At 45.1% G+C, this 57,671-nt stretch carries 54 protein-coding genes, 1 tRNA gene, 2 pseudogenes and 1 CRISPR repeat array (2 of these 58 cut by a window edge); of the genes and pseudogenes, 40 read left to right on the top strand and 17 right to left on the bottom strand.

Features of this window, described 5'->3' with window-relative positions; all coding sequences use genetic code 11:
• The 3 genes from FS818_RS24090 to FS818_RS24080 form a co-directional block, all read left to right on the top strand.
• Window positions 1-172, top strand: the 3' portion of a protein-coding gene (locus tag FS818_RS24090) for a glycosyltransferase (RefSeq protein WP_145335424.1). It extends 545 nt beyond the left edge of the window; the window shows 172 of its 717 coding nt (coding positions 546-717); its start codon lies off the left edge, out of view; the stop codon is at window positions 170-172.
• A 277-nt stretch (window positions 173-449) separates the two neighbouring features.
• Window positions 450-1,166, top strand: a complete 717-nt coding sequence (locus FS818_RS24085; protein WP_145335422.1) for a glycosyltransferase — start codon at window positions 450-452, stop codon at window positions 1,164-1,166.
• A 248-nt stretch (window positions 1,167-1,414) separates the two neighbouring features.
• Window positions 1,415-1,969, top strand: coding sequence for a GNAT family N-acetyltransferase (locus tag FS818_RS24080; RefSeq protein ID WP_145335420.1), 555 nt, complete (start codon window positions 1,415-1,417; stop codon window positions 1,967-1,969).
• Window positions 1,970-2,083: 114 nt separating this feature from the next.
• Here the strand turns inward: FS818_RS24080 and FS818_RS28970 are convergent, their stop codons facing one another.
• Together FS818_RS28970 and FS818_RS24075 are read right to left on the bottom strand one after the other, a co-directional pair.
• The gene (locus FS818_RS28970) at window positions 2,084-2,254 is read right to left on the bottom strand and encodes a hypothetical protein (protein WP_186331872.1); all 171 of its coding nucleotides are present in this window, start codon (window positions 2,252-2,254) and stop codon (window positions 2,084-2,086) included.
• Window positions 2,251-3,489: a glycosyltransferase family 4 protein gene (locus FS818_RS24075; RefSeq protein WP_145335418.1), complete on the bottom strand. Its 1,239-nt coding sequence runs from the start codon at window positions 3,487-3,489 to the stop codon at window positions 2,251-2,253. The genes FS818_RS28970 and FS818_RS24075 overlap by 4 nt, the downstream gene beginning before the upstream one ends.
• A gap of 120 nt (window positions 3,490-3,609) precedes the next feature.
• Here FS818_RS24075 and FS818_RS24070 point away from each other — a divergent pair, with 120 nt between their 5' ends.
• Both FS818_RS24070 and FS818_RS24065 read left to right on the top strand, forming a co-directional pair.
• Window positions 3,610-4,041 (top strand): hypothetical protein, encoded by a 432-nt coding sequence (locus FS818_RS24070; protein ID WP_186375582.1) that lies wholly within the window; start codon window positions 3,610-3,612, stop codon window positions 4,039-4,041.
• Between the two features lie 239 nt (window positions 4,042-4,280).
• Entirely contained in the window at window positions 4,281-5,771 is a 1,491-nt protein-coding gene (locus FS818_RS24065; protein ID WP_145335414.1) for a DHA2 family efflux MFS transporter permease subunit, read from the top strand.
• A 277-nt stretch (window positions 5,772-6,048) separates the two neighbouring features.
• Here the strand turns inward: FS818_RS24065 and FS818_RS24060 are convergent, their stop codons facing one another.
• Window positions 6,049-7,122 (bottom strand): glycosyltransferase family 4 protein, encoded by a 1,074-nt coding sequence (locus FS818_RS24060; RefSeq protein ID WP_186331871.1) that lies wholly within the window; start codon window positions 7,120-7,122, stop codon window positions 6,049-6,051.
• A 229-nt stretch (window positions 7,123-7,351) separates the two neighbouring features.
• On the opposite strand from FS818_RS24060, the gene FS818_RS24055 reads away from it, so the two are divergent.
• From FS818_RS24055 to FS818_RS24035, 5 genes are all read left to right on the top strand, one after another.
• Window positions 7,352-8,524: an ABC transporter ATP-binding protein gene (locus FS818_RS24055; RefSeq protein WP_145335410.1), complete on the top strand. Its 1,173-nt coding sequence runs from the start codon at window positions 7,352-7,354 to the stop codon at window positions 8,522-8,524.
• Window positions 8,521-9,237 carry an ABC transporter permease subunit gene (locus tag FS818_RS24050; RefSeq protein WP_145335408.1) on the top strand — a complete coding sequence of 239 codons (717 nt, stop codon included), beginning with the start codon at window positions 8,521-8,523 and terminating at the stop codon, window positions 9,235-9,237. The genes FS818_RS24055 and FS818_RS24050 overlap by 4 nt, the downstream gene beginning before the upstream one ends.
• Before the next feature lie 4 nt (window positions 9,238-9,241).
• Complete coding sequence (locus FS818_RS24045) at window positions 9,242-10,636, top strand: GldG family protein (RefSeq protein WP_145335406.1); 1,395 nt, start codon at window positions 9,242-9,244, stop codon at window positions 10,634-10,636.
• Window positions 10,633-11,673 (top strand): DUF4340 domain-containing protein, encoded by a 1,041-nt coding sequence (locus FS818_RS24040; RefSeq protein WP_186375581.1) that lies wholly within the window; start codon window positions 10,633-10,635, stop codon window positions 11,671-11,673. The genes FS818_RS24045 and FS818_RS24040 overlap by 4 nt, the downstream gene beginning before the upstream one ends.
• A gap of 209 nt (window positions 11,674-11,882) precedes the next feature.
• A complete protein-coding gene (locus FS818_RS24035; protein ID WP_145335402.1) occupies window positions 11,883-12,899 on the top strand; it encodes a YhcN/YlaJ family sporulation lipoprotein in 1,017 nt (338 codons plus the stop codon).
• A gap of 107 nt (window positions 12,900-13,006) precedes the next feature.
• Here FS818_RS24035 and FS818_RS29535 read toward each other — a convergent pair whose 3' ends face one another.
• A complete protein-coding gene (locus FS818_RS29535) occupies window positions 13,007-13,846 on the bottom strand; it encodes a methyl-accepting chemotaxis protein (RefSeq protein ID WP_145335400.1) in 840 nt (279 codons plus the stop codon).
• 330 nt (window positions 13,847-14,176) lie between these two features.
• Between FS818_RS29535 and FS818_RS24025 the strand changes: the two genes are divergently transcribed.
• From FS818_RS24025 to FS818_RS24015, 3 genes and pseudogenes are all read left to right on the top strand, one after another.
• Entirely contained in the window at window positions 14,177-14,404 is a 228-nt protein-coding gene (locus FS818_RS24025; RefSeq protein WP_090919235.1) for a helix-turn-helix domain-containing protein, read from the top strand.
• Between the two features lie 379 nt (window positions 14,405-14,783).
• Window positions 14,784-17,297, top strand: coding sequence for an AAA family ATPase (locus FS818_RS24020; RefSeq protein WP_186375580.1), 2,514 nt, complete (start codon window positions 14,784-14,786; stop codon window positions 17,295-17,297).
• 3 nt (window positions 17,298-17,300) lie between these two features.
• Window positions 17,301-17,405, top strand: a pseudogene (locus FS818_RS24015) (LuxR C-terminal-related transcriptional regulator); the annotation flags it as partial.
• 102 nt (window positions 17,406-17,507) lie between these two features.
• On the opposite strand, the gene FS818_RS24010 reads toward FS818_RS24015, so the two are convergent.
• Genes FS818_RS24010 through FS818_RS24000 form a run of 3 tightly spaced genes read right to left on the bottom strand, consistent with a single transcriptional unit; the run spans window position 17,508 to window position 18,613 of the window.
• Complete coding sequence (locus FS818_RS24010; RefSeq protein ID WP_145335396.1) at window positions 17,508-17,897, bottom strand: retropepsin-like aspartic protease; 390 nt, start codon at window positions 17,895-17,897, stop codon at window positions 17,508-17,510.
• Window positions 17,894-18,196 carry a hypothetical protein gene (locus tag FS818_RS24005; protein WP_260989956.1) on the bottom strand — a complete coding sequence of 101 codons (303 nt, stop codon included), beginning with the start codon at window positions 18,194-18,196 and terminating at the stop codon, window positions 17,894-17,896. Before FS818_RS24005 ends, FS818_RS24010 begins: the two co-directional genes overlap by 4 nt.
• A gap of 57 nt (window positions 18,197-18,253) precedes the next feature.
• On the bottom strand, window positions 18,254-18,613 hold the full coding sequence (locus FS818_RS24000; protein ID WP_145335394.1) for a hypothetical protein: 360 nt from the start codon (window positions 18,611-18,613) through the stop codon (window positions 18,254-18,256).
• Between the two features lie 286 nt (window positions 18,614-18,899).
• On the opposite strand from FS818_RS24000, the gene FS818_RS23995 reads away from it, so the two are divergent.
• From FS818_RS23995 to FS818_RS23980, 4 genes are all read left to right on the top strand, one after another.
• Window positions 18,900-19,763 (top strand): MurR/RpiR family transcriptional regulator, encoded by an 864-nt coding sequence (locus FS818_RS23995; RefSeq protein WP_145335393.1) that lies wholly within the window; start codon window positions 18,900-18,902, stop codon window positions 19,761-19,763.
• A 3-nt stretch (window positions 19,764-19,766) separates the two neighbouring features.
• Complete coding sequence (gene nagB / locus FS818_RS23990; protein WP_145335390.1) at window positions 19,767-20,495, top strand: glucosamine-6-phosphate deaminase; 729 nt, start codon at window positions 19,767-19,769, stop codon at window positions 20,493-20,495.
• Complete coding sequence (nagA, locus tag FS818_RS23985) at window positions 20,492-21,706, top strand: N-acetylglucosamine-6-phosphate deacetylase (RefSeq protein WP_145335388.1); 1,215 nt, start codon at window positions 20,492-20,494, stop codon at window positions 21,704-21,706. The genes nagB and nagA overlap by 4 nt, the downstream gene beginning before the upstream one ends.
• 77 nt (window positions 21,707-21,783) lie before the next feature.
• Window positions 21,784-22,155 carry a hypothetical protein gene (locus tag FS818_RS23980; protein ID WP_145335386.1) on the top strand — a complete coding sequence of 124 codons (372 nt, stop codon included), beginning with the start codon at window positions 21,784-21,786 and terminating at the stop codon, window positions 22,153-22,155.
• 763 nt (window positions 22,156-22,918) lie between these two features.
• Here the strand turns inward: FS818_RS23980 and FS818_RS23975 are convergent.
• From FS818_RS23975 to FS818_RS23960, 4 genes and pseudogenes are all read right to left on the bottom strand, one after another.
• Window positions 22,919-24,499 carry an oleate hydratase gene (locus FS818_RS23975; protein ID WP_145335384.1) on the bottom strand — a complete coding sequence of 527 codons (1,581 nt, stop codon included), beginning with the start codon at window positions 24,497-24,499 and terminating at the stop codon, window positions 22,919-22,921.
• Between the two features lie 215 nt (window positions 24,500-24,714).
• The gene (locus FS818_RS29600) at window positions 24,715-24,909 is read right to left on the bottom strand and encodes an IS3 family transposase (RefSeq protein ID WP_145335568.1); all 195 of its coding nucleotides are present in this window, start codon (window positions 24,907-24,909) and stop codon (window positions 24,715-24,717) included.
• A gap of 12 nt (window positions 24,910-24,921) precedes the next feature.
• Window positions 24,922-25,410 (bottom strand): annotated as a pseudogene (locus tag FS818_RS23965) (IS3 family transposase); the annotation flags it as partial.
• A 179-nt stretch (window positions 25,411-25,589) separates the two neighbouring features.
• Window positions 25,590-25,907: a transposase gene (locus FS818_RS23960; protein WP_145335380.1), complete on the bottom strand. Its 318-nt coding sequence runs from the start codon at window positions 25,905-25,907 to the stop codon at window positions 25,590-25,592.
• A gap of 194 nt (window positions 25,908-26,101) precedes the next feature.
• Here FS818_RS23960 and FS818_RS23955 point away from each other — a divergent pair, with 194 nt between their 5' ends.
• Both FS818_RS23955 and FS818_RS23950 read left to right on the top strand, forming a co-directional pair.
• Window positions 26,102-26,548, top strand: coding sequence for a hypothetical protein (locus FS818_RS23955; protein WP_145335378.1), 447 nt, complete (start codon window positions 26,102-26,104; stop codon window positions 26,546-26,548).
• A gap of 17 nt (window positions 26,549-26,565) precedes the next feature.
• Window positions 26,566-27,096, top strand: coding sequence for a hypothetical protein (locus FS818_RS23950; RefSeq protein ID WP_145335376.1), 531 nt, complete (start codon window positions 26,566-26,568; stop codon window positions 27,094-27,096).
• A gap of 459 nt (window positions 27,097-27,555) precedes the next feature.
• Here FS818_RS23950 and FS818_RS23945 read toward each other — a convergent pair whose 3' ends face one another.
• Window positions 27,556-28,167 (bottom strand): TetR-like C-terminal domain-containing protein, encoded by a 612-nt coding sequence (locus tag FS818_RS23945; protein WP_145335374.1) that lies wholly within the window; start codon window positions 28,165-28,167, stop codon window positions 27,556-27,558.
• Between the two features lie 556 nt (window positions 28,168-28,723).
• The gene (locus tag FS818_RS23940; RefSeq protein ID WP_145335372.1) at window positions 28,724-30,079 is read right to left on the bottom strand and encodes a dipeptidase; all 1,356 of its coding nucleotides are present in this window, start codon (window positions 30,077-30,079) and stop codon (window positions 28,724-28,726) included.
• Window positions 30,080-30,491: 412 nt separating this feature from the next.
• Window positions 30,492-30,923: direct repeats of the CRISPR family, unit length 32 nt; unit sequence GTCGCACTCTACACGAGTGCGTGGATTGAAAT.
• Between the two features lie 339 nt (window positions 30,924-31,262).
• Between FS818_RS23940 and FS818_RS23935 the strand changes: the two genes are divergently transcribed.
• Together FS818_RS23935 and FS818_RS23930 are read left to right on the top strand one after the other, a co-directional pair.
• Window positions 31,263-32,888 (top strand): WG repeat-containing protein, encoded by a 1,626-nt coding sequence (locus tag FS818_RS23935; RefSeq protein ID WP_186375578.1) that lies wholly within the window; start codon window positions 31,263-31,265, stop codon window positions 32,886-32,888.
• Between the two features lie 470 nt (window positions 32,889-33,358).
• Window positions 33,359-34,987 carry a hypothetical protein gene (locus FS818_RS23930; RefSeq protein ID WP_145335368.1) on the top strand — a complete coding sequence of 543 codons (1,629 nt, stop codon included), beginning with the start codon at window positions 33,359-33,361 and terminating at the stop codon, window positions 34,985-34,987.
• Between the two features lie 214 nt (window positions 34,988-35,201).
• Here the strand turns inward: FS818_RS23930 and FS818_RS23925 are convergent, their stop codons facing one another.
• A complete protein-coding gene (locus FS818_RS23925) occupies window positions 35,202-36,077 on the bottom strand; it encodes a DUF72 domain-containing protein (protein WP_145335366.1) in 876 nt (291 codons plus the stop codon).
• 250 nt (window positions 36,078-36,327) lie between these two features.
• On the opposite strand from FS818_RS23925, the gene FS818_RS23920 reads away from it, so the two are divergent.
• The 5 genes from FS818_RS23920 to FS818_RS23900 all read left to right on the top strand — a co-directional run bounded on the left by FS818_RS23920 (window position 36,328) and on the right by FS818_RS23900 (window position 40,373).
• Window positions 36,328-37,071 (top strand): class I SAM-dependent methyltransferase, encoded by a 744-nt coding sequence (locus tag FS818_RS23920; RefSeq protein ID WP_145335364.1) that lies wholly within the window; start codon window positions 36,328-36,330, stop codon window positions 37,069-37,071.
• A 19-nt stretch (window positions 37,072-37,090) separates the two neighbouring features.
• Entirely contained in the window at window positions 37,091-38,089 is a 999-nt protein-coding gene (locus FS818_RS23915) for an MBL fold metallo-hydrolase (protein WP_145335362.1), read from the top strand.
• 217 nt (window positions 38,090-38,306) lie between these two features.
• Complete coding sequence (locus tag FS818_RS23910; protein ID WP_145335360.1) at window positions 38,307-38,639, top strand: hypothetical protein; 333 nt, start codon at window positions 38,307-38,309, stop codon at window positions 38,637-38,639.
• Window positions 38,636-39,682, top strand: a complete 1,047-nt coding sequence (locus FS818_RS23905) for an FAD:protein FMN transferase (protein ID WP_145335358.1) — start codon at window positions 38,636-38,638, stop codon at window positions 39,680-39,682. The genes FS818_RS23910 and FS818_RS23905 overlap by 4 nt, the downstream gene beginning before the upstream one ends.
• A gap of 37 nt (window positions 39,683-39,719) precedes the next feature.
• Window positions 39,720-40,373: a ferric reductase-like transmembrane domain-containing protein gene (locus FS818_RS23900; RefSeq protein WP_145335356.1), complete on the top strand. Its 654-nt coding sequence runs from the start codon at window positions 39,720-39,722 to the stop codon at window positions 40,371-40,373.
• A gap of 96 nt (window positions 40,374-40,469) precedes the next feature.
• On the opposite strand, the gene FS818_RS23895 is transcribed toward FS818_RS23900, so the two are convergent.
• On the bottom strand, window positions 40,470-41,036 hold the full coding sequence (locus tag FS818_RS23895; RefSeq protein WP_123064590.1) for a phosphatidylglycerophosphatase A family protein: 567 nt from the start codon (window positions 41,034-41,036) through the stop codon (window positions 40,470-40,472).
• 433 nt (window positions 41,037-41,469) lie between these two features.
• Here FS818_RS23895 and FS818_RS23890 point away from each other — a divergent pair, with 433 nt between their 5' ends.
• The 9 genes from FS818_RS23890 (at window position 41,470) to FS818_RS23850 (ending at window position 51,541) form a co-directional block, all read left to right on the top strand.
• On the top strand, window positions 41,470-42,525 hold the full coding sequence (locus tag FS818_RS23890; RefSeq protein WP_145335353.1) for a GerMN domain-containing protein: 1,056 nt from the start codon (window positions 41,470-41,472) through the stop codon (window positions 42,523-42,525).
• Window positions 42,526-42,643: 118 nt separating this feature from the next.
• On the top strand, window positions 42,644-43,399 hold the full coding sequence (gene rph, locus FS818_RS23885; protein WP_090919178.1) for a ribonuclease PH: 756 nt from the start codon (window positions 42,644-42,646) through the stop codon (window positions 43,397-43,399).
• Window position 43,400: 1 nt separating this feature from the next.
• The gene (locus FS818_RS23880) at window positions 43,401-44,024 is read left to right on the top strand and encodes an XTP/dITP diphosphatase (RefSeq protein WP_145335351.1); all 624 of its coding nucleotides are present in this window, start codon (window positions 43,401-43,403) and stop codon (window positions 44,022-44,024) included.
• 315 nt (window positions 44,025-44,339) lie between these two features.
• A complete protein-coding gene (locus FS818_RS23875; protein ID WP_145335349.1) occupies window positions 44,340-45,182 on the top strand; it encodes an STM4015 family protein in 843 nt (280 codons plus the stop codon).
• On the top strand, window positions 45,183-46,469 hold the full coding sequence (locus tag FS818_RS23870) for an STM4014 family protein (protein WP_145335347.1): 1,287 nt from the start codon (window positions 45,183-45,185) through the stop codon (window positions 46,467-46,469).
• Entirely contained in the window at window positions 46,462-47,247 is a 786-nt protein-coding gene (locus FS818_RS23865) for an STM4013/SEN3800 family hydrolase (RefSeq protein WP_145335346.1), read from the top strand. Before FS818_RS23870 ends, FS818_RS23865 begins: the two co-directional genes overlap by 8 nt.
• Before the next feature lie 12 nt (window positions 47,248-47,259).
• Window positions 47,260-48,645, top strand: coding sequence for an STM4012 family radical SAM protein (locus FS818_RS23860; RefSeq protein ID WP_145335344.1), 1,386 nt, complete (start codon window positions 47,260-47,262; stop codon window positions 48,643-48,645).
• Window positions 48,642-49,505 carry an STM4011 family radical SAM protein gene (locus FS818_RS23855; protein ID WP_145335342.1) on the top strand — a complete coding sequence of 288 codons (864 nt, stop codon included), beginning with the start codon at window positions 48,642-48,644 and terminating at the stop codon, window positions 49,503-49,505. The genes FS818_RS23860 and FS818_RS23855 overlap by 4 nt, the downstream gene beginning before the upstream one ends.
• 338 nt (window positions 49,506-49,843) lie before the next feature.
• Window positions 49,844-51,541 carry a methyl-accepting chemotaxis protein gene (locus tag FS818_RS23850; protein WP_145335339.1) on the top strand — a complete coding sequence of 566 codons (1,698 nt, stop codon included), beginning with the start codon at window positions 49,844-49,846 and terminating at the stop codon, window positions 51,539-51,541.
• Between the two features lie 89 nt (window positions 51,542-51,630).
• Here the strand turns inward: FS818_RS23850 and asnB are convergent, their stop codons facing one another.
• Window positions 51,631-53,475 carry an asparagine synthase (glutamine-hydrolyzing) gene (gene asnB / locus FS818_RS23845; RefSeq protein WP_145335566.1) on the bottom strand — a complete coding sequence of 615 codons (1,845 nt, stop codon included), beginning with the start codon at window positions 53,473-53,475 and terminating at the stop codon, window positions 51,631-51,633.
• A gap of 191 nt (window positions 53,476-53,666) precedes the next feature.
• On the opposite strand from asnB, the gene FS818_RS23840 reads away from it, so the two are divergent.
• Window positions 53,667-53,966 carry a hypothetical protein gene (locus tag FS818_RS23840; RefSeq protein WP_145335337.1) on the top strand — a complete coding sequence of 100 codons (300 nt, stop codon included), beginning with the start codon at window positions 53,667-53,669 and terminating at the stop codon, window positions 53,964-53,966.
• A gap of 75 nt (window positions 53,967-54,041) precedes the next feature.
• Entirely contained in the window at window positions 54,042-54,398 is a 357-nt protein-coding gene (locus FS818_RS23835; protein WP_090919153.1) for a hypothetical protein, read from the top strand.
• Between the two features lie 161 nt (window positions 54,399-54,559).
• Here the strand turns inward: FS818_RS23835 and FS818_RS23830 are convergent, their stop codons facing one another.
• A complete protein-coding gene (locus FS818_RS23830; RefSeq protein ID WP_145335335.1) occupies window positions 54,560-54,853 on the bottom strand; it encodes a magnetosome magnetite crystal formation protein family in 294 nt (97 codons plus the stop codon).
• Between the two features lie 286 nt (window positions 54,854-55,139).
• Between FS818_RS23830 and FS818_RS23825 the strand changes: the two genes are divergently transcribed.
• The 3 genes from FS818_RS23825 to FS818_RS23815 all read left to right on the top strand — a co-directional run.
• Window positions 55,140-55,213, top strand: a tRNA-Arg gene (locus FS818_RS23825).
• 755 nt (window positions 55,214-55,968) lie between these two features.
• The gene (locus FS818_RS23820; RefSeq protein ID WP_145335564.1) at window positions 55,969-56,742 is read left to right on the top strand and encodes a class I SAM-dependent methyltransferase; all 774 of its coding nucleotides are present in this window, start codon (window positions 55,969-55,971) and stop codon (window positions 56,740-56,742) included.
• 399 nt (window positions 56,743-57,141) lie between these two features.
• Window positions 57,142-57,671: the start of a S8 family serine peptidase gene (locus FS818_RS23815; RefSeq protein WP_145335333.1), read on the top strand. It continues 3,421 nt past the right edge of the window; the window shows 530 of its 3,951 coding nt (coding positions 1-530); it begins with the start codon at window positions 57,142-57,144; the stop codon falls past the right edge of the window.

Here is a 57,671-nt window from a genome sequence, read left to right as displayed (position 1 = left end):
GCTGCTTAACGGTCATCGCTTCCCTTACCTGAACGAGCCTTTAACGGCGTATCGCTGGCATGGGGGGATGGGGTCGGTGCGTCATGCGGACGTGATCGGCAGAGAAGCGTCCATGGTCTGGTCGAGGTATCGCGAACCGTTGTTGCAGCGTATTGCTGCGCTTGGCGGGTAGCGATGGAGGCCGTTATGAAGCCGCGTTGCGTGCTGATTAACGGCTTCTTTGGCGCAGCCTTTTGTGAGAGAGAGAAAGGTTAGGGAACGGGACGTACGCATAATCATGAACTCTATGGTGCATGAGGATGCCGGGGGCTGTGATGGTTCTGCAATACGTTGCAAAATGTACATTCACCCTGCTCTGAATGCCCGATACTGCTGGTTGAAACCTTCATATACTGGAGGAGACGCAAGAGTTTGCTTTGCACAGATTTGAGAAGGAAGGGGATGCCCGGATGGAGCCAAAGGTATCGATCGTGATTCCTTTTTATAATTGTCCATATATCGAGCAGGCCGTTCATAGCGCCCTTCATCAGACGTATCCGCATATTGAAGTGATCGTGGTGGATGATGGATCGACCCAACATGTAGAGCGGCTACAGCCCTTTATGGATGAGATTCATTACATTCGTAAAGAGAATGGCGGCACAGCGACCGCGCTCAACGAAGGCATCAAACATGCGACAGGGGACTATTTTGTCTGGCTCAGCTCGGATGATGTGATGCTGCTGAACCGGGTGGAAAAACAGTTAAAATTCATGCTCGATGTCAAGGCTTCGTTCTGTCACGGGGCGTATCATTACATCAATGAACATGGCGAATGGCTGGATACGGTGCAGCCCGAGGTGGGAAGCCGTCTGGAAATGCTGCAGGTATTGATGGAAGGATGCCCGATTAATGGCTGTACCGTAATGGTGGAAATGGAGGCGTTTGAGCGCTTTGGGGTGTTCGACACGGATTTTCGGTATACGCATGATTATGAGATGTGGCTGAGGCTGTTCCCACTGTATGAGCTGTTTTATTTCAATGAACCGCTGATGTGTTACCGGCTGCACGAGTCAATGGGCACGAAACGTCATTTCAAGGAACTGGTTGCGGAGATGGAACGTGTTCAGGAGAAGCACCGTCCGACCCTGCTTAACTTGCTACACGTTGGCGGGTACTGGAAATGATGGATGGTTGCGGTTGCAGGTCTATCTAGTAGAGTAATATGCATCATTAGGATGAGTAGCTGAAATAGGGAACATGGGGAGCGAACACTTGAGTAGCAATGGTTAGGATGCTAAAGGGTGCACGCTCTTCTTCTTTTTTTATTTCCTGTATAATGAAAGATAACTTGTACATAGAAGGGACTGAATGATGCGCAGATATCAATATCGGATAACCAGACTATTAACTAATGATAATGGAGGTTAACGTATTGATTACCGAATTACACACGACAAGACTACATTTACGTCAAATGAAAGCATCCGACTCTACTGATCTGTTTCAGGTATGGTCCGATCCAGCGGTCGCCAGATTTATGAATATTTCCCCGTTCTCGGATGAAAAACAAGCGCTAGACATGATTCAATTGCTTGCTAATCTTGCTGAGGAAAAACAGGCCATCCGATTCTCGATTATTGAAAAGGAGTCAGGCAGAATTATGGGCTCCTGCGGTTATAACTACCTTGATGATGAACAAGCGCGAGCCGAGATCGGGTACGATCTGGCCAAAATCTACTGGGGGAGAGGATATGCAACCGAAGCTGTTTCTGCTCTATTAACTCACGGCTTCTCTTCTTTGAAACTCAATCGGATTGAGGCAAAAGTTGATCCCCGTAACGTGAACTCTATCAAACTGCTGGAGAAACTAGAATTCACACGGGAAGGAACCCTGAGATCTTACGAGAGAGCAGGAAGTGTAGCAGAGCCAGGTTCGAGGGAAACGTTTAATGATCTGTATATGTATTCAAAGCTCGCCTCGGATTAGAGGGAGTTAAGTATGTAATTGGATATGAAAAAGAAGCTGCAGATTTAGATCTGTGGCTTCTTTTAGTAAATGCTTGCAAATTAGCCTTGAAGAGGATGCTCAGAGAGTAATTTTTTAGTCCTTTTCATTCAAAATAACCATGGATACCGGATCGGGAAACACATATCCTTTCGGAAGCTTTTCCATCAGGGTGTTCATGGTCTCGTAGTCCACCTCAATGTGGGGCGTGGAGACGGGGACGGAAAACCAGCGATTATACAGATCGCTTGGAACAAGCAGGGTCATGTCGAAAGTCCTCCTCTATAGATGGCTTCTTGATACACTTGGAGCGTACGCAGTCCCATTTCTTCCAGAGAACGATGTTGTTCAGCCCAGGATTTGGCGGCGGCTCCTACCTTTCTGCGGGTTATATCATCTTCAAGCAGTGCGTGCAGCAACTCGCTGAGTGAATCGGCATCCTGCGTGGGAACGACCCACCCGGTGTGCCCCATTTCGACCATTTCGGGCATGCCTGCTGTACCACTGACGATAACAGGGACACCTGCAAGCTGCGCTTCGGTAACGGAAAAGGGCTGTGTATCCTGAAGGCTGGGTTGTACATAGATATCGGCATGTTTGAGGAAAGAAGGGATATTGTCCAGCTTGCCCCAGAATACGATATCAGCCGCAATGCCAGCCGCGGAAGCCTGGCCACGCAACTCTTCCAGCAGATTTCCTTCTCCGGCAATCCAACATATCCAATCCGAACGTCTTTTCTTTAGGGTAGCAAGAGCTTTGATTAGTACATGTACGCCTTTGATATATTCCAGTCTTCCGGTAAAAGCAATAACCTTTTTGCCCGCAGGTGCACGATGGGGGAACCTGGCAGTCGCGGCTTTGCGATAAGCCTTCAGATCAACAGCATACGGAATCTGTCTGAATTTGGACTCCGGCACGCCGAGTTCAGTCACCGTACTTTTGATCCAATGGCTCGATACGAGAATCAGCTCACACAGTGCCGCGCTTCGTTCCTCCAGAGAGAGGAAATAACGTCCGCGTTTAGATTGCAGATAGGAAGATAATGTAAGATGCGGGTTGGAGTTTTGCTCATCATAAAAAGCTTCGCGGGCAAGAGCTCCATGGTAACTTGTAACGAGAGGTATGTTCCGTTTCATAATCCGTTTGATGGCTACCGCTGCAACAGGGTCTTGTGCATGAATCACGTCATAATGCTCCACGCCAAGATAGGAAGCAGCCATCTCAAAAGCATATCTGTTCAATTCGTAATAGGCCAGCAGTGAGTCAGCTGTGAATTGTGGCAGGTCCGTTGGGTTAAGCTTGGCTTGCAGCATGGGCCATACCAGGTCTTTCGAGAATGAACGATTGAGATTACGGACATATACTTCATTTCTGGCGCTGTTTGTGCCCATGATGTCCACTTCAACACCGAGGGCGGCGAGACGATCGGCGAGTTGTTTAATATATGTCCAGATGCCTCCCAAATGTGTTAGTTCCCAATACGTAACGAGCAGAACTCTCATAACGACCTCCTTGTCGCGGCCTGCACAGGCCGAACTTCTATCCTGTTATTCTATGAAATAAGCGGGAGTTCAGGTCGGGCATCCGTTGCAATCCTTAAAATTAGGTGACTGTACATGCCAATGGACGAGAAGAAACATATTCTGTCTACAGGGAGAATTGCGACGATTCAGGCTCCGCAGGAGGGATACAAAATGGCCGTATATATTGTCCAGATGCATGAGAATGTGCTTCAGACGTTTATTCCTGTGAAATACATGGATGTGGAAGTTGCTTATGTTGGAGATGGGGAAGGAACAGATGTATACGTTGGAGTAGGCGGAATTTACGGAGAAATGTACCGGAACTTATTTCATGTAAACCCGGGCTCCGGGGCGGTAGCCAATAGTTATGTCATTCGTAATCTGAATGTGTCCGGCGAAATCTGTGAGTTGAAAATCATAAGTAATAGCTCTGTACCCAACCATCTGTTGATTCGAATCTATTGTCGCAACGGGGACGGACAGCTCATCGGCGTATTGTCGGAACATCAAATGATCAAACTTGCGGATTAATGTGTACACAACGATAAGGAGCAGGCAAGGGGCCTGGTCCTTTTTTTGTCGATTTTTTTATATATTGGTGCCTTGAAAAATAGCTTGACAGCAAAGGTATTTTCATTACAATTAAACCAGTATAAAACGAAAGTTTAAAACAATGATTTAAAACGATGGTTTGAACAATCGTCATTATAGGCAGTCCGCAGGCCGGGTCATCCTGATGCCATTGCGACGCCGGAAAAGAGAGTGAGTGCGTGAAACAACAAACATCAGTACCACAGGCGACAGAAGCATTTTCAATCAAAACGATTATCCTGCCGCTTCTATCGATTATCGTCGGCATGATTATGGTCATTCTGGATAGCACGGTTGTTAACGTAGCTATTCCAAACCTGGTACAGTACTTCGAGACAGACCTGAAGACCATTCAATGGACGGTTACAGGGTATACGCTGGCTTTGTCCGCTGTGATTCCACTAGCAGGATGGCTGACCGACCGTTTCGGGGCCAAAAGAGTATTTTTATTCACTATTGCCATGTTTACGCTTGGCTCTGTATTGTGTTCGATTGCTCAATCACCAGAGCAGTTGATTTTATTCCGTGTCATTCAAGGACTTGGCGGAGGGATGGTTGCTCCAATCGGGATGGCTATGGTGTTTCGTCTGGCTCCGCCGGAACGCAGAGGGTCCATTATGGGTATGCTCGGTATTCCGATGCTGCTTGCACCTGCGCTCGGTCCGGTATTGTCCGGCTGGTTTATTGAATCGGTCAGCTGGCACTGGATTTTCCTGATTAATCTGCCAATTGGTATTGCGGCTTTCCTTCTGTGTGTTCGATTCTTGCCGGATACCGACCGTGGCCGCACACCTGCTCTGGATCTGCTGGGTATGATTCTTGCACCAATTGCTTTCTCCATGCTGGCCTACGGTGTAAGTGAAGGCGGCACGAGCTGGACGTCCGCGACCACACTTACGGGCGTTATTGTCGGCGGAGTAGCGCTGATCCTGTTTATTATCGTAGAGCTTCGTCAAAAGAATCCGTTGCTTGAGCTTCGGGTGTTTGCCTCTTCCGATTTCTCCAGAGGTATTGTCCTTGCTTGGGTAGCCCAAGTAGCTTTGTTCGGCTCCATGATTCTGATCCCGCTCTATTTGCAACAGATCAAAGGATACACCGCATTGGAGACAGGACTAATCCTGCTGCCTCAAGCGCTGGCTTCAGGGATTTCCATGCCACTTGGTGGCCGATTGTTTGACAAGATTGGAGCAAGACCGCTGGCCTTTGTAGGTCTGGGTATTATCTCAGGAGCGTTGTTTATTTTGTCCAGCATTACAGCAACAACAGGGCTTGGTCTTATTATTACGGCTCTCCTTATGATGGGATTTGGTATGGGCTTGTCCATGATGCCATTGAACACACACGTACTGAATGCGGCTCCGCGTAAACTGGTGGCACGTGTGACACCACTGACTGCTGCTGCGCAGCAGGTCGTTGTATCCTTTGCGGTAGCGGGTCTTACCGGTTTTCTTACCTCTCGTGTAACAAGTAACACAATGGGTACGGAGAAAACGGATATCGTAAACGGACTGGTGAGCGGATTCAATGATACGTTTTTCCTCGCAGCGTGTATTGCGTTGTTCGGTTGTGTGCTGAGTCTAATTCTGCGCAAACCGAAGCGTATGGCTGAACCTGAACCGGAATTGCAGACAGGAGATAGCCCTGATCCTGCAATGATGATGGGACATTAATGACTTTCTAATATATAACAAATTGAAGGCAGTCCAGAAGCGTATGCTTTGGACTGCCTTTTTGAATACCCAATTCTCGATATAACTTGCACTAATTTTTTTACACAGAAACGGAGAGGACAGAAAAAACCAGGAAAAGCGGAGCGTTCGCCTTTATCACCGGATTTTCCCCTTTGGAAAAGGGAGTCCAAAAAATCTGGGGATAACAGCGATTGGATGGTTATTCTGTCATCGGAGTGGTCCATGTAAATCATCCATAGTTCAAGTTATGCAACCTTCAATGAAAAATTCTCAAAGCCGTCATCATTTCGCGGAAAGAGGTTGCGTATCGGTCGGGTGAAAAGGACAGGCTCAGATGTTGTCTTCCCTGGATACGAATATATTCTCGCAGTTTTTTGTTGTTCATCAGCTCCATAGCTTCTTCTACTGCGGATTGCACGTTGCCGATCGGATAGAATTTACCCGTTTTGTTGTGAGTAATGAATGAACGAACGCCATCCGAATCCGTACTGAGTACTGGGCAACCACAGCTAATGGCTTCGGCTACGGCATAACCAAAACCTTCGACTAAAGAAGTGGATAACATAATCCCCCCTGAAGCAGCAATCATGGAGTAGAAGGTTGGCATCTCCGAGTGGGGAACGTTCACAAAGATCCCGATGCGATCTTCTAATCCATATTCGGCGAGCATATGCCGAAACATGACCTCATCTTCCGGATTAGCCAAGGTGGGATCGTGGAAGAGCCATAGTCTGGCCTTTGGTTTCTTTTTAATAATCGCATGGGAAATTTCGAGGAACTCACGCCAGTTTTTGTTGTGCTCCAGACGTCCGACCCACGCAAGAACCGGGTAGGGCGGAGTATCCACAGCGATTGGGGCAAAAGCATCCGTATCCAGCATGTTGGGAATAACAAAACGATGAAGCCAAGGGCAAATATGGATGAACATATCTAGCAAATGATCGGTTGGCGGTATTACAGCAGCATCGCAATGAGCCCGTAGGTAAGGGATTGCCATTTTAATTGTTTCCAGTGCCTGTTCCCGGGTACCGAGGCCCTGTGCCTCAAAAATAATACGCCCTTTGTAGCCGAGACCTCTTAAACGGCCAGGCATGGCAATATCCGAAGTGGTAATAATCGCATCATAATGCTCGGTATGGATCAGATGGTGTATATCCTGGTCACTGGAGGCGGTGAAAATACGAGTATCGCTGTTATTCTGCAAGCCTGAGCCTGTATTCAAATACAATAGATGAGCCTCGATGCCATGACGTTTCAATACAGCGGTTCGCAGTCGATTCAATGTATCCACACCGCCGCTGGGAACATAAAACGTGAACAATACTTTCACACGATTCACCCTCTGACTTTTGGTCAGGAGCACATTCTCCTGTACTGTATGTTACGTATGGCACCAGAGTGGGGTGTGGGTATAATGCTGGATGTTCACAATTTAGACAAAAAAAATTAAGCTTTATTTTAAGTGTTCTTAAGCTGAGGTTAGCGTACATGCCATATCATACAAGGAACTTCCCATGGTGTGTTTAATTGCGCTTCATGGGCATTTTTAACGGGAAAGGATGAAGGACGTGCTCGAAGTGAGACAGGTGAGCAAAGTGTACGAGGGCAAGCGCGGTGTGCACCAATTGGACTTCACCATGGAGCGAGGCGAGATCGTTGGATTTTTGGGACCCAACGGTGCTGGAAAAACGACGACGATGCGAATGATTACAGGGTACTTGCATCCCGGTGAAGGCTCGGTGCTGGTCGATGGTGTATCGGTGCATGATCAGGGGCGAAGTGTTCGCTCGAAGATCGGGTATCTTCCCGAAACGCCGCCGCTTTATCCAGATATGACGGTGCAGTCATATCTTAAATTTGTCGCTAAACTGAGGGACGTCCCGGCGCGTGAGGTCAAACTTCGGATTAGCGAGATGGTCAGCAGGCTGGGATTGCAGGGCAGGGAAAAACAACTGGTGCGCGGATTATCCAAAGGTTATAAACAACGGCTGGGATTAGCAGGAGCGATCATACATAAGCCAGACCTGCTGGTGCTGGATGAACCTACCTCTGGACTTGATCCGAACCAGATTATCGAAATTCGGGATTTGATTCGGGAATTGGGTGAAAATCATACCGTGTTACTCAGCACGCATATTTTGCCTGAGGTAAGCACACTATGTAACCGAATGCTGATTATTAATCAAGGGAGGCTTGTGCTCGATGGATCTCCGCAGGAACTTGGGTCTGCAGTGGGGGATCGTTTCAAAGTGTCCCTTGAAGTCAAAGCAACGGAGCAACAACTGCTGCAGGTATTGAATCCTTGGGAGAAGGCTAAAAGTGAAATCATTCCAATATCATCAACGTCTTCGTTGTCTTCATCCTCTGACGATACAACATCTCATGTACCTTCTACTGTTCACGTAAGACTCACCGGAGACACGTCCGAGGATTTCCGGGAAGAGCTGTTTTATCTGTTATCGGGTGCAGGTTTGCCTATTCTGGAGATGAAACGCGAGAACCTGAGCTTGGAGCAAATATTCCTGAAGTTAACGACATCCGAACCTGTCGGAACGGAGGATGTAGCTAATCCTACAGAACATACCCAGAATGTCGATCAACTGAAGACAAGCACCTCCCCAGAGGCATCTTCCGATAAGCATGAAGAGACGGGGGATCATGATGCTACAGACACGCAGGACGTGTCTGATCCTAAAACTTCGCGTTCGGATTCAGGGGAGGGAAGCCAATGAGACGAATGATGGCGATCTGTAATAAGGAGCTACAGGGGTATTTCCTGTCACCAACCTCTTATTTTGTTTTTGCCGTATACGTGCTGATGACGAGTCTGTTGTTTTACTCCAGCTTCGTATATGTTCAGCCGAGCATTGTAGACTACCGCCTTGTCTTGGGGGATACGTTGTCCATGCTGCTTTTTGTCGTGCCATTGTTGACGATGCGACTCGTTGCGGAGGAGTTCAGGCAGGGAACGGACGAGTTGTTGCTGACTTCGCCTACACGAGTAACTGAGATTGTTTTTGGAAAGTATTTGGCTTCACTCGCCATTTTGCTCGTGCTCATTTTGTGCAGTCTGGTGTATCCATTTATCATGTCTTTCTACGGGAAACTGGATCTGACATCCGTCTGGTTGTCTGCCCTTGGTTTGTTCTTCCTCGGGGCGAGCATGATGGCGATTGGACTATTTGCTTCCACGTTATCGCAGCATCAGATGGTATCTGCGGTGGCGGGTTTTATTATGTTGCTCGTTTTGTGGATGCTTGATTCATTTGCAGGCAATACGGGCTCTGCTTTGCAGAAGTGGCTTGATCCGTTTGCGCTGACGAGGCACTTTGACAATTTTACCAAAGGTGTGCTCAGCGGACCGGATGTTCTATACTATGTCACACTTACGGGTGTGTTTTTATTGTTAAGTATTCAAATTGTGGAACGGAAGCGGTGGAGGTGAGAAGATGAAAAAATGGTTAAGTCATACCAATAGTACCGTCTTGTCCGTCGCGGTGATTGGCATCTTTATTTTGCTAACCCTGTTCCTGAATTCGCTTGGCGGCTTCCAGCTCGACCTGACCTCGAATAAACAATATACACTATCTGACCAGTCACTAACGGCGATCAAAAATGTCAAAGATGACGTGAATATTCTCGTATTAACGGTTGAAAATGTAAACAATACCGTCCTGAACCGCGAAGTGGCGGATACGGTTGAAGAGTATACCAAACGTAGCAGCAAGCTGAAAATGAAACAGTACAACTTGACGCAGGAACCTGCGCTTGCCTCCAAATACGGGATCACAGGCAGCTCGATTGTGCTGGAGCAGGGAGACCGTCATAAGGTCATCGATATTGCCAGCCTGTTTACCGCAAACGGAGATGGAAGCGATGGGTCTTACCAATTTACAGGTGAGGAGAAATTAACACAGGCATTGATGAACCTTTCCTCCACGGAGACGAAAAAAATGGTGTTTCTGACCGGACATGAAGAACTGAGTCTGGATCAGATGGGAACATTGCGGTCTTCACTGGAACAGAATAATGTCTCAACAGAAGAGTTACAGCTGAACCAGGCTGGCAAAGTTCCTGATGATGCCGATGTACTCGCTATTATCGGGCCACAGCGTGATCTGAGTGATGCTGAACTTAAGGCTGTGCGGGCATACATGAGCAATGGCGGTAAGCTGTTATTATCCCTTGGCTTTGCGGAAGATATGAAGTCCAGTTGGAAAAATATCGATGCGTTGATCGCAGACTACGGCGTAGTTGATGAGCATGCGGTTATGGTGGATAACAAACAGGCCAGCACAATGGGGCCGCTGTGGGTAGTTCCGGAGTACGGCAGTCATGCGATCACAGACAAGCTTGCTCAGAACAAACTGTACCCGATGCTGTCTTTGTCGATTGCACTGACCAGCAAGGAGCAGGACAAATACAAGCTGTCTCCATTGATGCATTCGTCGGATGACAGTTACGGAGAGACCAATATTAGCGGTTTGCTGCAAAATGAAACGAACAATGATAAGGATGTGGACATCCAAGGCCCTGTCGAACTTGGCTATGCCGCAGATACGAGTGACGGCAAACCCAAAGCCGTCATTCTGGGGTCGTCCATTTTCATGCAGGATTCGGAAATTGCGAATGGCGGCAATCGGGATTTTATTTTGAATACCGTGAATTATTTGAGTGAAAAACAAGACGGTCTGACGATTCGTCCACGCGTACAGGCTGGATATGAGATTGCGTATCTGAATGGTCAGCAAGCCAGAACGATCTTTTTTGCAGCGATTGTAGCATTCCCGCTTGTCTTTGTGATCATCGGTATACTCTTATGGTGGAGGCGCAGACGGGTATGAAAAAATTAATACCAACGATGGTGGTCGTTGTTATATTGATTGCAGGCTGGGTGTATGCTGCCAATCAGAATTATTTTCGGGAAGAAGAGGCGGTGCAGGCCAAACTTCTTGGCATATCTTCAGCGGATATTCAGGCCATTACGCTACATGAGGGGACTAAAGATAAGCCTGGCACAGGTACAGGTACAGGTACAGATGCAGGTACAGATGCAGGTACAGGTTCAGATGCTGTGTCAACGTTAGAGCTAAAGGATGGCGTCTGGCATATGACGGAGCCGAAGGACTATCCGCTGAATGAATATAGCGTTGGCAGCTGGCTTGATGCGATAAGTAGCGCAGATCAGGAGATGGTTGTCGAAGAGTCGCCAAAGGATGTAGCAAAGTACGGCTTGGGCACGACGGCTACACGCCTGGATATCAAAGCGAAAGACGGACAAGAGTTCAAGCTTGCGATCGGTAGCCAGTTGCCTGCGGGGGATACGCATTATGTTCAAGTCAATTCAGGAGCAGTTGTCGCTGTGAAAAATGATGCCGTGACCAATATGGCTCTCACACGCCGCCAACTGCTGGATACAACTCCATTCAATATGGATGAATCTAATGTGTGTACGTTGGAGTGGGAAGGCGAAGCATCGAGCTGGATGCTGAAGGCATCGGGGGAAGGGGATACGGCATCCGAACATACTTGGACCTTAAATGGCAAGTCCATTAAGGCCGAAGATGCGATATCCCTGATCAGCCAGATTAAAAATCTGACTACGTCCGATGACGTTCGCAAAGTATCCGAGTTAACAGGGGGAATTCCTCGTTCCACGCTGTCTGTAGAGCAGCAAGTGGACGGAAAGGCGGTCACGGCGGTGTATCGATTGCTGACAGTCCCTTCCGAGCCAGATACGATCTGGTTGATCACTCCGGATGAAGGGTGGGCCTATGCGATGGATGCGGCTGGTCTGAAAGAAGTAGAGAAGGTTGCGGAAAAGCTCAAAACCTCAACTGTGTCTTCGGAGCCTGCAACGTCCGAGACATCCAAGAAGTGAGGAAAGTTAGAACAGAGCAGTGCTGCAATAGATGCAGCACTGTTTTTTTCTTTTGCTTGGGAAAAAAGTATAATGTTGAATTACATAAACCTGTAAAAGTGAGCCAGCTTGTCAGGTCAGAGTGCCATATCCTTTCAGCATATCGATAACTGTATACGTGCATCCTATCTATGTGAACGAAACCAACCACATTGGAGGATGAACATTACATGCCAACAGTCAAAAAGGCAACAGCGATTACGTTATCATTGTCTACTGCAATTTTTGTAATGGCCGGATTGACGGGTTGTGGGAATCGCGATAATAACATGCATACTCAAAGTGTTCGGGAACAAGCTCATGGTATTAATCGTTACGGCGTCGAAACCAACGGCATGGACGGCATCCGTGCAAAAAGTTACCGGATGCACAATGTCACAGACCTGAGATCAAGCGATGAGCTTGCAAAGCGCATTACTGAAATGAAGGAAGTCGAGTCTGCTCACGTCATGTTAACGGATCGTAATGCTTATGTTGCTGTGCGTCTGGCTCATGGACATGCAGGCAAGCTGGGTAGCAAATCGATTGGTCAACCGGGGAGTCGTCTGAATGGCACCATGCGTAACCATGCCAGCGATACGATGCGTGGTGGCTTGATGAATGAGGATATGGGCGGTATGCGCGTTCATGGCGGTTCGGGCACAAATTCCCCATACAGCACAAGCGGAATCGCTCCGGGACTTAATACGGGTACAGCAACAGACCGTAGCCATATGGGCAATGATCGCGGAATCTATGGCACGATGGGCACGGGAACAATCGGAATGATGCGTGGCTTGACGGATAGTGGCAAAGCCCGTCCGATGAACGAAAGTCAGTATGGCACGAGAAGCGAGCGCCCACGTATGATGGATAGTTCGGATGACAACACGCCTGTAGAAATTAAAGGTAAGATTTCAGCCAAAATCAAGCAGTTTGCACCAAATGTGGAGAACGTATATGTGTCGGCTAACCCGGATTTCGTAGCCCAGGTGGAGAACTATGCAACTGATCTGCGCAACGGTAAGCCAGTCAGCGGCATGATTGATACGTTCCAGTCGATGGTAGAGCGTATTTTCCCGACCAACGCAGGTGATACCCATAACCGTGACGGTATCCTGGGTGATGGCGTCATGAATCGCAACCACGATGGCTTAATGAATCGTAACCATAATGATGGCGGCATGATGAACCGTATGACTCGGTAGGACGGTGAAATGAACAAATATGCCTTTGCAGAAGATGTCTATCCACTGCAAAGGCACATTTGTTTTTACATAAGTACATTACTTGGTCAAAAACACTAAATATCTATTTAAGATTCATGAATGCTAATTAATTGTTGCATGAATTTCTTTAACTCTTTGGTCGTTGCGTTCAAGTGGTTAATCGTTTCCATAAATTCGCTGACGAGCTCAGCCTGTTCCTGTGAACTTGCCGTAATTTCGCCAAGGTCATTATCTAACAATTGGATGGACTGTCTCACCGTCAGAAGGGACTTCTCAATTTCATTAGTGGCGTTTTTAGTATCAACAGACAGTTTCCGAATCTCCTTGGCTACTACACCAAAACCGGCTCCTGCATCACCGACACGTGCGGCTTCAATGGCCGCATTAAGGCCCAGTAAGTTCGTCTGCTCGGAGATCTCACGAATAAATCCAGCAACCTGAGTTACACCGCCAGAAGTCTGAACCGCTTTTTTGGTATTGCCTAGCATCTCTTCAGAGGTAGCGCTCAGCTCTTCCGAATGAGCTGCAACATGCTGCACACTGTCCACCAGTTGGCTGGTTAGTCCTTCAACGATGTTCATGAGTTGCTGTAGCTTATCCTGATCTTCCATGCTATATACGAGGGTAAATACAGCGACAATCTCGTTAACGGCATTTTTGACAGGGATGAAAGCAACATCAAAGGGAATGCCAAATACCTCCTTCGGAAAGTGACTGTATGTCGTTGTTGTGCCGTTCTTCAGATCGGCAAAATTCCGATTTGCCTCAGGGAGGGGATCTCCCGTCTTAAATCTCAGTTCCTTCAGCGATTCTCCTGAAGAGAAGTACAGATATTTCTCTCGATCAATTAAGGATAGTGTCACATCTTGTCGGATGGCTGCCCGAAAATAAGGCATGCTTTCAATTAGTGCTTGGATAATGTCCATTAATGTGTGGCTCCTTTTATGGAAGGCTATCAATTGTAATACAAGTTGTTTTAGGTATATCGGCTCTCTTGTGAAGAAAATGAATAAATGATTAAGCACGAATTTGAAATGTCGCAAGCGTACAGAATTCACTTATTCTTTCACAATGAAAATGGAACAAGCAGTGATTGCTTAAATGGATTGTTATGTGCTGGCACGCTTAAAATACCCATTCAACTGCCCATTTTTCTTATAAAACTGAACCAACGCCCTTGATCTGACATAAGATGAGTTGACTGTATCCCCTTAACCTTGTTACACCAACACAACCCGAGCAAGGAGGGGTGAACATTGAAGGGTATCGATCATCATAAAAGCAAATTTTTGTTAACCCACCGTGAACGCGAAGTATTCGAATTGCTGGTTCAGGACAAAACAACGCGTGACATCGCAGGGCAGTTATTCATCAGCGAGAAAACGGTGCGTAACCATATCTCCAATGTGATGCAGAAACTCAATGTTAAGGGTCGTTCGCAGGCAGTTGTAGAGCTAATCAAGCTCGGAGAACTTAAGATTTAGCCTGCGAATTACAGTTAAAAATGAGGGTAACACAAAAGCCTTTCTCTATCCTTCAGTATGAAGCATGGGGAAAGGCTTTTATGTTTGTATTAAATGGGTCAGGAAATATAGGTAAGGCGTTAGTTACACTTTTAGTTTTAGACTCTTGAGAAAAAATCTTCAACAACTTTAACATCGGTTCTATTAATGGTTAATTGCTCCATGCTTTTTTTCTTACCTATATTGAAATGTTATACATTCATTGTATTCCCTTGAAAATAGATGTGGTTAATGTAATTATGTGGTATTATTTTAAAAGATTACAGTTTACGTGCTAGATTCAATTACATAATTGAGCGGGGGATGTCCTTTGTATCTCACAGGAACAGAGTATTTAGAGTTGGACAGCATTTTAAAAAAATATGAAGTAGGCTTAAGAAGCTATATAGCTGATAAGATAATTGATAAATATACTGATTATACTAGCTTTGCAAGTATAATTGGTGACTTGAAAAATAGATTTGATTCTTCCCAAATAGGTATTAAACCTTTTTTATTTCAGAAGTACTATTCTAAATTGGTTTCATTAGAAAAAGACGGGAAATTGGAAAAACTATATGATGCCCTTTTCTTCACACTAAATTGTTATGAACAACAAAGTCATTATGATGACAGTAATGTTCCATACTTGTCAGAGATTTTAGATTTAATGTTCTTGCTAAATTCTCCCCTTTTCAACGAATTAACTACTCAATTCGGGGCAGAATTTGAACACTTTTTAAGTTTATACCTAAAAATCAGAAATGGTGGTTCACATCCTGCCTCAAAAAGAGTCTTAATTGAGGAGGCACAACAGATTACCCAATTTATCCTGATAAGTACGTCAATAATTAGAAGTGAATATTTTTGGTATGTCGAAGTTGAAAATATCAAGGTAGATATATCCTGTTTTTTAAGAAAACTTATTGATAAAGAATATATTTATAGTAATTTGATAAAAGTGAATCAAAATCATGAAGAGCTACTAATGAGAGAGACAGAGTTGGAATTATTAGATAAATATTTTATAACAAATAAAAGAAGAACTAGCAGTGTAGTACTACATGGCTATGGTGGAGTTGGAAAAACCTCATTAGCAAGAGAATTTTGTAATAGAATTATGAAGAAGACTTTGGAATCTGAAATCAAATATGATTTTATTGTTTGGGCGTCTTCTAAAAATGAAGAACTTATTTTTGATAGAGTTGGTCTTCAAATCCGTGAATTTAAGCCGCAATATCAAACATTTGAAGAATTCATTAAAATTGTATGTGATGTCCTGCATATCCAAGAAAATTCTAGTGAGGCTTTATGTTTATATTTTGAAACTTGTAAGCAAGGACTGATCGTAATTGATAATTATGAGAATATTAAGGGGGAAGAAAGAGAAAAGTTAGAAAACTTTATAACTGATGAATGTCCGAATAATATTCAATTTTTACTTACTTCAAGACAAGATGAATATATTGCGGACAAAAGAATAGAAGTTAAAGGATTCAAAGAAATTGATACTGGCATTCAGTTTATAACTGAATATTGTGTAATTAATGACTTTACCATTAGTTTTGAAAAAAATGATTTAGAGGAATTTTTGTCACTGTCATGTGGTAACACTCTTGTGATTACAATTAGTTTAGATCGTATATTTGAAGGAGGGGTTGATTTAAAAACTTCAATTGAAAATCTTCGCCCCCTTCGAAATAGAGACGTCGAATTAATTGCTGAGTTTATGTATAAGCACATGTTCGATAGGATCATTTTAGAAAATGAAGCAAGGTTTCCATTTATAAGAAACCTTCTCAACATAATGTTATTATATAAAGATCCTGTTGATATAAATTTTCTTTATGATTTTATCGAAGTAAAGGTAACTGATCTTGAGGAAATAATGGCTCTATTGGTTAGAAAGTTCGTAGTGAATAAAATACGTGGAATGTATGAGTTAAATGAAATGGCAACAAAATTCGTTTCTCTAAAGTTAGTTCCTGATAATAAGCATTTTAAAGAGTTGTTGGAAAAAATTGATAAATATCGTTTTGAAAAAGAGAATGCACTCAAGAGGTTAGAAGAGGATGTGTCTGAGAATCCAAAGTTGAAAACTATAATTGAAGATTGGCAACCACATCAAAATTATGAGTCTATTGTTGTTGCCCGTGCATATAAATTGTATGATGATTATTCAAGACAATTGAAAAAAATAAAATATGATTCCGAAAAAAAGAAAGAACTGTTAATGCAGGTTGAGGAAGATTTTTTAAAACTCGCCAATACAAGTGGACATCCATATATAAGTTTTCAAAAAGCAAGAATTTTAAAATTATTTTTGTTTGGTCTTAATGATAATAATTTGAGGAAAAAATTAATAAATCAAATGAAAGAAGCTTATGAGGAAGCCTATATAGTTATATACACTGGTGACTATAGAAATATTATAAATACAGCAAGCTTTCCTGCGTTGTTAATGTTGTATGGGATATTTTGTTTAGTCGACTTTAAGAATAGTTTCGAGGCTGTTAAATTCTTAGAGAGAGCAAGTGATTTCTATAAATTTAGAGACACTCAAACAAGTGAAAATAATGCTAACACCAATTATTTTCTCTCTCAGGCGTGTTGTAATGTTTATCTGGAACTCAGAGAAACTAGTTACTTAACTAAAGCTTCCAAGAGTGTACATTTAGCCTACTCATATTTCAAGGAATTTAACGATGAAGTCAGTCAAGAAAAAGCAAGAGAACTAGCACTAATAAGCATTTTTATTCAATTTATAAATAATAATATTACAAAAGCAATGTTAAAAAATGAAATGAAACAATTTACGAAAATGAGGGGGTATATGCATCCTATTGTAAATGAAATAAATGGGAAACTGACTTGAATTAAGCGTACTTCAAACCACATCTCCAATGTGATGCAGAAACTCAATGTTAAGGGTCGTTCGCAGGCAGTTATAGAGCTAATCAAGCTCGGAGAACTTAAGATTTAGCCTGCGAATTACAGTTAAAAATGACGTAACACAAAAGCCTTTCTCTATCCTTCAGTATGAAGCATGGGGAAAGGCTTTTATGTTTGTATTTAACGAATACAGCTACTTTTCAAACGCTATACTCATGGATTCAAAATCAACTTTACATTTGGCTCTCATCATGAAATCAATACCAAGAATTCCGTCAAAGCCATAGGGTTCTCGAATTGAACCAAGTTGAAGAGGGAAATCAGCTATTTCAATATGTCCAATGAAAAAGTCAGGAACCGGTTGCTCATAGCAAATTTCACTGGTACCTCCAACACCATACATTCGTTTAGCCTTTCCGTTAATGAAATCTATGTGTAAACCAATTGTTTCTAAAGCATCGGTGTCAAAAACAGTTGCCGCACAGCCTGTATCGAAAAGTATATTATTCAAAACAATGGATCGTTCATTATGAGTTACAGTCAAGGAAATGATAGGTAAGCCATTAATAAGTTTTAGCTTCATGTTCGTTGCCTTACACCTGAGAAAAACTCCTCAACAACTTCCACATCGCTTCTACTTGTATGAAAAACATACAACTCGCGTGAGGGGTGAAGTTTATGCATCTCTTTATACCCACTCCACGCCTTTTGTGGATCATCATAGTCTTGAATAACTGACATGTCCTCCAACTGACGTAGCTGATTATTGGAACTCGCCTTAATTGCCTCAACTAGCACAAAACGACCCGGATGCAATTCAGTAATGTCCTCCCATTTCACTGGCTCCACCTCACTATGAATCTGATGATCTAAGTATAACATAATCCTCCAACGTTAAAAGGAAGCAATAATCCCAAATCCACCTCTTGTTCACTTTAATCAAGCCTCTTCTTTATACGTATGTTCCTTCATAAAAACCTTCCATCTTTTCTTCGAAAACGGCTGATAAAATAGTTGCTCCAATTCCTCATACTGTGTCTCATTTAAATGCAAAAACAATGCCTTTTTGGCGATTTTAGCGGCAGGCTGTGATGAGCTGGCGCGTCCCGCCACTTTTCGTTTGATCGGCACATGAAATTGTAGAAGGTCTTCATAACGTTTCCAACCTTCCCAGCTCAACCTGGCTCCACGCCTCCAGTCCATGGCATAGAGGGCAAAATAATTGTGGGCGGTGTTACTACGCTTGGCGGCAATGATCCAGATATTTGGGACGATTTTATTACGCTGTCTACGATTCATGAGCAGTTCCCCTTTTTATATCCTTGAAAGTATCATCACATATAGACTCATCCATTTGTTCTGCTGTTGTTAAATTACATACGATTAACTTTAGCAGACTATGTGAAAACTTCAAATGAACTGAAGGTGTGACTAAGCCTGATTGATTAACATAATGGACTTATATCAACTCCAGCGAAAATCCTCTTGATTTGCCAGAGCACCTTGATTAAAATAAGGATGTAAAAACGATTTTCTTTTTTTATTAGTAAATGATAAAAATAATTTTCATATTAAAGAGGTGCTTATGGCAGCCATCTTACATGCATTGAAGCAAGAAATGCACAATTTGCCGTCTCAGGAGAGACGAATCGCCGAGGTGATTATCCAATCGCCATCGGACGTGCCGGGCATGACCATCAACCAGTTGGCTGAACAGAGCGGGACAAGCGCGGCGACCGTGACTCGTTTTTGCAAATCATTTCATTTCAAAGGTTTCCCCGATCTCAAAATGAAACTCGCCGCCGAGCTGTCGCACGCACCGAATGAAACGGCCTATCAGGATATTGTTGCAGGCAACCCGTTATCCAAAATCGTCGAGGCTATTGAAGCGAATCATCTCGCTTCGATTGCAGATACCACACGTTTGCTGGATTTGGGCAGGCTGGAACAAGTGGTGCAGCTGTTGTGTCAGGCCCGGCGTATTGACCTTTACGGGGTGGCGACTTCGTCCATTGTTACACAGGATTTTTATCAGAAGCTGGTGCGGATCGGCAAAAGCTGTACTGCCTTTTCCGATTCCCATATGCAAATTACATCCGCTTCCTCGCTGGGGCCAGGAGATGTGGCGATGGCTGTGTCCTACTCAGGTGAAACCCCGGAGACCATCGATGCCCTGACTTGTGCCAAACAGGCTGGCGCTTCCACCATCTCGCTGACGTCATATGGCAGTAACTCACTGGCAACCGTATCGGATATCCCGCTCTTCACATCTTCTCTTGAAGAAGGGATGCGGCGCGGGGACATGGCTTCACGCATTGCGTTGCTGCATGTGATTGATATTTTGTTCACAGGCATGGTGAGTGCCGATTTTGATCAATTTATACCTAAACTTGAGCAGTCGTACCACAATGTGCAGTCCTATCGTTTCCATCACACCGGAGGTGCTTAACAGATGAATATTCGTATTTTTGAACATGAAGAAGATTTGAACGCGACAGGTGCAGGTTTGATCGCCAGCTTGCTGCAAACGAAACCTCGTGCCGTACTTGGACTTGCAACGGGAAGTTCACCTGTGGGTGTTTATAAACAGTTAATCACGCTATATCAAAAAGGATTGGTAAGCTTTGCACAGGCCTCTTCTTTTAACCTGGATGAATATGTAGGTTTACCTACAGAGCACCGTGAAAGCTACCGCAGTTTTATGAATGAACAGCTGTTTAATCATATCGACATCGACCTGTCCCGCACGAATGTGCCAAATGGCGAGGCGGTGGATTTGGAAGAGGAATGTGCCGGTTATGAGCGACGTTTGGAGGATCGTGGGCCTGTGGATCTGCAATTGCTCGGGATCGGGCACAATGGTCATATCGGTTTTAATGAACCTGGAACGGAATTGACGGGACGCACCCATGTGGTGGATCTTAAGGAAGAGACGAGAAAGGCGAATGCCCGCTTTTTTGACAGCATCGACGAAGTACCAGCGCAAGCGATCACGATGGGGGTCGGTTCTATTTTAAAAGCAAAACAAATCCTGCTCATTGCCCGTGGAGAGGAAAAAGCGGAGATTATCCGCGAAGCGTTCATGGGCCCGATCACCACATCCTGCCCGGCATCCTTGCTGCAATGTCATCCGAACGTGGTTGTATTGCTGGATCGAGCGGCTGGGAGGCTGGTTAGATGACGGAAACCAATCCTAGAGCCAGCGGCGGTGAAGTTGAGAAAAAGATAAGCTTGCTTCGCGGCAGACTGTTGCTTGCCGATGAATTGCTGGAAGGAGGCCTGATCGCCTGGCGCGCTGGGAAAATCGTATATGCCGGCATACCGGAAGGTCTGCCTGAATCCATTCGACGAGAAGCGGGAGTGATTCCTGCCAAAGGGAAGGGCTTAATCGTGCCTGGTTTTATCGATATCCATGTCCATGGCGGTAACGGGGAAGATTTCATGGATGCCAGTCCTGACGTGTTGGACAAGATCACTTCATTTCATAGTTCGCAGGGAACAACGGCAATGTTGGCAACATCGATGACGGCTCCGAAGGAACGTCTGGATCATGTTTTGGCTGAAGTACATCGCTACCGATCAGAGGAAATGCCGTACGCTCAGCTGGAAGGCGTTCATTTGGAGGGCCCTTTTTTTAGTCCAAAGTGGCCTGGCGCGCAAAATCCGGATCATATCGTGCTTCCTGACGTCGCTTGGCTGCAGGAATGGGAAAAGCAATATCCTGGCCTGATCCGGCAGGTGACGCTGGCACCAGAACGTGAAGGTGCGCTGGAGGTCATCTCCTGGCTACGGGAACAGCGGATAACGGCTGCGCTCGGTCACACGGATGCAACTTACGATGACGTACAGCGCGCAGTGGAGGCCGGATTGCATCATGCCGTGCATACGTTTAACGCGATGACACCGCTACACCATCGTGAGCCGGGAACAGCAGGAGCCGTGCTAAGTGATCCGCGTATTAGCGCCGAAGTCATTGCCGACGGGATTCATGTGCACCCTGCCGCGATTTCGATCCTTGCTCAACTGAAACAAGGCAATGATCAGCTGGTGCTGATTACCGATGCGATGTCAGCGGCAGGGCTGGACGATGGCGAATACAAAATCGGTGATCTGCCCGTTATTGTGAAGAACGGCGAGGCGCGTTTGAAAGAAGGCGGCGCTCTTGCAGGAAGCACGTTGACTATGGTTCGTGGGTTCCGTTATCTTGTGCAGGAAGTAGGGCTGAGTCTAATCGCTGCTTCTAGAGCAGCCAGCTTGACGCCAGCACGTTTGCTAGGTATGGACCACCGAACGGGTTCCCTGACGAAAGGGAAACAGGCAGATATCGTTTTGCTGCATGAGGATTTGGAGATTGATACGGTGTGGGTGAAAGGCAGAAGGGTGAGCATCTGAGAGGAAATACGCTGAACAATATGTTAAAATAGATCTCAAAAATGAGATCTGCGGATCATTTAACGGAGGCATGCACCATGGAACGTAACGCCATGCTGGAACATGATCCGTTTATCCCTGTGCTGGCGGAGAAGCTGCACATTCACGGATACTATGCTTTTTATGGCGAGCATTACAATGAAACGGATATGGAGCAGTACCGAAAACATCTGTTCACAACCTTTAACAACATCGTATGGATTGAGCTGGATAAACGTAAAAAATACATGATTGTGGACCATCGTGGACGCAATACAGTCATGAAGCTCATTGAAGGCATGCTGAATACACGCAGAACGTTGCGAGCTAATCAGGCAATGGCTGGTGCAGACACCAAAGACGTAGATCGGGAGATCACTCATTTCTCCAAGCTGGTGCACATGCTGAAATTTACTACGTTTCGTTCGTAAAGTTAGAATAAAGACGGAGTTGGTCAAGGATGGATGGATGCAGGCAGGCCTGTAACTTTATCCTGACGAATAGTAGAGTGGGGAACCCAGTAATAACCCAAATATATTGAAGAAGTATCGAATTATGCTTAGTCGCGGCTGACCACCTCGTTATGAAGCAGGGCACTACGTGCTGGGAGCTGAACGCTGAACGCAATGCGAATAGTTCACACTATAAACCGTTGCGGCAAGTGGTGAGTGCGAGCCAGACTGTGACAATGATGTTTGACGCTCTAACGATCCTGAGGGAGCTTATTTGCCCTATTTTGCAGTGTTTTCGATTCTAACGATCACCACACACGCTATTTCATGTAAATGAGCAGTTTTAGGGTGTAAAAGAGACGTTTTATCGCAAATAAGGTCTCTGGTGATCGTTAGAGCATCAATTAGCTAGTTTTTGTCTATGTTTTTTTGGTTTGCTCTTTGTTTTCGGTTTGCTCTCTGTTTATTAGTGTGCTCTTTGTTTTTTTGTTTGCTCCTTTCGCGAAGGTGGTGTGCCGCCCAGCATGGCAATTTTATTTATGGGGTCTGTTCTTACATACTTTACAGCTTTACAAAAGATACATTTCAAAAAAAGAGTCCTGTCAAAGAATCAAAATGTCCTTTACAAAGGGTACATTTTAGATCTGACGGGGCTCTTTTGATGTTTTCATTTGATTTTTTATAGTAACAGTCATAGAAATGAATCAAATCACACCCAAGCTTCAAGTATTCTGTTCAACTACTATCTAAACGAAGTCACGAAACTGCTGAACAGTGTTCGCACATCGTACTGATATTGATGGATCGGCTCAACCGGACGGTTGATGCCAAGTAAGGTGTAGATGGCGATGCGTGCGGCGCGAACCGAATATTCCTCCGTGAACACCACATCATCTGGAATCTCGCAAAATTGACTGATAAATGCCAGATTCGTTGAACCTTCCGGCACGACTTGAGGGCGGTCACTGTTCAGCCTTGGCATGAATTGCGCGGTGATATAAGGCATCATACAAGGGATACAGTTGGCCGTAGCCATGATCTCCTCTTGGTGCTCCTGGAAATGAAGATGGCCGATCAATTCTTGCATAATCTCTTCACCCGTGCAATCACACATTCTTTTTTTCACATAGTCCCCTACGTTGTCAGGATACAAACCATAGCCCCAGAAGACTTTGACATGGTCCGGCTGATTCCGGAAATGCGGCTGGAAGGCCAACACGACTGACATGAACCAGCTTGAATCTTTGAATGTCACAAGGGCTCCAGTACCTGCGCGGTTGCGTGTGAATTTTTCCATCAGATCAAAGAAAACGGAATCCTGGAAAGTGACGGTGAATGATTCCCATTTGGACTCATCGACATGATCATTGAACGAAGAAGGGTTGCCCAGCATCGGTTTTTTCTCCGCAATGTTCTCCCACAGCTTCCAAGAGCTGCCCTTGCCGTTCAGTTTGGGAGCGGAAGTCATCGAACCAAGGTCAGCACCTTCCGTCATCGAGCCGTTCGTAACAATGACCAGATCACCCTCATGAATGTCGATCACTTCCTGGGTACCGTTCCGCCGCACATGCATACCCGTGACCGTAATTCCGTCGCCCTCTTTGAAGTCCAGGTCAGTAACGGTACATTTCAGCGTAAAATCTACGCCGTACGGCTCCAAATATCGGTGCAGTGGCAGAATGATGGAGTCATATTGGTTATAGGGGGTACGTGTAACCCCTTCGAGCGTTTGAATTCGTGGAAATTCGTGAAAAAAGCGAAGCATATATCGTTTGAACTCCACCGCACTGTGCCTAGGCTGAAAGGCAAACGTTGTCGCCCACATGTACCAGAAGTTCGTTTGGAAAAAGTGGGGTGCAAACCAGTCGTTGATCCGCAATTTACCCAGCGTGTCTTCAGGAGTAACGATGAGTTTGCCCATCGCCAGCCGGTCGGCCATATCAAACCCCATGGACAACACATCTTCCACCTGCCCATCGCGGTTAATTAACCGTGCATTGGAGTGTGTGGGGTTAGCGTCGTCAAAGGCCGTAATTTCTTCTCTGACCGACATACCCGGATGTTCGATGGAAGGGATGGTCGCCAGCAGCTCCCACAGATTTTCATATGCCTCATCGTTGAGCATCCGCCCACCGCGAATGACGTAACCTTGTTCCGGATTACCTGCACCGTCATTGCTGCCCCCGAGAATCGGCATTTCCTCAATGATGTGAATATTTTCGCCAGGGAAATCACAGTCTCTGACTAAATAGGCTGCTCCCGCGAGAGAAGCAATACCGCCGCCGACAAAATAAACCTGTTTAGAGCCATGTTCTTTTTTCACGATCAATCGCCTCCAAAAGATGGTGTATTCTTCACATTTCCAATGTAAACCTGCACCGGGAAAGAAGGTATGATCAAAAGAATACAGCTGTCTGTTTTTTAGTCACTTTTGGAAAAATGTCTAGTTTTATAGTGTTATCGGATGATTTCATCTGTAGTAAAGGTACAAATACATATATATTCAATATTTTGGAACTATGTCAAGAAAGTAGACACTCACGCGATGGATTTGTCCGTAAATTTCTTCGCAAAACGAGCAGGGGAAAGATAACCTAGCGCCCCATGCATTCGCTTGCGGTTGTAATAGAACTCAATGTACTGGTAAATGGCGGTATAAGCCTCTTCTGGATTCTTAAAACGAGGGTTACAGTAAATGAGCTCCTTCTTCAAAATACTGTGCCAAGACTCGATACATGCGTTATCTTAACAGTTTCCTCGGCGGCTCATACTGAGTTCCATACCATACGATTTCAGTTGCTCCACGTATTCTTTTGACGTGTACTGTGAGCCGCGATCCGAGTGATGGAGCAGTCCTGGAGCGGGACGTTTAGCCCGGTAAGCATCATTCAATGCATCGAGCACCAGGCTCGTTTCCATATGGTTGTACAGACGCCAGCCTACAATTTCACGCGTACACAAATCCAGAACACTGGCGAGATGTAACCGGCCTCCTCGGCAGGGAATGTAAGTGATGTCGGTGACCCATGCGGTGTTTGGTTTGGACGTTTGAAATTGCTGGTTCAGCGTATTGGGTGCAATGGGATGATGATGGTTAGAATCCGTTGTTTGGACACGATACCTTGGACTATGCACGGAACGAAGATTCATTTGACGCATGTATATACTGACGGTACGGGAAGAGATTTTGTATCCTTCCAGATGGAGCGCATACGTAATTTTCGGACTTCCACACCGCTTCTGGTGGTCCTAGAAATGAAACCGAATACGCTTCATGATCTCAGCTCTCCGGTGCTGCTGTTTACTTGTTCGATCCATCCGCCATTTGTAATATCCGCTCCGTGACACATGTAACAGGGTGCACATCTTCTCCAAAGAAAACAGGGAGCGATGGTTTTCCACAAATTGAAACCTTAGTTCTTTGGTTTGCTGAAGATGTGCACTGCTTTTTTTACGATAGCCAGTTCCTCTTGCGTGTCCGCAAGGGTATGTTCTTTCTCTTGAAGTAACCGGCGCATTTCTTGGAGCTCAGCTTCCAGTTCTTTCACGCGATCTACGCTAGCTACAGGCTCATGTTTAAGTTCACGATATTTGCCCATCCACTGGTGTAATGTACTTTTGGGAATGTTGAGTTCTTCTGCCAAGTCTCCGAGTGTCTTGGTCTGCTCTTCAATAAATTTTACCGTTTGTTTCCTGAATTCTTCATTGTATCGTTGCCGTTGTTCTCCCATATGGACACACCTCCGTTAGCCTTATTATCCTTCTGTCCGTTAATGGGTGTCCACTTTTTATTCTAGCAACATTTAAAATGTTTCAGGAATCCAAAATATATATACTTATGTAATTTATTCTCTTATATTGTTGAAATAAGTATTTTTTGGTGTATATTAACAGGGAATTATTTATATATTTAGGAGGTTAGTATATGTTAAGGATTGCAAGTAAACCTTTCAAAGCTTCAAAAGTTGCAATATTGAGTGTTGTGCTATTCTCATCAGTTGCTGGTTCGGCGTTCGCTGCTTTGAACACTTCTCCTGATTTAACTATCTTTCCTTACTCTGGTACCACAAATACTTACGTAGAAGGTGGAGTTTACGCATCGACACGTGATAAAAACGTTAGTAAAATAAGAGCATATTATGAACTTTATCGGGATGGGGCTTATCTCGGTTCTGGGTTCGATGAGCAAAATGGAAATGTTTTTAATCAAGGAGGCCTATCTTCAGCTGCAGCGAACATTTCATCCAAGACTCATTACTTACCTGGTACTTACAAAATGAACTGGTCTTCCAGAATAGTTTATTATTTTGGAAGTGATGCTGATGATGCTGGGGCGGTCAACTTATATAAATCTTCAAGTAGTTCAAGATAATTAAAGGAGTGAAACTTATGAGGATTAAAAGAAAGACGATTATAATTATGACGACTTTTGCTTTAGCTTTAACAGGTACTAGTGTTTATGCTGGTAGTACTTTTGGGAATTTGTTTCCTGATGTAGATCCTCAGTATCAGAAAGAAGTAGGGGCAGTACAAAATAAACTTGAAAAATCTTGGCTTGCTGGAAAAGAAAAACTTACTAAATCAGTAAGCACCCAATCAATAGCTAGTCGAGAAGTCAATCAGTCAGTTGAAAATTGGAGATTTGTTGATACAGAGAATTTAAAAGAAACATTGCTATCAAATTTTGTAGAAGAGGAAAAATCCTCTTTTATGGATGCATTTTACAGTGATGAGAGGAAAAAAAATCTGGAGGTTGGTGATCTGATGTCAGTATTGCTAATTAATCCAGAAAATACAGAAGCGAAACAGTTATGGGAGAAAAAAGATGGTTCTTATATAGTCATTAATTTAAAAACAAGACACCATGAAAATGGTTATAACGAGTGGTATGTTGATGGTAAAGCGGTGAAAATCCACTAAACATATTAATTGAGAGTGATCAGTGGATTTTAGATTCTTTCTTTTATCTTCATACAAATTTTAAGCAGATATACTTCACTATTTACCACAGTAGTGAATCCCAGAGAGAGTCCTATCTAATTGAGGAATCTCTCTGTTCTTTGTAGGAAGTGTGAGGACTTCTTCTATAAATGATACAACTATAAAATTACAGAGGTGGTATTGGAATTACTGTTAGTCTTCTTAGTTTAAGTAGAGTCCAAAATTACCTGATATTGATGGATCTAATTAATGGAGGGGAGCGGCCGATACCAATTATTTTTTCGTGAACACCACGAAAGTAACTGATGATCTTAGGTTCGATCCTTCTGGCACAACTTGATGTCGATCTCTATTCAACGTTGGAATGAATTATGTTTTGATATTGAATCTGATGGGTGTCAGAGTTCCAGTACGGATACGAGTAAATTTTCCCTCAAATCAAGAGGAGGGGTTCCTAGAATGTGACGGTAAGCAATTCCCATTTCGAATTTTATGCTCATACTTATGCAGTGCTCTGAGTACATTTCCTTCAATCAGTTCGCTCAACTTGTCGATAATCTGTTTGGGCGGTTCTTTCATGTCATTCCGCATCCATTGGATAATGAGACCCGTGAAAGCCAGTGTATAAAAATTAGCAATAAACTCTTTATCCTCACCGCGAACCTTGACTCCGCAAGCCAGCTCATCAATAACACCCATAATCAGATCATACGTCACTTGATAGAGATAACCATCCAGATGAGAACGTCCAAGGGATTCCAGTGTATTGCAGCAAAAGGCCTTATTATTTTCGATGTAACAGAAAATTTTGTAGAACCCTTCTGTCCATGTATCATAACTGCGGTATTCATGGATACTTTCCACCGCTTCCGTTTCGTAAATCCATCCAAGCAGAGCATAAATATCTTGAAAATGATAATAAAACGTTTGCCGGTTTACACCGCAGCCATCCACCAGATGTTTCACTGTAATTTTATTGAGCGGCATGTGTTCCATCAGGCATTTAAGCGAATGAGCCAGCGCGGTTTTGGTCAAATGGGAAGCAGACATTACCGTTCACCTCATCATTCAGAGTGTGGTCGTCATACGACATTAGTTACTGAAAACGTACATAAGAAGACTACCACTTTTTTCCTTAATATGGTATCTCATTGATCACTGCAAACCCAGAAAAATAAAAAACGATGACCGTTTAGGCCATCGTTTTTGCGTTTTTACATTATTGAAGCGAGAATAACAGCGATCAAAAGAACGATTCACCACCGGAGCGCCTCCACAAGCGCGCCCTGTGTTATTGTGCTCATCCCCAAAAAGCTAGATTACGTTTTTAAAACGACTTATAGGAACGCGCATAACGTAGTGGAGGGGGCGAAATCGATTCTGAAGAAGCGAACCACGCTCTCTTATACATTATCCTCTATAGGGGTTAAATAAAAATTTACACGTTAAACGGAGTGGGGAGAAAAAAAGCTGTAGAAGCGAAGCGCTCGCGTTTATTACCGGATTTTTCCCTTTAGAAAAGGGATCAAAGAAATCTGGGAATAACAGCGATCGAAAGCTTATTCTCCCTGCGCAGTGGCCTCCGTGTAAGCGTGTTTTTTAACGATTATAAGCTTTTCATGAACTCAACAACCGTCAGCAACCCTTTATCAAAGTTCTCCAGATTAAAGTGCTCGTTTGGTGCATGCAGATTCTCGTCCGGCAGACCAAAGCCCATCATCACGGCAGGCACGCCAAGCACGCGGGATAGCTTCTCAACGATTGGAATGGAGCCGCCATCTTTGGTGAAGAGAGCACGCACGCCATAGACTTTTTCGTAAGCGTCTGCGGCCTTTTGCAGGATCGGATCAGTCGGATCGGTATTGAACGCAAAAGCCTTCTCGATCTGTTTGATCTGCAATGTCGCTCCTGGTTGAACATGTGCACGCAGGTGGGCTTCGATGCTATCTAGTACATGCTGCGGATCTTGGTCAGCGACAAGACGGCAAGTAATTTTAGCGTGAGCTTCTTTTGGAATAACCGTTTTACTGCCTTCGCCCTGGAAACCGCCCCATACGCCGTTCAATTCAAGTGTTGGTCGCGCGCCGACACGTTCCACAAAGGAATATCCTTCCTCACCATACAATTGCTCCAGTCCCAGATCTTGACGAAGCTGCTCTTCATTGAAGCCTTGCTTCACGAATTCCTCTCTCATCTCTGGAGACAATGGTAGAACGCCATCATAAAATCCATCTACGCTCACGCGGCCTTGCTCATCGTGCAAAGATGCCAGCAGGGAGACGAGGGCATGAAGCGCGTTCGGTACACCGCCGCCGAAGGAACCGGAGTGCAGGTCGGTATTGGCGGTGAACAGATCCACGTGCATCGAGCACAGGCCGCGCAGGCCCGTGGAGATGGCAGGTTTTCCTTTTTCCAAAAGAGATGTATCCGAGATTAACACCATGTCTGCTCTCAGTTTGTCCGTATGATCATTAAGATAGATCGGCAAATTCGGGCTGGAGATTTCCTCTTCGCCTTCGATGCAGAATTTTACGTTAATCGGCAACTCTTTATTTTCGGCAATCAGTGCTTCGACGGCTTTGATATGTATGAAAATTTGTCCTTTATCATCCGTTGCACCGCGAGCATACAGCTTCCCGTCACGAATCGTTGGTTCAAAAGGTGGTGTCTCCCACAGGTGAAGCGGATCAACAGGTTGTACATCATAGTGTCCATAGATCAGGGCTGTTGGTTTGCCTGGTGCGTGCAGGTGGTCTGCATAAACAATAGGATGACCAGCTGTTTGGATAATCTCGACATTTTCCATACCCGCACGTGTAAGTGCATCCGCTGCCCATTGTGCCGCACGTTGAATATCTTCTTTATGCTCAGAAATGGCGGAAATACTTGGAATGGATAACCATTCGTTCAGTTCTGCCAGATGTTTATCCCGATTTTGCTCAAAATATGCTTGTTCTTTCATTGAAAAAGGCCTCCTTCAAATCTGCTTTCAATCTATTGTAATCCATTTTGCCCTGTTAATAAAACATTGGTTAAAAAAATGCTTCCTAATGTTGGGTTCCCATAAAGGGTCAAATATGAGTTGGTGTCTGTCTCAGCGTCCATTGAGATTAGTTTATCCGAGTCTATGTTAGCTAAGACTATTAAAGGTGCTTTTATCGGATTAGAACTGTTTATCCTGAGGTGCGAACCCCAAGCACACATGATTTCCCCGGGAGATTCGCACCAAAATATAGTCCTTTTGTTCCCTTTTGGTATCATATTTGTTGAATTATTTGTTTGCTTTGTATAAGATGAAGGTGAAATCTTGGTTAGAAAGTGCGGAGTTACGGAACATTTTCGTGTTTGAAAATGTTTAAACGTTATTTTTCGCTGTCGCACTCTACACGAGTGCGTGGATTGAAATACAACTGTTTTCAGGTTTCCGTTTTCGAGTGAACCGTCGCACTCTACACGAGTGCGTGGATTGAAATAAATTATCCGACCCCATGTATACGCAGAACACCGTTGTCGCACTCTACACGAGTGCGTGGATTGAAATTGGTTGAAGTTCAACGCCGCAAAAGCGGGTAACGTCGCACTCTACACGAGTGCGTGGATTGAAATTATACGGACTACCGAGTGAAGGAAAGGGATTACCGGGTCGCACTCTACACGAGTGCGTGGATTGAAATCACGCTTGGTGAAACAATTTACGGTCCTACAGCTGTCGCACTCTACACGAGTGCGTGGATTGAAATTGGAGGAGGGCTGATCAGATCATGAGGACATTAAGTCGCACTCTACACGAGTGCGTGGATTGAAATAATCAACGAGCTTCACGATTATTTCTGTTTTCACAATATTCAACACCCGTAATACCGTTTAAAGCATTTGAACTAAAACATCCCGTTCTTATTTTCTTTTGTGAACAAAAGTGCTCTGACTTTTATGTTAGAGCATTTTTTTTATTTTGTAAGAAGGGGCATATTCGGAGAAAAATTTACCTGTCCCATTATGTACGCAACACTTGATACATGCCAGTGGAGCTACAATAGACATTGTCCAAATACAATCCTTTTGACCTATTTAATTATTGATAGTTCTTTTGACTTATGTATTAATGAAAGAGTAAGATTATTACTTTTATATGGAGGAATATGGTGTTGAAGAGAAGAGAAACATATCCAAAATTCACTACAATTCTTGGCATTTCGTTCTTGGTACTTATTGCGTCAGTACTTATGTTGCCGAGGGTTGCGCTAGCAGCAAACGATCCAGCTTATACTGAGTGGGCTAAGCAACAGGAACATGTGGGATTAAGCCATCTGTGGTTTACGGATCGAGCTGCCAACGGACTCATCCCGGTTCGTCAAAACTGGAAGTGGGGATTCATCAATTATCAGGGCAAATTTGTGATTAAGCCACAGTTTCAATTAGCAAGAGATGCGTTCAATCAAGGTGTAGCAGTCGTAAATAGAAATCAGTTAATAAACAGTAAAGGTAAAGTGATATTTCAGGACAAAAGCATTGAATATATTGGTTGGTTTGATTATGGGCTGGCCATCGCTAAGAAAAATGGGAAGATTGGTTACCTAGATACTAAAGGCAAGTTTGTTATTCCGCCTACATATGAAGAAGGAACGAGCTTTTACAATCAAGTCGCAATGGTGAAAAAGAATGGGAAGTGGGCATTAATCAATACCAAAGGGAAATTACTAACGGCATTTAACATCGAAGAAATGGATTATAGAATAGATTATCGTAAATCCGGGGTATTTCCTGTTAAGATCGATGGGTTGTGGGGGAGTATGAATTATAAGGGGCAGCTCGTGGTACCTGCAGAGTTCAAAAACAAACTTGAATTTACAGGCAATACATTAGATTGGGGGCTCCGCCGCGATAACCATAGCGCTATTGTTAGGCAAGATGGATTAATCGTTTCGTTCAATGAGTATTATTCCAAGTCAGGCGAGCCACAGAGTGGACTTTGGAAAATCCAGCAAAATGGCGAAGGCATCGTGGATGTATCCGGGCGTATGATTGTAGAACCTCAAAGTGACCAAAAGGTTATTCTTTCAGGAGATGGAAGTTACGCGGTAAGAGATATACAAGATGAAAGTTCCGGGTGGACTTTTTATAAAAAGGATCAAACCCTACTATTTGAGTCCAGTTATACAGATATACAGGCTTTTTCAGAGAATCTGGCGGCTGTGAAAGTGAATCAAAAATGGGGATATGTTTCGAAGAAGGGAGACATCGAAATACCCGCTCAGTACGAAGAGGTTAATCTGTTTCAAGCGGGAAGCGCGGTCATTCGTAAGAATGGTAAATATGGATTAATTGGAACCCGTGGTGAGTCCGTACTAGCTGCGAAGTACGATGAAATGATTCCACTTATTGAGCGAACGAATTACGTGAATAACCAGATTGAGAAATTGACAACAAAGAATCCGCTATACCGAGTAAAGTTAAATAAAAGCTATGGGATAGTGGATAGTCGAGGGAACATCGTGATGGATGTGAAATACGAAATGATTGAGCTTGATCGTACCGACTATTATCACGATATTGATCCGATCGCAACGGTTCAATATGCTTTGAAAGCTAAAGAGGGTTCAATCTCGGCATCAATCAATATTAAAACGGGTAAACGGATATTCCCAGCCTATTCCATGGTAAACTACCTTGGTGACGGAATGTACAGCGGATTTCCGGTAGGGAAGAAGAGTCATTATGTTATTTTCAATGCAAAAGGAAAAGAAGTATTCCGCTCAGGTTTTGAAGGTTAGACCATTCAGGATCATAAACAGCTCAGAACCTGGTTGAATCGGTTTAGACATAGAGCGCATCAAAATGAATTTGGAGAGGGAACTACATCATGAAATCAATGACTCGATTATTTTTACCGTCCGTTTTACTGCTAATTATATCTCTTTTCACCGTTTTTGAAGGTAATGCGTATGCTTTAGGTGTGAATGAAGACATAACTAGCTCATCCACTGTTAACAGTGGAACGGAAAAGATTAGAGATAGGTCGACCTACATGTTTGACGAAAAAAACAAGCAAGTTACGATCCGAACCAATCGAATCAGTTTCGTTACCGGGATGCAAAAGATCAACGAGTACAACTTTACCGATCCTTCTTTGCTTCCGTCGTACTATGAGTTTGATTCCACAAACGGTTTCAATCATCAAGACGGTGTAGTTGTGGATACACCCAAAGGAATCAAGGCTTACACCGTTGCAGTACAGAGTACGTTGAAGGGGAAAAGCGGAGTAAACATCATATATGAGTTTGATTATTCGAACCTTACGCTGAGAAAGATAAAAGAGATCCCGACTCAGAAAAGCGTACAGCTCGATGCCGCTCAGCTCGGATTGTACTCTGTAGAGTCAGACAAAGAGGGAATTCAATATTTCTCCTTGGAAAATAACAAGCAAATGTTGTCAGGTGGGAAACTTATCACTTCCAAGGATGTGACTGACACCCGTTTTAGTCTTTCACCGGCTCCGGCCTCTCAGACATTTGGCGTCTACTGTCCTAAATATCAATATACGAGCTGTTATAATATCGAATTTGGCGGAGTTAAGGGTAAAGCCGTTAAAGTCACTAAAAATAATGTGATCGAAGATGCAAGGCAAGCTTCTTCCAAAAGCTTCATGGCTGGAGGTACGAAGATAAAATGGAACCAGAGTAGTTTTCAGATGAACACTCCATATCAATGGAATGTGACTGCTACTCGGAATGGAAAAACGGTATCTTTGTTCAACGGAAAGGCTTATGAGCTGGATACCTTTGTATCTCCAGGGGGAAAGTATTTGGTTATAAATGCAGATCCTTCGTATCATTTCAAACGGACACAAGCAACTACGATATATGTGTATGATTTAAAAACGATGGTACAAGTTCAGAAATACAAATCTTCGTATAATACGAATGTCACAGGAATTCAATGGCTTTCAGATGATCTCTATATCATGGAATATTATTTTTCTAATCCTGGTGCGTATCCGCCATCTTTCTATTACATACCGGAAGGAAAACATTTTAAGATTGAGTACTCTCAATATCAAGATTGGGCAAACTATCTGGATTCCTTCACCTATGATGATCTCTTCTTTTTGACACTTCCAGTTGCGATAACGTCTGGTGAAGGAGTCCTGCATTATGAAGGACAGCCCACGTTCTATATGAATGGACTCTATTACGTTCCGCTGAAGGAGTTTATGAATGCATTCCATGTCCAGGTAGAAGAGAAGGATAAGACCTACTTGTTTAAGCGTCTTGATCGAACAAGTAAGCTAGCTCTTAGTCAGAGTAAGAGACTGATTGTTAAAGGGAAAGTATTTCTTCCGCTAGGACAATGGAATAAGGAGCTAGGATTAAAAGTTGCTCAAGTTGGCATGCATTCGATGAGTTATGAGATTCTAATTAGCGACGAATTAAGAAAAACTGAAGCAGCGATGAAGGCAGAAATACCTGAATTTCAAGCCATTCTAAAACGTCTCAAGAAGTCTGAGGACGGATCTGGTGGATTTATTGCAACAGAGAAACCATTTACTCAAAAAAACTCAGATCATGCGAGTCTTAGAGGTGTCACGGCTGTATTAAACCATAATCGTAGTTTAAGTTTCAGATTCTCCCCATTTGTTTCATACGGCGAGAGCTTACAGATATACATCACGAGTAGAGACAGTAGCAAGGTTCTGATGGAGCTGACAATCCAGATTACAGGAAATGAGTATACAACTGTTGCTTTGCCAGAGCGTGTATTTGAAGAGGGAATACTGACTTTTGCTTTTCCCGAGTCAGATAATGAACATTTAGAACATTCACATTTGGGATTTACACTAAAACTCCCTGAGTTTAGTAAAAACAGGCTTTAGGCGTAGCTGGAAGTGGTCGATCGGGAGAGGGAATTTTAAGAAGACACTCATCCGTCCTCTAGAAAATACGAAAGCACTCTTCAAGAAAAGGTGCCTCAACGGAGGCACCTTTTTAGGTTATTTATTTTAATTCCTTTGGATGGTCAACATTCAATCAGTTAACTTTTTCAAGTTTTTTTTGACGATACTGAATAGGTATCCAATATCCCGGTGTTTAAAATAACTCCAGCTGCTCAGGGCCTTCTTCCTTTTCTGGCTCGGTGCGGTCGGGAAATGGTTTGATAGGCTGACCTAGCAGTTCCATCATCATCTGGGCGTTGGTTGCTGCATCTCCGGCAGAGTTATTGTTAAAAATAACAAACACATCCTCACTCTGCTCCTGGAGCTGTTCCAGATAAACTTTCCATTCCGACAGTTCCTGTTCGTTGTAGCGATACAGATAACGTGTCTCACGCCAGTTTGGTGCGCCGTTTTGCTGCCAGCCGGATACGTTGCGTCCATGCATGCGAACGAGTGTCATCCGGGAATCCGTTGCGATGGGCACAATGGGAATAGAGCCTGGCCCTGCCTGTGGTTCATCACAGACGCTATGAATCCATCCCTGTTCTTTTAGAAAATGAAGCGTGCGCTCACGCATGTTGTCCGCATACCAGCTTTGGTGACGAAATTCGATCACGCATGGAATACCCTCCATACGGAGCTTCACTTCCCGTAGTTCATTGACATTGTCCCGGTTGCATTCGAACCAGGGGGGGTATTGAAACAAGGCAGCCTGCATTTTGCCTGCTTCGATCACAGGTTCAAGGGATTCACGAAAAGCTTTGTACATCTCGGACGTGCTGGTAAAATACGGCCTGCCCCTTAGATGTCCCGTCATTCCCTGATAGGCTTTCACGATAAACGAAAATGATTCGGGAGTCTCCGAAGCCCAGCGGGCCATCCGGTCGCGAGGTTGCACGGCGTAGAAGGAACTGTCTACCTCCACCGTGGAAAAATATTGTCCGTACAGACGAAGCTTGTCCTTCGCTTGGGTACGGTTTGGATAGAGGTCTTCCTGATCGCCCCATCCCGTAAGTCCGATACGAATCATAAGAACACCTCCTGTTGTATGTATTTAACCGATTCGCAGGAGCATGATATGTCTAACATTATATCTTGCGTTGTAGAGTCGTTCAATGAGGGTGGCAGACGATCATTTTGAGTTTGGGAACTAAAGCGTTACAATAATTTGAAATGATTCAAAACAGACACCAGTTTTAGCTTAGCGCGGGGTGTTCTAGCCAGCAAAATCTGCACAATGCGGATAAGGGTAACTGATGATACGGAGGGCGAAGATTGACATGACGGCATGGTACGAAAAGAGTTTTGGCGAAGATTATCTGCTCGTATACAAACACCGTGATGTGCACGGTGCTTATGAGGAAGTACATAAAATGATTAACTGGCTGAAGCTTCACCCTCGTGCAGAAGTGCTCGATCTTTGCTGCGGGATGGGCAGGCATTCGCTTGCGCTTGCGGACGCTGGCTTTCAGGTGACGGGAGTAGACTTGTCCGATGTGCTTCTGCGTGAAGCCAGAGAACTGGATACCGATCATCGGGTTAGATGGTGTCATGCCGACATGCGTAAAATCCCTCTTGGGGGTGGATTCGATGCCGTAGTTAACCTGTTTACTTCGTTTGGATACTTCCCCGAGGATATTGAACAATTGAAGGTTCTGCGTGCCATCCATCGAATGTTGAAGCCTGGAGGCAGTTTCATTCTTGATTTTATCAATACAGCCTACGTGCAAAAACATCTGGTGCAGCACTCTGTCCGTGAAGATGAAGGGCAGCGGATTGAAGAATTTCGCAGGATACAAGACGGGTTTGTGCAAAAGGAAATACATATCACGGCCATCTCTGCCGGGACTGAACCGCGAATCTATAAGGAAAGTGTCAAGCTCTACTCGCGAGAGCAACTGATTGAAATGCTGGAGGATGCAGATCTTCGGGTGGATCAGGTTCACGGGGGATACGATGAAGAGAAATATGATGAGCAGACTTCGCCGCGTATGATCTTTGTGGGACATCGTCCTATTGACTAATCGAGAGAGGGGAAAGACCATGAAACGTACAAGAACCGAATCTTTATCTATGCCAGAAGGGATGCACCGTATTCAAATCACGATGTCTTTTCCGCTTCGATGGGTGAACAGTTATATTTTAACCGAACCGGATGGCAAGGTGAGCATTATTGATCCAGGACCGCGTACAGCGGAGACGGAGCAGGAGTGGCATGAAGCGTTGGGCAGACTCGGCTTGACCTTTCAACATATTCATCAGATTGTACTGACTCATCATCATCCTGATCATCTGGGATTGTCCGGCTGGATGCAGCAGATGTCGGGTGCACCTGTGTTAATGTCAGCACGCTCCCGCCAGGAAACAGATTTTATGTGGGGAACCGGGGCGAGCATTGAAGAGAGACTGCCAGAGTATTACCTTCTTCATGGCATGCCGCAACATAAGACAGTCGAAATTAAGGAACATATGAAAACATTCATCTCACAAATCACACCGCTTCCTGAGGTAACCATCATTGCAGATGGTGATACTATCCGGATGGGTGGAAAAGCATGGATTGCTGTGGAAACGGGGGGACATGCCCCCGGTCATCTCTCATTCTATGCTCCTGAATCAAAAGAGATTTTGTGCGGAGATGCGGTTTTACCCCAAATCTCGCCCAATATCAGTTTGCAACCGGGCAGTGATGCAGAACCGCTGCAATCCTACATGGACGGCTTGCGGCGTCTGAGCACTTTGACAGTGCAACGTGCATATCCGGGGCATCGAAATCCGTTTACCCGTTTTACGGAACGCACGATCGAATTACTTGCTCACCATGAAGAACGTCTGGGTAAACTAGCGGAACGATTGCAGGAAAGCCCTGCTCACGCATATGACATTTGTGTACATTTGTTTGGTGATCGGCTTGGAACACATCAATTACGTTTCGCCATGAGCGAAACGCTGGCGCATTTGCAGGAATTAATTCGGCGTGGCTTGGCGGGACAGGTACAACAGGCTGACGGAATCATTTATTTTCAACATTTAACTAGCTAGTCGTCATAGGTTGCATATAGACACATTTGGCAAAGATGATAATAGCTTTTTTCAATAGTGATCTCATCCTTATCCCTGAGCAGGACTACCTGTTCGGGGCTTTTTTTTGAGAAAAAACGAAAAGCTTTAGGCGCGGTTAACCGTTTATTCAGCTTCTTTTAAGCCAGCGAGCCTATCATACAACTATGAACTTCGCTATAGAAAGCAGGGATAAGCGATGACGAGACGTAAACGGAACCAATGGCGGAAATGGCAAGCTTCGGCTGCGGCTACATTAACGGTGGCTGCACTCTTTCAATATGTAAGAACTTCGGATGCTTTTGATGCGGCTTATGCGGCGGCGAATGGGACAGACACCGGAATAACAGCTTCCACACGGGTGGATTCACGTGACGATGTGATGGATGAATGGTCTCCAGCAGGTACGGATCAGTACAATTGGGATACAGACGGATACTCGGTTGGATCAGATCAGGATCAGGCCAATTCGTTCCGCTCGGGCTCTGAAACCAATCGTGGCAATTATCGGTCACGCACAGGTGCATCATGAGCCGCATAGAGCAGGCTGTACGTCCCCTCCGGTTTTATTTTCACGCGATGAACACGAAGGTGGAAGTGCAGTTGTCGGCAGATAGAGAACAGGCGGAACATGCTGCCTCGCTCGTCAAAAACTGGTTTGAAACACAGGAGCAGCGCTTCAGTCGTTTTGTGGCTGACAGTGAATTAAATCGTCTGAATGAGAGTCACGGATGGATCTCTGTCTCGGCTGCGATGGATGAGGTGCTCAGCTTAGCATATGGTTATATCGGGCAAACGGAGGGTATCTTCCAGCCCAACATCATGAAAGCTCTTCGTTCATCGGGATACGATGCAAGCTTTGAAAAGATACAGCAACGAACATCCCAGCGGCCTTTGCTGGAGCGACTATTACCTATAACAAAATCGGAAACCCATGGCATGAGGGAAGATCCATATGACTACAGTCGTCCAAGCTGGATACAGCGGGAAGGGAGCCGAATGGTGCACCTTGACCCGGGAACGGAGCTGGATCTTGGCGGTATTGTAAAGGGCTGGGCCGTAGAACGTATCGCGGACTGGCTACAGAAGACAATGAACATTGCTGCAGGAATGATTAATGCAGGCGGTGACATTCAGGTATGGGGTACCACAGACCATCCTCATTGGACACTGGAGGTAAACAGTCCGTTTCCACAGATTCAAGATGTGTCGGGAGCGGTACGGCTACAACGAGGGGCTGTGGCCACATCAGGGATTACACGTAGACATTGGCAAGATGACAAGGGTTGTACAGCACATCATCTTATTGATCCCCGGACGATGAGACCGGCAGACACAGACATTTTACAATGTACAGTGGTTGGTCAGCATGCTTCGCAGTGCGAAATTATTGCCAAAACCGTATCGATCTTGGGGAGCGCAGAGGCAGTGAACTGGCTTAATCGACATTATGACCGACATGATGTTCTTTGGATCACTCGAGAGGCAAACGTTTATTTTAGAGGAAATCCATCAACACTTGCTGAGCGCTGGCCTGGATTCGACCCGGATCATCGTTTTAGCTTGATCGAATAGGAACGGGACAAGTCTGATAGATTTGGGGGAACCGGTTATGGCACAGTGGATTGTAGATTACCTGCCAACGTGGAATATCATTCGTATTAGTGGAATTGCTGCATATATATTGCTTTTTGCTGGTGTGTTTCTGGGCATTGCTCAAGGGATGCCGATCGCGAAGGGGAAACCAAAAGCTGTCATGTTTAAGTGGCATACACGAACAACCTGGCTTGCCTTTGGACTTGGCATCACACATGCACTTATGTTGGTTATTGATCATTACAGCCCGTTTACCTGGAGAGAGCTGTTGATTCCTTTTACAGCGTCAGTGCACCCGATTGGCACTGGACTGGGGACGTTAGCTTTCTACGGCCTGCTGATCGTGCTGTTGTCCAGTGATCTACGAAACAAGCTGGGGCGCAAATGGTGGTTTATGTTTCACATGTTGTCTTATCCGGTTTTCGCCGGGTTGTTGATTCATGGCATGGTAACGGGAAGTGATTCGGGTCATGTGATCATGCGCCTGATGTATGTATTTACCGGAGTCAGCATTATTGGAATAACGGTATTGCGTGGTCTGATGCGAGAGCGAAAAGGACCGGAGATCACGATTGGACCGAAACGGACCGAATCAGAATCGATGAAGGATCGAAAGTGGGCAGAAGCCTACGGCTTGGCTGTGCCTTTGGGGCAAGAGCAACTCAAATAGGTGTTGCAACATGAATTAGCCATATAAAATAAAGAAGCGGCCTGCATTGGCCGCTTTTTTGACTCGTTTTCCTTCGGAAACCAATCTAAAACCAAACTAGATTTTGTCGTCGCTGACTGGCTTTTCTCCCAGTGCTTCTTCAAGCTCGGATTGTTTGCGGTGAGCAATCCGGCTACTCGCGGCTGAAGCGATGGCCCCGACAATATCGTCGAAGAACGTATGCACAGGCCCCAGGCTTTTGTCATTGAGACGTTCCAATACCCCGGGTTTCAGCTTGTCCACATAACCGTAATTGGTAAATCCGATACTGCCATATACATTCACGATCGAGAAGGCGAGAATCTCATCTACGCCATACAGTCCTTCATCGTTCTCAATCATCTCTTGCAAAGGAGAGATCAGTTGTCCTTGTTCTGCCAGCAGATCAAGCTGGATACCCGTCAGGACAGCGTTCTGAACCTCACGTTTTTTCAAAACCATCTCCACGTTCTCAATGCATTCTTCCATCGTTAGTCCAGGATAGTACTTTTTCTGAAGCAGCATGACCAGTTCTGCGATCTCAGGAATCGTGACGCCCCGTTTGTGTAACCATTCCCTTGTGGCTTCAGCAACTTTGCGGCTATTCAGACTGTAAGGGATTTTTTCCTGCTCCGGATGCTCCATGGGCGAATCCTCCTCTGGTGTTAATATAAATTGAACGAAGAGGTTTACACGTAAACACTCCGATGACAGAAGAACCTTCCGATCGCTGTTATCCGCAGATTTTTTAATTACCTTTTATCAAGGTGAAAATCCGCTGATAAGCGTATGCTTTCGAAGTAGCTTTCTTGTAGAAAGCTTGTAGGCGAACGCTTCGCTTCTTCAGGTTTTTTCTGTCCTCTCCGTTAACATGTGAAAAATTCATTCAACTTATATATCGATGATTGTATAGACCTTACTTATATACGTTATTAACCGTATCGCGTTGCTTTTATGTTTGTGTCACATGAAGATTGCCAGATTGAGCAAGAGCTTGTGCAAAAAGTAGTTATTTTTTGAACGAAGGCTCGTATACATGGTAGTACAAACTGTAAAAATGATGAGGGGGAACGTGATCATGAGAAAAATCCCATCTTTACGTAAGGCATCAGCGGCAGCATTGCTTGGCATTCCTGTCGTATTATCTGGTTGTGGAATGTTCGGAGCCCAATCTTCAGAAGCGATTGATCCGCCGCCACGTATTCAGGAAGCCGCTATGATTCAGGCCGCCGAAGGCAATGGAAAGCTTGCAACACTTCCGCTTACGACCGTATATCTGCAAGACCAGCAGGGGATGCTCGCTCCAGTCTCGTTAACCCTCCCATCCGGAACCGATGTAAGCAGCCCGAAGACAGCTCTGGATACATTAGTTACAGGCGGAGCATATGCTGGAATGTTACCTGAAGGGTTCAAGGGTGTATTGCCACAAGGAACGGTCGTGCAGAATGTAACCATCCACTCCGATGACAAGCTGGCTGTTGTCGAGTTCTCGGGTAACTTTGCCAAATACGATGCCAAAGATGAGCGTAAAATGCTGGAAGCCGTGACGTGGACACTGACAGGTACGCCGGGGATAAACAACGTACAGATTTGGGTAGATGGTAAAAAGCTGAGTCAAATGCCTGTCAATAGTACACCTCTTCCTGAGCCGTTGAATCGTGCGGTAGGCATTAATCTGGATTTAGGTGAATCCTTTACAACGAACAGCAGTCCTGTGACGGTTTATTTTTCAGCCGCTTCTCCTGCTGGTGTGCAGTATTATGTTCCGGTTACACGGCTTGTGGCTCCAGGTGGCGACCGCGTTCAGGCCGCTTTAAACGAGTTGATCAAGGGGCCGGCCAAGGACGGAGAATTGGAAGAAGTGATGACAGGTGGGACGGAATTACAATCTGTTAAGACGTCTGAGGATGGCACGGTAACGGTTGCGCTGAAGGATGATATGTTCACAGAAGGGGATGTGGTACCTAGTGAGTTGTTGCAGTCCGTTGTCCTGACCACCGCGGAGAATACAGTCAGCAAAGATGCCAAAGTGCAGATTGAATGGAACGGGCAGAAAACGGTCAAAGGCGATGATAACCGGGATTACAGTGCGCCGGTGTCCAAGCCAGAATACATTAACGAGATCCCGATTTAACAGATAAAAGAGCCCCGAGGGTGCTTTTAACTGAACTCTTTGGTAAAATATAAAGGATGGTTGCAAGAAAGAACAAGTTCAACATTACAGGATGCTTAAGTCGTAGGAGGCAGAAGATATGAGATCTAACGGACGAACTAGCGAACAGCTGCGCCCGATGAATTTAACAATTAACACGAATAAATACGCCGAGGGCTCTGTATTGATTGAAGTCGGTGATACAAAGGTAATCTGTACGGCAACGGTGGAGGAACGTGTTCCGCCTTTTATGAAAGGACAGGGCAAGGGCTGGGTTACAGCAGAATACTCTATGCTTCCGCGTGCTACTCATACTCGCAACCAGCGTGAAGCGAATCGCGGCAAGCTGACAGGACGCACGATGGAGATTCAACGTCTGATTGGCCGTGCTCTTCGTTCGGTGGTGAATTTGCAGGCACTTGGGGAGCGTACCATTACGCTGGATTGCGATGTTATTCAGGCGGACGGAGGCACACGCACAACGTCGATTACCGGTTCATTTGTGGCGCTCGCGCTCGCAGTGAACAAAATTGCCCAGCAGCACAAACTTCAAGTGTTCCCGATTACCGACTTCCTCGCTTCCGTGAGCGTAGGCGTTGTCGGAGAACAGCCCGTACTGGATCTGAATTATGATGAGGACTCCAAAGCCAAAGTAGACATGAACCTGGTGATGACGGGTAGCGGGAAATACGTGGAGCTTCAGGGAACAGGTGAGGAAGCACCCTTTGACCGCCGTGAACTGAATGCGATGCTGGAACTTGGCGAACAGGGAATTTTGGAAATGATCGAGCGGCAAAAAGAAGCCCTTGGACCGATCGCGCTGAAGATTGGTTCACGTGGATTGGGTGAGGCTTAAGATGAGTCTGGACAGCCCGGTTATCATTGTTGCCACCCGCAATGCAGGAAAAGTGCGTGAATTCGCGCATGCTTTTGCTCCGCTGGGCAAAGAGGTCAAAAGCATGTTTGATTATCCGGAACTTCCGGATGTTGTGGAAGACGGTGTTACCTTTGCCGAGAATGCGTGGAAAAAAGCAAAGGCCGTCGGTGATGCACTAGGTCTACCTGTTCTGGCAGACGATTCAGGACTTTGTGTGGATTTGCTGAACGGAGAACCGGGTGTTTATTCCGCAAGATATGCTGGTGAAGGTGCGACCGACGCCCAGAACAATGCCAAGCTACTGGATGCTCTTGCTGCGCTAAAGTCAGGTGAGGATTCCCAGCAACCGCTGTTAAGTCCCGCTCGATTCGTGTGCGCACTGGTGCTTTACGATCCAGCAAGTGGAGACAAGTATGAAGCTGAGGGTTCGGCTGATGGCTGGATCACAGCTGATGCTGCAGGTGAGGGTGGCTTCGGATATGATCCCCTCTTCTATGTGCCGGAGTATGAGAAAACGATGGCAGAACTTACGTTGGAACAAAAACAAGCGATCAGTCATCGGGGACATGCGCTACGAGCACTCGTTTCCCGCTTGCAAGCATAAGCATTGAATTCATCAAGACGTTAATGGAAACAACTTTCATTCCTGTGGGGAAAAGTTGTCACTCTGTTAGCGTTTTTTTGATATGCGTTGTTAAGCTAATCAAGTGTGCTCCTTCCATGTACCTAGATATCTTGACTGATTAAGGATATTAGATATGGGGAACGTATGTTCTTTTTCCTATACCGAACAGGAGGTGGTTTGCACGATTGGGAATGGCATTGGGACTGGGGTTGGAAGAAGTTGCAAGTCATGCCGGGTATGGGTTAACATTCAGATTAGTGAAGGATGATACACCTTATACGGGAGGGATTTGGCATGCAAGAAGTGAAGCTGGTTGTAAATTACGATGACTATGAAGAAGGTATTCGAATGGAGACACTTCTTCAAGATTTGGCAGCAAAACCGGAAGCGGCTACGCTGGAAAGTCTGATCATTGGAGATTGGGGACAAGCTTATGAAAATTCTCCGCAGGAATTCAAAGATATGCTAATTCAGCTTGCACCAGGTTTTCCGGCTCTAAAACAATTGTTTATCGGAGATATGGAGTCCGAAGAATGCGAAGTGTCCTGGATTGTTCAGACGAATCTTGCGCCGATTCTGCAAGCTTTTCCGAATTTGACCTCGTTTGTGATCAAAGGCAGCAGCGGACTTGAACTGGAACCTCTCCAGCACAGCAAGCTGGAAGAATTAATTATTATCTGTGGCGGTCTGCCGAAAAAAGTGTTACATTCCATTGCCGCCGCCGAATTGCCTGAATTGCGCAAGCTCGAACTGTATCTGGGTGTGGAAGATTACGGATTTAACGGTTCATTAGAGGACGTACTGCCATTGCTTGAAAAAGGGCGTTTCCCTAAACTGGAGTACCTTGGTTTGAAGGACAGCGAAATACAGGACGAGATTGCCAAAGCTGCTGCAGATGCATCGATCTTGGAGCAGATTCAGATACTTGATTTCTCCGAAGGCACACTATCCGATGAAGGCGCGGAGGCGTTGCTTGCCAGCGAACAAATCAAACAATTAAAACATTTGAACCTGAGCTATCACTTCATGACGGACGAAATGATGGAGCGTTTTAAACAATCAGGCATGTCGGTGGATGTCAGTGACCAGCAGGAAAGTGATGAGGATGACTGGCGTTTCCCGATGCTGACAGAATAAATGATGTGGCATGAAAAGGATCTATTATTAATCAGTAACCCGGGTAACCGACGAACGGAAGGAATACAAGAAGCCAGAAGCCGAATGGGCATGAAACCCGCGACGGTGTTGTCTTATGAGAATCTGCTTCGAACCTGGAGACACGGAGGCAGTCTTGCCGAACTTGTGCAGTTTGGTTCCCCTAGCCTGCTCATTCGATTGGATGCTCCCGGGGAGGATTGGGAGGTGGAGCGCGGGCTGTTACATCTCGGGGCAACCGACTACGAAGGCTTTGGCGGTATAGTATTGAACAATCAATCGACTAGTTTTGAGGGTTTGAAGCTTAGCTTGCCAAATGACCTGATATCTTCAGTGGAACGGCTACCAGGTGAATCTTTCTCCGCCGAAGCAGCGCTCACATTAGAGCAACAATGGGGTAGAATTTATGCCCCTGCCCAATGGTTCAGAGGCTGGAAGGCTTGTCTTGACCGGATTGCCCGAGAAGCGCGTGAAGTATGGCCTGATGTGCAATTCTGGAATGATCCTGACGAGATTGGCATGATGTTTGATAAAAGAGAATGCCAGCTTCACCTCATGCGTCATGGAATTTCGGTGCCACCGATATTACCTTCTTCCGAGCCAATTCAGTGCTGGGAACAGTTGCGAGCAGCGATGGACGCCTCACGGATGCATCGCGTTTTTGTCAAGCTTGCTTGCGGCTCGGCTGCTTCTGGCGTGGTTGCATATCAGGTGAATCCGCGAACAGGGGCAGAGATTGCTGTGACAACCGTAGGTATGGAAACCAGTCAGGGTAGAACGCTCTTTTATAACGAGGGTAAACTGCAAAAGTATGCGCATCCTGGAGAGATTCGTACACTGCTGGACTGGCTTTGTGCTGAAGGGGCTCAAATTGAACGGTGGATGCCCAAAGCAACACTGGATCAGCGCGCTTATGATATTCGTCAACTCGTAGCGGCAGGGCAGGCTGGACATGCGGTCATGCGTCTTAGCCGTACACCAATCACCAATCTTCATTTACGGAATGAGCGCATGCTACCGGCGGAAGCTGGTCTGCCCGACCCACACATGTCGATTATCCAGAGAGTAGCTCGGGATACGATGTTGACTTTCCCCAATTCATGGTCGGCAGGCATTGATGTGATGCTTACCAGCGGTATGCAACCTAGAGCGTACGTGCTGGATGTGAACCCGTTCGGAGATTTGTTATACCGGGTCAAACATCAAGAGATGTCCCCTTATGAATGGGAAATGAAGCTTTTGCGAAAGGAGCCTGTTCGACATGCCTGATATGAACACCATTGTAGGCTCCCATGATATATTGATGATTACACTGGATACGCTGCGATATGACGTTGCCAAACTCGAAGAACAGCATTGCCCCAATCTGTGCGGCTCGGGTTCATGGGAGAAACGGCATACCCCGGGAAGCTTTACGTATGCGGCTCACCATGCTTTTTTTGGCGGTTTTATGCCCACACCTGCAAATACAGACAAAGCATCACATATCCGGTTGTTCCATTCTCGGAATACCGGACTTCAAACCCATCCTCATACCTGGTTGTTTGATACACCGGATATCGTATCCGGCTTTGCCGCCGAAGGGTATCGAACGATCTGTATCGGTGGTGTCATATTTTTTACGAAAAAGAATCCTCTCGCGAAAGTGCTGCCTGGTTATTTTCAGCAAAGTTATTGGCGCATGAATTTTGGGGTTACGAATCCAAGGTCAACGGAGAATCAAGTCAACCATGCCTTAAAGCTGCTTAACCAGATTGGACCAGAAGAGAAGCTTTTTCTTTTCATGAACGTTTCCGCCATTCATGGCCCCAACCGATACTTCGTTGAGGGAGCCCGAGAGGACTCGGTAGAGACGCAGCGGGCTGCACTGCGATATGTGGATAAGGCGTTAGGGCCGTTGTTTGAAGCGATGAGAAAGCGAGAACGGCCAACGTTCTGTCTTGCTTTTTCTGACCATGGCACTGCCTATGGTGAGGATGGGTATCACGGACACCGACTGGCGCATGATGTTGTTTGGACGGTGCCGTATCGCGAATTTATTTTATAAGGAGGGAAGCCGATGAGTGAGTATGCAGAGCAAACGACAGCAGGTGTCACACATTCTGCCTCCGATCCAGTAGCAAGTCTTCGTGATGTGCTGACATTCCCTTATCGTTCCTATCTGTACTCTTACCCGCATAAGACCGCATATCGTGAACTGAATCCGCCCGTTCCGTTGCAATCGCTGTGGGAGAAGGAAGATACGGAGACTTACTTTTTATACATGCACATCCCTTTTTGTGCTGCACGTTGCGGGTTCTGCAACCTGTTCACACTGCCGGACAAGCGGCAGGATAGCCATGAACAGTATGTGGATGCACTTGAACGTCAAGCGAAGCAATGGGCGCGAGTGACTTCACGTAGACCGTATTCGAGGTTTGCCATCGGCGGGGGAACACCGACATTGTTGAATGAGACTCAGCTTAGCCGGCTGTTTGACATTGCTGAACATACGATGGGACTTGATCCGTCACAAGCTTCTATATCGGTGGAGACTTCCCCTGACACCGTGACGGATGGGAAATTAAGCATCTTGAAGGAACGACTCGTGGATCGGGTGAGTATGGGGATTCAGAGCTTTATTGAAGCAGAGGCTTCCGCCATCTATCGTCCGCAAAAACCACAAGAGGTAGAACGCGCTCTGGAGAAGCTTGTTCGTTATGATTTTCCGCTATTGAATCTGGATCTGATCTATGGTTTACCGGGACAAACGGAGGAGACATGGATTTATTCCCTTGAACGTGTGCTTGCTTATGATCCGGGGGAAGTATTTATTTATCCTTTATATACACGGGAAAATACGATCGTAAAGCCAGAGGATGTTCAGCGTCAAGGACCGGATATTCGGATGCAACTATACAAAGCAGCGCGTGAACTTTTAAAAAGCAAAGGGTACACGCAATATTCGATGCGCAGATTTGCGAAGGAGCAGTCTTCTGCCAAAGCACTTTTACCGTACAGTTGTCAGGAAGAGGGCATGGTCGGTCTGGGATGTGGTGCCCGCTCCTATACGAGCGAGGTTCATTATGCTTCTAAATATGGTGTGACCTATAAGGCCACGCAAAGCATTATTGCTGATTATGTGAGCACGGAGCGTTATGATGTGGCTGATTATGGCATTGTGTTAAGCCGTGAAGAGCAGAAACGCCGATTTATTTTAAAAGCGCTGCTACATCGGGAAGGACTCATGTTGTCCGCTTACCAAGAGAGGTTCGGAACAGATGTGATGTCTGACTACCCTTGGCTGAACGAATTGTTGGTCGAAGAGATGGCATGCTTGGATGTCGATGCCGGAGGGCAAGTGCTGCGTTTGACAGAGGAGGGGCTGGGATACTCCGATGCCATTGGAGACTGGCTTATTTCTGCGGATATTCGGGAGCAGATGGAAGGATTTGTTTTCTCATGAGAGCGACCTTGTATTACCGGGGAAAGTTGTCCTCTTGTAACTATGACTGTCCTTACTGTCCGTTTAGCAAAACAGTGGATTCCAAAGAAACTTTAAACGTGGATGAACAGCAGCTTCGCCAGTTTGTAAACTGGGTGAGAGAACAGGAGATTCATGGGCATCGTTTTTCGATCTTTTTTAACCCCTACGGCGAAGCTTTGGTGAGGCGCTGGTATCGCGAAGCGATGGTTGAATTGTCACATATGGCTCATGTGGATAAGGTAGCGATTCAGACCAACCTTTCTGTAAAACTGGAGTGGGCAAGTGAGTTGCATGCAGACAAAGCGGCCTTCTGGGCAACGTATCACCCTCGTGAGACCAAAGAGAATTCCTTTGTGAACCAATGTATGACATTACGGCAGATGGGGCTGTCTTTCAGCGTCGGCACGGTTGGACTACGCAGTGCATTTCCAGCCATAGAATCCATGAGGAATGCCCTGCCTGACGATGTATATATGTGGATCAATGCGTTCAAAGATCGGCCGAACTACTACATCCCGGACGAAATCAAGTTCCTCAAGGACATTGACCCGTTCTTTGAAGGGAATTTGCAGGACTATGATAGCTTGGGTAAACGCTGTGCTGCAGGCTCGGATGTGTTTTATGTTCAAGGCTCGGGTCATGTGAAAAGATGTTATAAGGATCGACGTATCATCGGTCATCTCTATCGTGATGGTTTGCAGGCTTTGGCTAAAGACCGGCCTTGTGGTATGAAAAAATGCGGTTGTTACATCGGATACATTCATATGCAGGATTCCCCGTTCAGAGACAAATTTGGCACAGGACTGCTAGAGCGGAATCCGACCTTCATTCATCAATAAACTCATCTTTCAGTAAGTGCTTGCCTCAGACCGTAAGGTTTGTTTGCAAGTGTACTGGAGGGTGTTTTTTTATTTTCTGTAATAAAAGAAAGATTCCTAAATCCTTAGTAAATAGGTCTTGACTTTTTTTGTTGCAAATTTAATATATTTTATGTTTCAAGTTTTGGTGGTTTTGGGTTAGTATTAATTAGGAATAAAGACCTGTTTATTGAATGATATATATAATTATTATATTGTTATATATAAATTTATAGGTCTTTAGGCTTATTGTTGGGGGTGAGTGTGAAAAAGTATAAATTATTTTACATACTTGTATTGAAATTCGGGAGGAATTCAACGTGAAAAGGGTATCCATCAGTCAAAAGTTACTTATCGGTTTTTCGTCCGTTTTAGTGTTGTTGGTAACGGTTACAGCTATTTCATACTTTCAATTTGTAAGTTTGGAAAAAACGTTCACCGATTTAATCAATGATAGAACAAGCAAATTGCTTAAAATTAAAAATATGACGATTGACCTGAAATCACAACAAGTGGCTCTCAGGAATTACATCATGAAACCTGGTCAGGAGAATGAGGACGCATTTCAGCAAGCGTATGAAGATTACATAAAATTGAGCGAAGAATTAAAAGCGACAGTTACCAGTACCAATATGAAACAATATCTGGCAGACTCCGAAAAATTGATGAGCCAATATTATGATATCTCAAAAAACGTAATGTCTTTGACCAAGCAAGGGAATGTGGAAGAAATATCCCGGTTAATGGAAAATACCGTCCCGCCGCTTATAACTGAATTTGAGAATATCGTTGAGTCGATGGAAGACCATCAGCAAAAAGCAATGGATGAAGGGATCGCTGCGGCCAATGTTCAGACGGCTACGGTTCTTCGGTTAATCAGCATCCTGGGTATCGTTTCTATTATTATTGGTCTGGCCATCGCAACGGTCATCGGCCGAATGATCTCCAAACCGGTGCAGGCTGTTGCACAAGCCGCTAGCCGTATTGCGGAAGGTGACTTAACAGGGGAATCATTGAAGATTCGTAACAAAGACGAGATCGGGGAGATGGCTGAAGCATTTAATGTGATGTCCGTCAATTTGCGTACGCTGATTCATCAAGTGAATGATAGTGCAGAACGTGTAGCAGCTTCGTCGGAAGAATTAACGGCAAGTACCGAACAGACGGCTATAGCTAATGAACAAGTAGCCACTACGATGGGTGAGATCGCAACAGGGATGGATGCCCAGGTTCGTATGGTCAGCGAAGGTTTCCAGACGATGAATGAACTGGCTACCGGTTTCCGGCAAGTGGCTGAAAATACAACCGTTGTTTCCGAGCAGGCTGCTGAAGCTTCTGCCCAGACGATATCGGGGAGTGAATCCATTCGCACAGCGGTTGGTCAGATGAATTCCATTCAGAATACAGTTTCGAGCCTTGCAGGAGTTATTGAAGAACTTAGTAAACACTCGACAGATATTGTGAAAATGGTAGACGCGATTTCGGAAATATCTGCCCAGACGAATCTGTTGTCTCTTAATGCAGCCATTGAAGCTGCGAGAGCTGGAGAGCACGGCAGAGGATTCCAGGTCGTGGCTACCGAGGTTCGAAAATTGTCAGAGCAATCCGCACAGTCTGCAGGAGAAATTGTCGGACTTGTTTCTTCCATTGAGACAGGCATGAGAAATGCTGCGCATTCGATGAGCGTGGTATCTTCTGAGGTGCAGGAAGGAATACAATTAGTACACCAGGCAGGGTCTACTTTTGACCAGATTCGAACTTCAGTTAGTGGTGTTGCGGGACAAGCGCAGGAAGTGTCTGCTTCCATTGAACAGATGAATGCTGGCGTAGAGCAGATTAATGCGTCTATGAAATCAATCATGGATGTAACGGAGAACGCGGCTGCGGGCACAGAAGAAGTAAGTGCAACAACCGAAGAGCAATTGTCTGCGATGCAAGAGATTGCATCGGCTGCGAATGATCTTTCATCTATGGCGGAGATGTTACAGCAGTCTGTTGCTCGTTTTAAAGTTTCTTAAATGAAAAAAAGGTAAATATGTGAAATGCCCTGCACCATGTTGATGGTACGGGGCATTTTTTATTGCGGTTGTGAAGATAGCGAATTGAATCATCGGATCGCAACGTTATATGTTTTCAGCCAGCTATTGATTTGAGTCAAATAAGCAAACAACTGTGGCCCTGACATTAATTGTCCAAACCACGGCAGATTGGATGAGGCATCTGGTGAAGAGGCGAGATTCCGAATCTGTACTTTGTCGATTAGAGGCAGGATCGGCGAAGTTGGATCATCCAGTATTTCAAGAACCTGCTGCTTGACTGCTGCAAGATACTGCGGATTATGTGTTTTGGGATATGGACTCTTTTTACGATACAGCACATCGTCAGGCAGGACACCTTCAAGCGCTTTTCGCAAAATACCTTTCTCTCTTCCACCGGTAATTTTCATTTCCCAGGGAATGTTAAACACATATTGGATGAGCCGATGATCGCAATAAGGGACGCGCACTTCCAGACCAGCGCCCATACTCATCCGGTCTTTGCGATCCAGCAGTGTAGGCATGAAACGGGTAATATTCAAGTAAGACATAACACGCATCTGAGCCGTTTTCCCCGTTTCCCCTTCCAGTCGTGGAACCTCTGCTACGGCATCCGAGTATCGGTCTGCAAGGTAGTCGAGTGGTCTGATCCACTCCCGAATGTCTGGAGATAACAGCCCTGCTCGCATGTCGGGTGCTACAGACCAAGGGAATGTACCTGAATTCAGCATTTCATCTCGGTGAAACCATGGGTACCCGCCGAATACCTCGTCAGCAGCTTCGCCGGAGATGGCGACAGTCGCTCCTTTTTTGATCTCTTTACAGAATAGATACAAGGATGAGTCGACGTCTGCCATACCCGGCAAATCTCTTACCAGCATAGCTTGAGTAAGTGCGTGAACGAGTTCGCCATTTTCAATCTCGATCCAGTGATGATCGGTTTTGAGCTCATCCACCATCCTCTGGATCCATGGGCCATCGGCCCCGGGCTGAAAGGAATGGGCTTGAAAGTGTTTCGCATTATCCACATAATCAACCGAATACGTACTCACTTGGCCTTGCCCTGTCCGGTTGTAATAATCAACAGCCAGAGCTGATAAGGCACTGGAGTCAAGGCCGCCGGATAAAAGAGAGCATACAGGAACATCGGAAGCTAACTGGCGTTCCAGCGTATCCTGTAACAAACGGCGTACTTCAACTGCAGTCTCTTCCAGATTATGTTCGTGTTGCACGGATTCCAACTTCCAATAGGCATAGGTCTTGATCCCATTCCGGCTGTATATCATGGCGTGAGCGGGCTTCAGTTCATGAAGTGAAGAGTACACACCGTGTCCTGGTGTTCGTGCAGGTCCGACAATAAATACTTCGGCGAGTCCTTCGGGTCCTACGGCCGCTTCCACATCTGGATGAAGGAGCAACGCTTTGGGTTCTGAACCAAATATAAGTGTATCCTTTGCATTACTGTAAAACAGAGGTTTGACGCCCAGCCGGTCGCGGGCTATGAAGACCTGTTCTCTTGCGCCGTCCCATATCGCAAAAGCAAAGATACCGTTAAACTTTTCAACACATGCCGGTCCCCATTCGATATATGAGGCGAGCAGAACTTCTGTGTCACATTGAGTACGGAAATGGTGCCCACGCTGAAGCAACTCTTTTTTCAATTCGGGTGCATTGTATAGTTCTCCGTTATACACAACGGTATAGGAGTAATCTCCTTGCAAGGCATGCATGGGCTGTGCCCCGTTCTCCGGGTCCATTACGCTGAGGCGGCGATGTCCAAAAGCACAGGGGTTGGAAATCCATGTACCTGAAGCATCGGGGCCACGGTTCGATAAGCTATTCGTCATCCGAACGAGCAGCTCCGATTCCTGTGTCAAATCCCGATTCCACTGTACGAAGCCGGTTATACCGCACATGGTTTGTTCATCCTTTCTTAATCGAGTCATTCATCCGTATGTTGCCAAATTCGAAGCAACTAGCAATGTTGTCTTTTTCGTCAGAGGTCGTAACAAATATATGCCGAATGCAGGCATAAAATGTCTGTCCTCTTCGGAAACTACATGTAGGGATAACAGCCTTAAGCTGCCTGTGAAGGGGAGTACATGCAATGGACAGGACCAATTATTATGTGTCTGTCATGGGCCGCTCTGTCATACCGGATTCGTCTGTAACGTCGTATGAATGGGTGATTCAGGCAACACCGCAGGAAGCCGAACATTTACTGGGATTGCTATATCTTATGCAGGAAAAGGAAGAAGAAGCTTTTCCAGGAATGGTATTTCCCTGGCCGGACACGCCAGAACATGATGTGAATCGTGCTTATGAAACTGTTTTGCAACAGGTATACCGGGAAATTTACCGGTTAGGTACGCCAGAGACCAGGCACCAGATTGAACAAACGACATGAACAGAGTGAGCAACATGATTAGAATGAAGCAATTGAAACAATTGCAAATGATCAGAACAAAAGGAGAAGATGACGATGTATGCCATTCAGGATGCTAAAATACGCAGATTAACGGAAGTGGACGGGTTGTCTTGTGCAGAGGTTGAAGTACAGCCTGGCAACGCGGGAGATCCGTCATTACTTGTATATGTAGCTAGTACTCAGCCCGCCAATGAACTGCAAGTGGTACGTATTGTGCGGAATCACTCGGATGGAGCCATTGACTGGTATAACAACAACATGCATACCGCCTTTGAAGATGCGACGGAAACGGCATTTGAAAATAGCGAGGGCATTACGGCAGAAGAGGATAAAGCTCAGTTTCAAAGTAATTTGTTTGCTTTTGGATTGCTGGGCCCTACGCTGCAACGGTACCTGATTGGTCAGGGATAATCAGATAGCACACTTGCGCAAGTAATTAGGGTTGTGCAATCTGCAGTGATAAGCAGATAAAACGTATGTAGAGTAAAGAGTACTTATGATGGACAAACCCGCTGTAACATCACAGCGGGTTTGTTTGGATAGGGAATAGATTTTGATAGTTATTGCTAGTCTTAGTAATATTCACGCAGGACCTGAATTCCTTTTACCACATTGTATACAAAACTCAAGCCATATATAACAAAGAACAGAACGACAAACCCGATTGCTGATGCTAAACTGTGGGCTGTTATGAAGAAATACAGCAGCGGGATCGCCGCAAGGAAAGGAAAGACATGGGAGAAAAGTGCTCGCTTCGCATGTCCTGCAATGTATTCATCTCTCGCCACAATCCATACAATAATGGGAAACAGAAACGGGGCAAAAAAAATGCTGAAATAGGATAGTGATGATAAAAGTTGTCTCATAAATGTTCTCTCCTTCAATAGAATTTCATAATGTATGTATGCAACAGATTACCCAGATGGAAGGGTGCTGAATAAGTATACACTTGGTACGGGTACTATTAATAGTTCTCGTTATTACTTCAATATTACCTCAAAAAGATTAGCTTATTCGGCTTTTTGTCTAAGTATACATACTCATACGATGCTGGTTGTAATTGGGATGCATTATTAATTTTTAATAAAACTATTGCTAAAAATAGAAATCGGAGTATAATAGAGATCGTGCCGAATTTTATTATACATATTTGTCTCAGTAGCTCAGCAGGATAGAGCAACGGCCTTCTAAGCCGTCGGTCGGGGGTTCGAATCCCTCCTGGGACGTCAAAGAAAAAGCTTCCTTCGGGAAGCTTTTTTGCGTACGGGGGTATGAGAACCCCAAGATTCGTCGGAGCATTAGGTTCCGTTGCCTTGTGTGCTTAGGTATTCACTTCGTCAACTCTTACCTCGCGGCTCTGACTTCAGGAAGCAAACCGTTGCTGAAAGCTAATAAGCCATTTCACAATAAATCGGCATCTCGTCATCGTGCTAAAAATTCTAACGATCATCAGAAGCGCTATTTCCCCCATTTTCAGCGTTTTGAGATTCTAATGATCACCACAGACCTTATTTTCTCGATTTTGTAGTTCTTTTGTACTTTTTCATACGGATGTAACGAAATAGCGTTACTGAGGATCGTTAGAATTGAAGAAGGCCTTTTCTTCTACAAATAAGGCTTCTCGTGATCGTTAGAAATCAGCTCAACAAATGGAGGGCCCGGAAAGTTGATTCATAAATCAATGGTCATCTCATTACCCAATCCACCGTAATACAAAAAATACAATGGCAGTGCCGTTTTCATTACGTACACTTGTTGCTAAACAGCGGTCTATTGCTACAACTGTTTTTCCCCGCTTTGTTGGGCGGTATGAAGCATGATATGTACATATTTCTCCTACATCGAGCTAAGCTTTGGTTCTGCTTGCAATACCGTTGTTTAATTGTTTTTTCCTATGAGTTAAATAGATTAAATATATTTTATCAATAAGTGGATTTGTGCCACAATGAGGATATCAACAGCGAAAGCGACGGTGAAGCAGATGAAATCAATTAATCAGTGGCAGGCGCAAGAGTATGACAACCAATTGGCTTTTGTATCGGAGTATGGAAAAAGTCTTATTCCCTGGCTTCGTCCGACAGAAGGAGAATCTATTCTTGACCTTGGCTGTGGAACCGGTGATTTAACCCATGAGATTTCCCGGTTCGGGGTGGCGGTGACTGGCATAGACGCTTCCTCAGATATGATTGCTCAAGCGAGGAGAAAATTTCCTGAATTGGAGTTCTGGGAAGCGGATGGTCAGGAGTTCAAGACAGAGCATCCGTATGATGCGGTCTTTTCTAACGCTGCATTGCACTGGATGCGAAAGCCTCGGAATGTTGTAGACTGTGTGTGGCATGCACTGAAGCCTGGAGGACGATTTGTGGCTGAATTTGGCGGTAAAGGGAATGTGCAGATCATCGTTAACGCACTGGAGGAAGTATTGGAACGGCATACAGGAATCAAGGCTTCCGAGCGTAATCCATGGTATTTTCCGACGATTGCACAATACAGCACTCTTTTAGAAGACAGAGGTTTTGTGGTTCGACAGGCCTATCACTATGATCGCCCTACCAAACTAGCAGATGGGGAGGAAGGAATCATAGGCTGGTTGGCTCATTTTGGAGATGACTATTTTGAGGGTTTCAGCTCTGAGCAGGTGAAGGAATGGTGTCAGGAGATTAGCGAGATCGTGATTCCTAAGCTGTGGAAAAACGATGCGATCTATGCCGACTACAAACGTATTCGTATTGAGGCGTTCAAACCAGAAAATTAAACATTTAACACTTAAATTTGATGTTATATGAATTTTAGTCACTTACCTTTGAACGTTTATCTCCCATTCTTACATCGGTGAAAATCATAAAAAACCATGCCTTTCTTTCGTTGAGAAGAGCATGGTTTTTGCTTATTTTGAAACCGGAAATTTAAAATTTGAATATCCAAACGACAAAAATATACAAATGCGGATATTTACCCTACCAAAGACCCATATAAGTAATTTCTATAGCATAATGTAAGTATTTAGAAGGAATTTGTGATATTTTGGTAGAATAATTTACCAGGGGTCAAACATCTTGCAGATTGGCGGTGAACTTGGTCGAAAGTATTGCAGTGCTTCTGGCAGCAAGAATCCCATTGGTGAGGCATCTACACGAAGAAGGAGGGCATAGCCTTGAATAAACGATTGATATCTATGTTAATGAGTGTCCTTATGGTTTTTTCCCTTATCCTGCCTGCGGCCGGAGCCGCTTCTGCGGATTCCGCAATTCAACTGGATAACACTTTAAACAGCACCAAAGCAAAGCAAATGAGAGAAGTGCTTGCCAATAGGGAAGCTCGAATTGCTGCCGATCCAGTTTTGGATAAAAGCCTGAATGGTCTTGGCGGAGAGAACACACGAGTCATTGTTGAGCTTTCTAACAAACCTGTTGCTGTAGCTCAAGGCGAATCAACCCTCTCAGGAAGATCATTTACCTCCTCTATGGAAACAAAGGCTGTGACTCAAGTTGAGGACCAACAACAGTCATTTGTACATAGCCTCACTCAGAAAAAAATCAAACACGAAGTGCTGGACAATTATGCATATGCCCTTAATGGTGTAGTCCTTGAAATAAAGGGGAACCAATTGGGACAATTGCTTCAAATACCAGGCGTAGTCAGTGTATACCCTGACTATGAAGTACAGCTTGCGCCCGAGACCGG

This window comes from Paenibacillus xylanexedens (assembly GCF_007680605.1).
GTDB classification, from domain to species: domain Bacteria; phylum Bacillota; class Bacilli; order Paenibacillales; family Paenibacillaceae; genus Paenibacillus; species Paenibacillus xylanexedens_B.
This window is presented reverse-complemented; position numbering and strand designations above follow the sequence as displayed.

Coding starts and splice junctions, on each gene's coding strand:
- rph (WP_090919178.1), top strand. CDS start 42,644: ATGAGATCTAACGGACGAACTAGCGAACAGCTGCGCCCGATGAATTTA.
- FS818_RS23995 (WP_145335393.1), top strand. CDS start 18,900: ATGGCAGCCATCTTACATGCATTGAAGCAAGAAATGCACAATTTGCCG.
- FS818_RS23855 (WP_145335342.1), top strand. CDS start 48,642: ATGAGAGCGACCTTGTATTACCGGGGAAAGTTGTCCTCTTGTAACTAT.
- FS818_RS23960 (WP_145335380.1), bottom strand. CDS start 25,907: ATGGGAGAACAACGGCAACGATACAATGAAGAATTCAGGAAACAAACG.
- FS818_RS23880 (WP_145335351.1), top strand. CDS start 43,401: ATGAGTCTGGACAGCCCGGTTATCATTGTTGCCACCCGCAATGCAGGA.
- FS818_RS23830 (WP_145335335.1), bottom strand. CDS start 54,853: ATGAGACAACTTTTATCATCACTATCCTATTTCAGCATTTTTTTTGCC.
- FS818_RS23905 (WP_145335358.1), top strand. CDS start 38,636: ATGAGCCGCATAGAGCAGGCTGTACGTCCCCTCCGGTTTTATTTTCAC.
- nagB (WP_145335390.1), top strand. CDS start 19,767: ATGAATATTCGTATTTTTGAACATGAAGAAGATTTGAACGCGACAGGT.
- FS818_RS23955 (WP_145335378.1), top strand. CDS start 26,102: ATGTTAAGGATTGCAAGTAAACCTTTCAAAGCTTCAAAAGTTGCAATA.
- FS818_RS23875 (WP_145335349.1), top strand. CDS start 44,340: ATGCAAGAAGTGAAGCTGGTTGTAAATTACGATGACTATGAAGAAGGT.
- FS818_RS23835 (WP_090919153.1), top strand. CDS start 54,042: ATGTATGCCATTCAGGATGCTAAAATACGCAGATTAACGGAAGTGGAC.
- FS818_RS23900 (WP_145335356.1), top strand. CDS start 39,720: ATGGCACAGTGGATTGTAGATTACCTGCCAACGTGGAATATCATTCGT.
- FS818_RS24050 (WP_145335408.1), top strand. CDS start 8,521: ATGAGACGAATGATGGCGATCTGTAATAAGGAGCTACAGGGGTATTTC.
- FS818_RS23890 (WP_145335353.1), top strand. CDS start 41,470: ATGAGAAAAATCCCATCTTTACGTAAGGCATCAGCGGCAGCATTGCTT.
- FS818_RS24085 (WP_145335422.1), top strand. CDS start 450: ATGGAGCCAAAGGTATCGATCGTGATTCCTTTTTATAATTGTCCATAT.
- FS818_RS23895 (WP_123064590.1), bottom strand. CDS start 41,036: ATGGAGCATCCGGAGCAGGAAAAAATCCCTTACAGTCTGAATAGCCGC.
- FS818_RS28970 (WP_186331872.1), bottom strand. CDS start 2,254: ATGACCCTGCTTGTTCCAAGCGATCTGTATAATCGCTGGTTTTCCGTC.
- nagA (WP_145335388.1), top strand. CDS start 20,492: ATGACGGAAACCAATCCTAGAGCCAGCGGCGGTGAAGTTGAGAAAAAG.
- FS818_RS23925 (WP_145335366.1), bottom strand. CDS start 36,077: ATGATTCGTATCGGACTTACGGGATGGGGCGATCAGGAAGACCTCTAT.
- FS818_RS24010 (WP_145335396.1), bottom strand. CDS start 17,897: ATGAAGCTAAAACTTATTAATGGCTTACCTATCATTTCCTTGACTGTA.
- FS818_RS23860 (WP_145335344.1), top strand. CDS start 47,260: ATGAGTGAGTATGCAGAGCAAACGACAGCAGGTGTCACACATTCTGCC.
- FS818_RS24075 (WP_145335418.1), bottom strand. CDS start 3,489: ATGAGAGTTCTGCTCGTTACGTATTGGGAACTAACACATTTGGGAGGC.
- FS818_RS23910 (WP_145335360.1), top strand. CDS start 38,307: ATGACGAGACGTAAACGGAACCAATGGCGGAAATGGCAAGCTTCGGCT.
- asnB (WP_145335566.1), bottom strand. CDS start 53,475: ATGTGCGGTATAACCGGCTTCGTACAGTGGAATCGGGATTTGACACAG.
- FS818_RS23820 (WP_145335564.1), top strand. CDS start 55,969: ATGAAATCAATTAATCAGTGGCAGGCGCAAGAGTATGACAACCAATTG.
- FS818_RS23840 (WP_145335337.1), top strand. CDS start 53,667: ATGGACAGGACCAATTATTATGTGTCTGTCATGGGCCGCTCTGTCATA.
- FS818_RS29535 (WP_145335400.1), bottom strand. CDS start 13,846: ATGGACATTATCCAAGCACTAATTGAAAGCATGCCTTATTTTCGGGCA.
- FS818_RS23980 (WP_145335386.1), top strand. CDS start 21,784: ATGGAACGTAACGCCATGCTGGAACATGATCCGTTTATCCCTGTGCTG.
- FS818_RS23945 (WP_145335374.1), bottom strand. CDS start 28,167: ATGTCTGCTTCCCATTTGACCAAAACCGCGCTGGCTCATTCGCTTAAA.
- FS818_RS24005 (WP_260989956.1), bottom strand. CDS start 18,196: ATGTTATACTTAGATCATCAGATTCATAGTGAGGTGGAGCCAGTGAAA.
- FS818_RS24045 (WP_145335406.1), top strand. CDS start 9,242: ATGAAAAAATGGTTAAGTCATACCAATAGTACCGTCTTGTCCGTCGCG.
- FS818_RS23870 (WP_145335347.1), top strand. CDS start 45,183: ATGATGTGGCATGAAAAGGATCTATTATTAATCAGTAACCCGGGTAAC.
- FS818_RS23940 (WP_145335372.1), bottom strand. CDS start 30,079: ATGAAAGAACAAGCATATTTTGAGCAAAATCGGGATAAACATCTGGCA.
- FS818_RS23915 (WP_145335362.1), top strand. CDS start 37,091: ATGAAACGTACAAGAACCGAATCTTTATCTATGCCAGAAGGGATGCAC.
- FS818_RS24070 (WP_186375582.1), top strand. CDS start 3,610: ATGGACGAGAAGAAACATATTCTGTCTACAGGGAGAATTGCGACGATT.
- FS818_RS24040 (WP_186375581.1), top strand. CDS start 10,633: ATGAAAAAATTAATACCAACGATGGTGGTCGTTGTTATATTGATTGCA.
- FS818_RS24000 (WP_145335394.1), bottom strand. CDS start 18,613: ATGAATCGTAGACAGCGTAATAAAATCGTCCCAAATATCTGGATCATT.
- FS818_RS23950 (WP_145335376.1), top strand. CDS start 26,566: ATGAGGATTAAAAGAAAGACGATTATAATTATGACGACTTTTGCTTTA.
- FS818_RS23920 (WP_145335364.1), top strand. CDS start 36,328: ATGACGGCATGGTACGAAAAGAGTTTTGGCGAAGATTATCTGCTCGTA.
- FS818_RS24035 (WP_145335402.1), top strand. CDS start 11,883: ATGCCAACAGTCAAAAAGGCAACAGCGATTACGTTATCATTGTCTACT.
- FS818_RS23865 (WP_145335346.1), top strand. CDS start 46,462: ATGCCTGATATGAACACCATTGTAGGCTCCCATGATATATTGATGATT.
- FS818_RS24055 (WP_145335410.1), top strand. CDS start 7,352: ATGAAGGACGTGCTCGAAGTGAGACAGGTGAGCAAAGTGTACGAGGGC.